Genomic DNA, 51,685 nt, shown 5'->3' with positions numbered 1-51,685 from the left:
CCATGTCCTTGACCACGGCCTTGTTCGTCTCCTGGTCGTAGTCGACCGCGGTGAATCCCACGAATCCGCACATGTAGCTGGCTCTCCTCCTGCGTACGCGCCGCGCCGGTCCCTTATTGCATGTCGAAAGACATCAAGAAAAGAAGAAAGACCTGGATGGCGTTCATGCTTATCTGGGTGAAGAGGAGAAGGGTGCGCCCTCCGTGTGCGTCGGTGCCGTGTACAAGGCCCATCGCAGCTAGCTTGTCCATGAACGCGTACATGACGGCGAACAGTGCGCAGCAGCCTGTCATGAGGAAGCCCATTTCAAACGCTTCGTATTTGGAACCGATGCGGTCGACGCCGTTTGCGCCTATATGGAGCGGAACGGTATCGGGCATAGCGAACAGGACGGCGAGCCCTGTCGTGACAAGGGGGAGGGCGGCAAGCGCGATCATTGCGATCAGTCCAGAGCGTTTCATCGCTGTCCTTTGCTGCATGCGAGCTTTGAAGCCGACTCTTGAGCGGGATGCTTGGACTCAGGGTCGGCCGGTCTTGTTCTTCCAGTTTACGATATATCGCTTGTTCTTGCGCTCCCTGCGGGTTTCGTGAAATACAAGCAGGAGGGGAACGGGTGGCGTATTATATCGAACGTTAACGACGTAAACCCGTGCCGCGCGGACAAGGCGGCGCGTACGCAGGAGGAGAGCCAGCTACATGTGCGGATTCGTGGGATTCACCGCGGTCGACTACGACCAGGAGACGAACAAGGCCGTGGTCAAGGACATGGCGGATCGCATCGCCCACCGCGGGCCCGACGACGAGGGATTCTTCGTCACCGATGACATTGCGATGGGTTTTCGCCGCCTGTCCATTATCGACCTTGAGGGCAGCCGCCAGCCCATGCAGAACGCCGACGGCACTGTGACCGTCACGTTCAACGGTGAGATCTACAACTTCCAGGAGCTGCGCGCAGAGCTTGAGGCGCTCGGCTACGTTTTCAAGACCAACGGAGACACCGAGACTATCGTGCACGGCTACGAGGCGTGGGGCACCGATGTGTTCGAGAAGCTGCGCGGGATGTTCGCCATCGCCATCTGGGATGCGCCGAACAAGCGTCTGGTGTGCGCACGGGACATCTTCGGCATCAAGCCGTTCTACTACCAGCATGCGGGCGACCGCCTGATCTACGGAAGCGAGATCAAGGCGTTCTTGGCGCACCCGGCGTTCAAGAAGGAACTCAACCGCGAGATGCTGCCGCAGTACCTGTGCTTCGAGTACATGAACGATTCCCAAACCATGTTCAAGGACGTGCACAAGCTTCTGCCCGGTCACTTCATGGTGCTCGAGAACGGCCAGCTGCGCACGGAATGCTACTACAAGATCACGTACAAGATCGATGACTCGAAGAGCCTGGAGGAATGGGCCGACGAGATCAACCGCGTGTTCGACGAGTCCGTGGCTGCGCACGAGATAGCCGACGTGGAGATCGGCAGCTTCCTGTCGGGCGGCATCGACAGTTCGCTGGCGGCGTACTGCATGGGGCAGCACGCGCCCGACATCAAGACGTTCTCGGTGGGCTACGACATCGGCTGCGAGGACAAGATGGCCGAGATCGCCGCTCAGTCCGATTTCGAGATCAAGCTCAACGAGCTGGACGATGCAACGGCGTTCGCCGAGTGGGCGAACCTGCCGAACTTCCAAACCCAGGTGAGCGCCCAGGAATTCCTGGACATCGTGCCCACCGAGCAGTACCACATGGACGAGCCGTTGGGCGCGCCCAGCGCCATTCCGCTGTTCTTCGTGAGTAAGCTGGCGCGCGAGCAGGTGAAGGTGGTGCAGTCGGGGGAGGGCGCCGACGAGCTGTTCGGCGGTTACTGGATTTACCACGACCAGTACGAATTCGAGAAGTACTTCAAGGTGCCGCGTCCTTTGCGCGCCGCCGCCGGCGCCGTGGCCGAGAAACTGCCGACGTTCCACGGCCGCCGCTTCGCCATGCGCGGGTCGGGCGGGCCGGAGAAGAGCTACCAGCGCGCCAGCATGAACTACATGTGGGACGAAATCCCCAATGTGCTGCGCAACTACGAAGGCCCCTGCAAACCGTGGGAGTGGTGCAAGCCGCACTTCGACGCCGTGGCGGACCAGGGCCTGGACATCATCACGCAGACGCAGTACGTGGACATGGTCAGCTATATGCCGTTCGACATCTGCCTGAAGGCCGACAAGATGTCCATGTCCCAGTCGCTTGAGCTGCGCGTTCCGTTCTTGGACAAGAAGGTGCTCGACGTGGCGCTGCAGCTGCCCACCGCCTGCCGCGTGACCGACGAGCACGCCAAGTACGCCCTGCGCGTGGCGGCGAGCAAGCTGGGCTTCCAGAAGAAGGTCGCGCACATGCCCAAGCAGCCGTTCATCACGCCGCTGACCGTGTGGCTGCAAACGGACGAGTACTACAACCGCATCAAGGAGGCGTTCACGGGGGAGGCCGCGCAGGAGTTCTTCAATGTGGATTATCTGGTGCAGATGCTCGATGACCACAAGTCGGCGGACTTCGCCACGGTCGAGGGCCGCGGCAAGCTCAAGATGATGCGCATCTGGAACATCTACTGCTTCTTGTGCTGGTACGAGGTGTTCTTCGGCAAATCGAGCGAGAAGTTGGCTCCGAAGACGAACGTGGCGTAACGCTCCAAGATTTCGCACGTGAAAGGCCGCGGCACCCGATGGGCGTCGCGGCCTTTTTGTATGTACGGGTTGCGGGCGGACGGCGAAACGGAGCGGGACCCGCGTGCGCCGGAATCTTGCCGAGCGGAGGTCGCTGCGGCGGCTGGATCGGCTCCGGCGAACGTGCTTTTGCCGCCAAGCTTGTATCGGGAGGGACCGTGCGCACGAAAAACCGCCCTTGCTGGCAGCTTTTGACGGTTAGGGGTTGTCGATTCGAGCACCGCTTTCGCCGTCCCTTGGCTCGGATTCCATTTTACCTGGTCACAGCGTTGAGCCGTTTCGCTGCGCTTACGCAGGCGCCCGGTACGCCGGGTCAAACGACCTCAAACCGTCAAAAGCTGCCAGCGAGGGCGGTTTTTCGTGCGCGGACCTTCTTCGCGAAGGCGGCGCAGGGAGCGCATGCGCAAGGAAGGCGAAGAGGCGAGAAAGCGGGGCGCGATCAGCGAAGGATGCAAGCGCGCTCTCGTGACCAAATTGCAAAACATGCTATCTGAACAGGGTGAACGGCAGGGTAATCCTTTTCTGGTGAAGTCGTCAAAAAGGGCGGTTTCGTTAGTTTCGTGTGTCGCGGGCCCCTTCTGGTTCCTTCAACATGCGAAGCGCATCGCAAAAATGCGAAGCGATTTACATCTAGGGAAGGGGAACTATGAAAGGGAATGCAACTGCTGCGAAGAGCGTGATAAGGGTAGGGCTTATCGCACTCGTTTCGCTTGCGCTGGCTGCAATGCTGGGGCTGTCTGCATGCGGCGGGGGAACGTCGTCTTCGGAGGTGGCGACCGAGGATCGGACCAATGCCAAGCAGGTCATTATGGCTGCTGGCGATTTGTTCACGATGATGGACATGGGCTTGACCGATGCCGACAGCCCGGCCGTCATCTCTCAGGACGATCCGGCTTATGCGGAGTTTTTCGATGAGCTTCTGAAGTATAAGAAGGTTGCAGATCTTGATGTTCAGGACGTGCAGATCACGGTGTCCATTCAGGCTGTGCAGGCGAGCACTGCACGAGAAGACAGCACTCAGGTGAACTATCGCTATTCCGTTACCGATGCAAGCATGAAGGTGAACGGAGCGTCGATTTCTTACAGTGCTGACAAGGGCTTTTCCAAGAACTAAGTGATCCGACTTTACGTAAAGGAGCATCATCATGGAGACTATATCTCGTAGGAACTTTCTTACTTTGGGCGCTATGGGCGCAGCGGGCGCCGCTGTTTGCGGGCTGGTTGGCTGCGCTCCCCAATCCGCTGAAAAAAGCGGCTCTGGCGTGGCCGCAGGCAATGGGGAGACCATTAACTGCTCGGGTATCGTCGTGAATCCCGAAGAGGTTACCGAGGTTATATCCACCGGCATCGTCATCGTGGGCGGCGGTTTTGCGGGGCTTGCATGTGCTGTGCAGGCCGCCGAAAACGGCGACGATTTCATTTTGCTGGAAGGCCAGGCCACGCTGGGCGGCAACGGTCAAGGCGTGGAGGGCACGTTCGCCGTCGATTCCCGTTTCCAGAAAGAGCAGAACGTTTCGTGCGATCGCTCTATCATCATGCAAGAAGAACTGGGCAAGGCCCAGTGGTGCCCGGATGGATTGCTGTACAAGGACCTTATCGATGCTTCCGCGGACAATATCGAGTGGCTGGTGGATACGTGCGGATGCAAGCTGAGCGGTCTGATAGACAACTATCCTTGCGGAGCGGTGGCGGGCAAAGTCAACTCGTTTCATTGGTGGGAAGATGGCGCCGCGTACGTGGGCTATGTTCTGCCCATGCAGGCTCGCTTGCGCGAGAAGGGCGCGGACATTCGCTTGAACAATCGCGCGCTCGAGTTCAGCTACGACGAATCGGGCAAGGTCAACGGCGTGTACGCTATCGACGCGTTCGGCGATTTGGTTCAGTATCAGGCGCAGGTCGTGGTGCTGGCTACGGGCGGCTTCGCCAACGATGATCGTCGCCTGACCAAATGGGGCTTCAATCTGGAGACGCTTGAACGCATCGGCACGCCCGGCCATTTCGGAGACGGCGTGAACATGGCTTTGGCTGCGGGAGCTGCCGAGTTCTCCGGTGTTTGCTATTTGAAGTACAACCGAATTTCTCATCAGGTGGAAGTGTTTGGCCCTCAGTGGTCGGCGTTCGCTTTCGGCGGCCCCATGCTTTGGGTCAACGAGGACTGCGATCGCTTCGTGGACGAGTCGTGCGCGCTTGTGGTCGAGAACGTTATCACGCAGTCTGCGCCGATTCACAATCAGAATGGTCATTGCTTCAGCGTGTTCGATCAGGCTATTTACGACAAGCAGATCGCTCAATACAACCCCGAGGCTATTTCCGACTGGGGCGTTGATATCACCGAGCAAATGGAAAAGATCATTGCCGAAGGCGACGACGTATGGCGAGCGGATACGCTGGCTGCCGTAGCTGAAAAAGCCGGCCTCGACGCTGCGGCGCTGCAGGCTGCAGTAGACGACTACAATGCAAAATGCGCTGCCGGCGTGGATGATTTGTACGGCAAGAAGGCCGAATACTTGACGCCTATTGCTCAAGGTCCCTTCTATATTTGCGAGATTCACGAATGCATGGAAGGACCTTTGGGCGGCGTTCGAACCGACCGCAAGTTCCGCCCCGTTTTGGAAAAGGGCGGCGTCATGGAGAACGTGTTCGTTATCGGCCTTGACGGTATCATGCTGTATTGAGACGTCTATCCCATGGATGTCCCCGGATCTGCGAGCGCCGAGTGCTTGAACGGTGGTCGCTCTGCTGCCAATCAAGCTCACGATCTGCTTCGCGCGTAAAGCGAGCCGACTTGCTGCTTGAGCGATCGGCAGCAAGGTTTCGAGTCCCTCCCTTGCAAAAGCCAGGCCGAGCGTACGTTCGGCCTGGCTTTTGCTTTCGGGAAAGCTGGTGTGCGAGGCTAGCGCTTGAAAGCCTCGATAGCGTCTAGCAGCTCTTGACGGTTATGCAGGTTGCACTTGGTGTAGATGTGTCGCAGGTGGGTCTTCACCGTGTTCTCGGACAGAACCAGCATTTCTGCGATATAGGGTGCGCTGCGGCCTTCGGCGAAAAGGGCGAAGACGTCCTTTTCGCGTGCGGTGAGCTCGTAGGCGTCCGCAAAGCGATCGAGGTGGTCTTCCTGCTTGTCGCAGGCGTCTAGGGAGCTGTCCGCCGTGCTCGCTTCTACATCATCGCGTTGGCGGCGCCACAGAACGGTGCACAGGCGTGCTAGTCCCATAACCGCAATCAGCAGCAGATAGCTTAATGCCATCATCATGATGCTGTTCGTTGCGTTCGCTGATCCTCCCAATGCAATGCCAATGAGCTGTCCAGCCAGAATGCCGGCTTGCTCGGCCCCCATGGCGACGGCGAGGATGCGCAGGGGGGACGTTGCCGTCGTTTTCGCATAGAAAGCAACCAGCGTCCATACCAAAATGTCGAATCCGGCGTAGCCGATGGGGATGAATATGCGGGTCAGGCCCTGAACGTCGTTGGTGTAAAGCCCTACGGTCATAACCAGCAGGCCAAACACCATGAAGGAAAGGCACGCATTGAAAAGCGATTCCATGCGTCGTGCGGGCGCCGTTAGGCTGGCTATAAAGAACAGCAACGACACGATGCCTCGTAATCCGACGATGTCGATGATCGTTTGACGCTCGGTGGCGGCGGGAGAGAATATCTCGAAGCTGCACATGAGTCCGAAAGCGATGCAGAATACAAGGATGAACGCAGGAAATCGAACGTCGACTCCCAGCACGTGCGCTTTCGCGGTCATGGTTTGTTCGGGTGTTTGCTCCGCTTGATCAATGCGGTAAGGGTCCGTGTGCTGGAGTTTCGCATCGATTGCGTACAGCGCGAAAGATACGAGGGGCAAAACGATTATGAAGGTGCCTTCTGCGATGGGGACCAAGCCTTCGGTAAGGATGTTGATAGCCAGTCCCAACGCCCAAGCGCCTGCAATGTGGGTCATGGCTTTGGCGGGTCCTTGGGCGATGCAGATGCGGCCCCATGAAATGTTGAGCACAGCCATTGACGAGCCCGTGACGAAAGCCCCTGCCATAGCAAGCGCAGTCATATTGGCGCTTGCGGCAAGAAGGATGGATGCCGTAGAAATTGCGCCTGCTACTGCTGCGACCAAGGTGGTCTTGACGCTCCATATCGATGAGGTCTGCCGTTTGGCGGCGACGGCCAGTGCAAGAAACACGATGGCGCTTGCCGTTAGCATGACTATGAACGATTCCTGGGCTAACTCAGGCGCTTGCGCAAGATCAAGCCCCTTTCGGTCGGCCAGCACGAAGTACAGGGAGTCCCCGAACATCGCCCGATCCATCCAAGTCCAGAAAAAACTTGCGCCAACAATTGCGAGCCAAGAAGAAGAGCCGCTCAGAGCTTTGAAATTCATAACACCGTTTCCCCAGAGGCGAAGTATCGAACCGCAACATCATATCATGATGCGCGACAGGCGTTTTCCAAAGCTCTAACCTCTTGCGCTATCCGCGGGACAGCTTGCCTTTCACCTTGCCGATGAGCGAGCCGACGAACGCGGCTTCGGGTACGCGCAGCTTGATGGACAGGCCGAACGTCACCAGCAGCGCCACGATTCCTCCGACGAGCACGTACGTCAAGGCCAGAGGGATCGATCCGGCGATGGGGGCGACGAACGCTTGCAGCGCATACAGTACGCCGCCGCCGGCCAGTGCTCCCAAGCCGCCGAACACCAGGCCGGAGAAGCATGCCTTCACCACCGACCGCAGGCCGAACGCCCCCAGGCGGCTGCGCAGGTAAGCGAACAGGCACAGGTCCGCCACCACGTAGAACAGCACCTCCGCAACGGCGATGATCTCGATGGGGAACCGGTCGATGTTGGCGGCGCCGTAGACGGTGAGTGCGATCTGAGCGGCGCCGGCCATGAAGTTGAACGCTGCGAACACGCCCATCTTGCGCAGGCTGCTGAAGATCTTCTGCAGGTACGTGTTGACGCCGTACACGGGCAAGGCAAGCGCCAGCACCGCCATGTACGAGGCGATGGATGCGACGTTCTCGGAGGTGAACGCGCCTGCATTGTACAGCGTGACCAGCGGCAACGAGAACACCATGAGGTACATGGCAAACGGGATCATGAAGAACAGGATCTGGTTCGTGCCCCCTATGATGCCGCGCTTCACGCCTTCCATGTTGTTCTCGGCTTGCATGTCGGCCAGCTCGGTGAACATGGCGGTGGTGATGGGCACGGCCAAAAATGCGTAGGGCAGCGTGAACCACTGGCGCGCGTACAACAGGATGGACGGCCCGTTCGAGGCGAAGCTGTAGGCCGCCGCGTTCTGGACCGACACCACCGCGAACGAGCACAGCATGACGAACACGGCCGGCACGCCGATCCCCAGCGTTTCGCGCAAGGCGGGATCGCGCAGGTTGATGCGCGGCCTGATGCGGATGCCGTTGCGCTTGAGGGCGGGCAGCTGGATAGCCAGCGCAACGAACACGCCCAGGGGGTTGCCGATGGCTATGATGTAAAGCGCAAGCTCGGGGTCTTGCGGGGCGACCGCTGCGTACAGCAGAAACGAAGCGATGACCACCACGCTTTGCGCCGCCGGGGCGATCGACGACCAAAGGTAGTCCCTGTTGGCGTTGAGTAGGCCCGATACGATAGCCGTCGCACCGGAGAACACGATCTGGATGGCGAAGAACTGGAAGAAGAACACGGAGAGCGCCATTTCGGATTGCTCCGAGAAGAAGCTTTGCGTATAAATGGCGACTCCCGGAAACGCGATGCAAAGCGCCGACACCACGCCCAGCAGCAGCACGACGATGGTGAGCAGGTTCGAGGCGTACTCGTTGCCGGCCTCGCGCCCTAGGCGTTTTTTCACCGACAGGTACACGGGCAGGAAGGCGGTCACGATCATGCCGCCTATCACCAGCTCGTACAGCTGAGCGGGAAGGTTGTTCGCCACTTGATAGGAACTCGACAGAAGCGTAGAGCCCAGCGCGAACGCCATGACCCAGGTGCGGACGAAGCCGAGCACGCGCGAGATCAGGGTGCATGCGCTGATGAGCGCGGCCGACGACCCGACCGCAACGGTTGTTTCCTCGGACTCTGGCGAGGGGACGATGGTCCTGTCCATTCCGCCATGCTTGCTGACGATGGGCAGCTCCGAGGTCGATCCCGGGAAGGCCGCGCGCTCTTCGCGCGTGCTTCGCGCGGCTGTCTTCGCGGCTTCACGCGGGTCGGGGGTCTGCGGTTCGAAGGGGTCGCGCGGAGGCGTGGTTCTGTCGGGTCCGGCATGGCGCCCGCCGATGAATATCTCGGACGTCTCTCCTGGAGCCGCCGAACGCAGACGCGCCTTCGCGCTGGCGGGGTCGTGGCGCGGCTCCGGCTTCGGCACGACCGTCTGGGCGACCGCGGCCGCGATGGCGGTGCGATCGAGGCCTGCGTGGCGACCGCCCACGAATATCTCCGAGGTGGAGCCGGGGTCGGCAGGGCGCATATGTTGAGCTCGTGCGAGCTTGTCGGACATGGAGGGACGCTTCCTTATGCATCGGATATAATGGCCCATCATAGCAAACCCGGAAAGAAGACCTTCATGCACATCCTCATCGTACGCAATAATTCCAACTCGAAAGCCGTGGACGCCTCGCTGCTATTGGCAACGTACCTGGCCACGCAGGGGGTTGAGTACACGCTGGTCGATTCCACCGAGCTCTCGTGCGCATGCGACCACGACAGCTTGAACGCCGCGTTGACGGCGGGCGTGGAGATGGCGGTAGTGCTTGGCGGCGACGGCACGATCCTGCGCACGGCGCGCCAGATCGGTACGACTGGGGTGCCTATCCTGGGCATCAACTTCGGCCGCTTGGGCTTTTTGGCGAATTCGAGCGATGCCGGCGTGGTTGCCATCGTGGCCGCGGCTTTGGCGGGCGACGTGGTGGCCGAGCAGCGCGCGAACCTGCGCATCGACGTTGTATGCGAGGGCGAGCCCGATCCGTGGAGCGACGATGACGACGGGGAAGGGCCCTCGTGCGAGGCGGCATCGCCGTGCGAGGCGGGCGCTCGTAGCTTCTTCGCGCTCAACGAACTTGCGGTGACGCGCGGCGCGAACGGTCGCGTCATCGATTTCACGTTGGGGGTTTCCGGTTCGCACGTTGCCGAAATGCGCGGCGACGGCCTGGTGGTTGCCACGGCGACGGGCTCGACGGCCTACGCGCTGTCGGCGGGCGGTCCTTTGGTGGCGCCCGGGTTCACGGGGCTGGTGGTGGTGCCGCTCGCGCCGCATACGCTGCATTCGCGCGCCATCGTGACCGCATCGAACGACGTGGTGGAAATGGGCTTGCCGCGCGACGCGGCCCGACGCGACGCCACCCTGTTTGCCGATGGGGAGCTGTTGTCGTTCGATCGTCCGGTGCGTCGCATCTACGTCAGCCGAGGCGAAGCCCCCACCGTTTTGCTGCGTCATCAGCACGAGGGCTTTTACGAGCACGCCGCGAAGGTGTTTTTCTAGCGGGTTGGAGGTTGGAGCCGCTGTAGCTTGCGTCGCCGTTCGAAGTGCGTGGCTTGACGGCCAAGGATGCCTTGCGAACCGGCCGGGTGGTTCGCGCCGCTAGCCTGGCAAGCTTTCAACCGTGAATAGCTGTGCTGTGCTCGATTTTGTTTGAGCGAGACGGCGTTCGGCGCGCGCGATTTCGTCGCTTCGGGGGATACCGTAGCGTTCAAGGAGCCTTGCGAAACGATCGGCGTCCATCACGTCTTTGTAGGAAAAGCGCACGATAGGCATGCCGTGGAGGGTAAGCTGCGACTCCCGGTGCTGCTCGTCGGCAAGGACGCGCATCGGCGTTCGACCGTTGCGGAATGCGTCGCATTCGTACTTTTGCATGCCGTCGAATTCGCCAATGACATTGCTGCCGTCCATTCGCGTCCAAAGGAAATCGACGCGGAACGAACGTTGCGGGTCGAGCGGCCGCGGAAAAGCAACCTGGAGACAGGGGAGCGCGAACCCCTGCTCAATCATAGTGGCGCGCGCAATGGATTCTCCGCCGCTTTCGCTCAGGGGATCGGCGTAGTACATGGTTCTTATGGCTTGATTGATGCCTGGGTACGTTGTGCCTAGGCGCTTGAAGCGAGCAGCGAACCAGCTTGGCGCATTTCCAGTGCAGCGTAGTGCGCCGTCGGCGATAGCCAAGGCTTGCTTGAAGCTGGTCGTTCGCATGCAATCAAAGGCGGTCCGAGTGAGGGAGGTAACGCGAAGACCCCGGACGAGAGCGGGTTCATCATCTTCAATCACATGCCAGCGGATGCTGGATGGCGACGCGTTGCGTTTCGCACGAGATGTTTCGACATGGATTGCGTCCATTTGGCTGAACGCGACGGGCAGGCCAAACGCAATCGCTGCCGATTCGTGGCAAAAGATCCAGTCGGGGTGCAGCTTCTGCAACGTGCGAAGGATGTGCATCGCTTGCTGGGGTTTCGCAAGAGCCTGCCAATACGAAGCTCGTGCATACATGCCGCGAACTGGGCGAATGGCTTCCCCTTGATTGATTTGCCGGCGTAAGAGTTCTCGGATGCGCGGGCTCGAGGGCACAAGGCACAGTTGATTGCGCTCGGCGCACAGGAAGAGGCGAGCCAGTTCGACATCGCGGACTTCGGTCATGAGCGCCCTCCTTGCACCGAGTGTTGTTTGCCCATTGTCTCACGATCCGTGCAATAAAATATAAGGAAGTCCATAATACTTATAAGGTACATTGTCGATCCAAAAACACGTTTTCGGGGCCGAAAACGTGTTCTTGGATCGACAATGAGAACGCGAGCGCCTTGCACCTGCAGATGGTAAGGGGTGGTGGTTGCAAGGCGCTCACATATCGAAGGGGCCCGCGGGCCCCTTCGATATTGCTTACTTGTGGTAATACCGGTGCTGCTCGTACTTCGGCTCGCAGCACACGTTGATGCCGAGCGTGCGGTACAGCTTCTCGTCGGTGGCCGAGATGATCACGCTGAAGTACGCATCGCAGCCGCGCAGGTCGTCGATGTGGTCGATCAGCGTGGCCGCAAGCGGATCGGTCGCGGAGCTGATGGACAGGGCGAGCAGCGTTTCATCGGAGTGCAGGCGCGGGTTGCGGCTGTGCAGCTGCTCGGTCTTCAGGCGGCAGATGGGCTCGATGACCGCATCGCTGATCACGTTGATGTCCTCGACGCCGGCCACGCCCTTGAGCGCGTTCATGAGCAGCGACGACGCAGCTCCCAGCAACGGCGACGTCTTGCCCGTCACCACGGTGCCGTCGGGCAGCACCATCGCGCCCACCGGACCGCCAGTGGTCTCCTCCTTCAGAAGCGCGGCCGATCGCGCTGGCGAGAAGCTTGCGTTCACGCCAGCCTGGTTCATCAGAAGCTCCAGCTTCTCCACGTGCTCTTGCCCCACGCCGGTGCGACGCGTCTCCACCGCTGCCTGGAAGTAGCGGCGCACGATCTCCATTTTGGCGGCCTCGCGCACGGCGTCGTCGTCCACGATGGCGTTGCCGGCCATGTTGACGCCCATGTCGGTGGGGGACTGGTAGGGGCTCGTTCCGGAGATACGCTCCATCATGGCCTTGAGCACGGGGAATATCTCCACGTCGCGATTGTAGTTCACCGTGGTCACGCCGTACGCTTCCAGGTGGAACGGGTCGATGGTGTTGGCGTCGTCCAGATCGACCGTGGCCGCCTCGTACGCGATGTTCACGGGGTGCTTGAGCGGCAGGTTCCAGATGGGGAACGTCTCGTACTTCGCGTAGCCGGCCGCCACGCCGCGCTTGTGCTCGTGGTACAGCTGAGACAGGCACGTGGCCATCTTGCCCGAGCCGGGGCCGGGGGCGGTTACCACGACAAGCGGGCGCTTCGTTTCGATGTACTCGTTCTTGCCGTAGCCCTCGTCGCTGACGATGCGGTCGATGTCGTAAGGGTAGCCGGCAATGGGGTAGTGCAGGGAGCTTTTGATTCCCAGGCTGTCCAGGCGCTTGCGGAACGCCTCGGCCGAGGGCTGGTTCGTGTAATGGGTGATCACCACGCCGGTAGTGGTGAAGCCCATGCCGCGGAAGATGTCCATGAGGCGCAGCACGTCTTCGTCGTACGTGATTCCCAGGTCGCCGCGCACCTTGTTCTTCTCGATGTCGTTCGCGTTGATGGCTATGATGATCTCGACGTCGTCCACCAGCTGCTTGAGCATGCGGATCTTCGAGTCGGGCTCGAACCCGGGCAGCACGCGGGCTGCATGGTAGTCGTCGAAGAGTTTCCCGCCGAATTCCAGGTAGAGCTTTCCGCCGAACTGGTCGATGCGGTTGCGGATATGCTCGGCCTGCAGCGCGATGTACTTGTCGTTGTCGAATCCGATGCGCATGGGAATGCGGCGCCCCTTTCTTGCCGTCGATGATGTTCGCGCACGACCGCAGAGGGCCGTACGCAATCCGATTCAGTATACCCTACTTGGTAGGTGTTTCGTTTTTGTTAATTGCAGGTAACGAAGGGGGTCTTCCTTCGGTTCGCCATACCTGCAGGTCCGAAGGCGTTCGGCGCCCGTCCTATCCGCACCTGGTTTTTCATAGCGTCATGCTATGCTGTTCGATCAGTGCGACGGTGCCGCAGCGCGTTTGGCGCTAATCGGCCGATCGTTGCTTTTCATGCCCGCTTGCCGGGTCGACGACGGGGTTGGTGGATGGACGAACTGGTTCGAGAATATCTGGCTCATCTGCGCATCGAGCGGGGAAGCTCGCCCCTCACCGTGTCTGCGTACGCTTCTGACCTGCGGGATTTCGCGGCGTTTTTGAACGCGTGCGGCGTGAAGGACGTCGGCGACGTGCAGCGCGAGACCATCGTGGCCTACGAAGCCGACCTGTTCGGCCGCGAATACGCCGCCGCCACGGTGGATCGCCACGTGTCGGTGCTCAAGGGCTTCTACCGGTTCCTCGTGCGGGAGGGGCATGTGCGTCGCAACCCCACCGATACGTTGCAGCTTCCCAAGGCTCCCGATCGGCTTCCCGACGTGTTGAGCGCAGTGCAAGTGGAATCCATGCTAGCCGATTCTCCCAAGCGCGCGCCCATCCCGCTGCGCAACCGGGCCATCTTGGAGGTTCTGTACGGCTGCGGCTTGCGCGTAAGCGAGTGCGTGGGGCTTGACCTGGGCGACGCGGTGCTCGAGGAAGGGTACCTGCGCATTCTGGGCAAGGGCGGCAAGGAGCGCGTGTCGCCCATATCGGGCGCGGCGCTGCGGTCGTTGGCCGACTACCTCGACAACGGGCGTCCCGGTTTGACGAAGCCGGCAGCGAAGCCCACGTCGGCGGTCTTTCTGAACGCGCGCGGCGGGCGGCTCACGCGCCAAAGCGTGCACGCCATCGTGGCCGAGGCGGGGCGATCCATCGGCGTGGCGAACCTCCATCCTCACACGCTGCGCCATTCGTTCGCCACGCACATGCTCGAAGGCGGCGCCGACCTTCGCGTCATCCAGGAAATCCTCGGCCATTCGGACATTTCCACCACGCAGATCTACACGCACATCAACCGCGCCCACATGCGCGAGGAATATCTACGCGCGCACCCGCGCGCGAAGTAATGTACCGGCGCCGCTTGGACGCGCGTCGGCACTGTTTGGATGCGCGCCGGCATCGCCTGGACGCGCATCGGCGGCGTCCTGCGGGGCTCGAGGCTTCGGCGCGCCGTCTTTCGCCGGCGAGGGGGGCGGTGGGACGGCATCCCATCGCGATCGCGGTCTGCGGGGGACGCGGTGGGGCGGCGTCCCACCGCAGGGGCGCCTTTCGCCGCTCGATTCCTTCCGTCTTCTCGCGCGTGTTGCCGAACGGTTTACCCAACGAATCGGTCGGCGATCCGTCGTGCCACAGATTCCGCATAACTCGCTCCATATAGATGCCAAGGCCCTCTAAAGCGGTAGTGCGATCAATATCTTGTGTTCGTTTTCGTCCATCGGTTCAATATCTAGCCGTGTCTCAATCTTGCATTTTTGGGGGTCGGGGGACAACTTGGGGAACGGGATGGTTTCAAAAGGGTCTAAATGGGTCAAAAGGCCGGATTTTGTTGCGAAGTGGGGCAAAGTGGGATAGAATTCCAAGCATCGAAAGGGCCGTGCGAGTCGCGGCGGGAAGGAAGGCATGGCCGAGGACACCGAAAAGGTGGTTGATCTCAACAGCGCGTACCGCCACAAGGTGGACGCCAAAGGCCGCATGTCTCTTCCCGCATCGTTTCGCAAGGTGCTTTCGACGGATTTGGTGGTAACCCGCAACCCGAAGGACGAATGCCTCTACGTGTTCGAGCCCGATGCGTTCAACGCATGGGTGGCCGGCGTGTTCGAGGACAAGTTCGAGAAGTTCGACCGCACGAACGATCTCCACGTGCGCCTGCGCCGCAAGCTCAAGTCTCGTGCAGCCGACGTGTCCGTTGACGCGTCCGGTCGCATCATGCTCTCGAGCGAACAACGTGCGGCTGTTGGCATTGACAAGGACGTCGTCGTGCTGGGCAACACGGGCTACTTCGAAATCTGGGACGCAAAGCGCTACGACCAAAACGACGAGGATACCGACCTCGGTCTTCTGTTCGACTGATTGTAAGGCGTGAGCGAAATGATAAACGAATATCGGCACACCCCTGTTCTGCTCGCCGAGTGCCTCGAATACTCGAACCTCAAACCACAGCATACATTCGTGGATGCAACACTCGGCGGTGCAGGGCATTCCCTCGAAGCGGCCAAGCTCATCGGGAGCGCGGGTACGCTCATCGGCATCGATCAAGACGAAGTGGCGCTTGCCGCCGCTCGTCAAAAACTCGGGACGTTGCCTGATGATGTACGCCCGCGCCTCGAATTGGTGCGCGGCAACTTCGGTGATATGGACGACGCGCTTCTCAGCGTGGAAGTGCCCGGGGTCGACGCGTTCTTGTTCGACCTTGGCGTATCGTCGGTCCAGATCGACACGCCGTCTCGAGGCTTCTCCTTCAAGGAGAACGGCCCTCTTGATATGCGGATGGATCCGGGGAAACAAACCCTAACCGCAGCAGAGATCATCAACACCTACAACGCAGCAGATCTCACTCGGATCATCCGTACGTACTCTGACGAGAAGTGGGCCAGTCGCATAGCCGACTTCGTGGTCCGCGAACGTCAGAACGGGCCCATCGAGACAAGCGCGCAGTTGGTCGACCTGATCAAGGCTGCCATCCCGGCATCGGCGCGCCGAGCGGGAGGGCATCCGGCGAAGCGCACGTTCCAGGCGCTTCGCATCGAGGTAAACGGCGAGCTCGACGTGCTCAAGCGCGGACTGGACGCGGCCATACGCTGGCTGAATCCCGGGGGCAGGCTGGTGGTTATCAGCTACCACTCGCTTGAGGATCGCATCGTGAAGGACACGTTCCAATCCTTCGCCCGTCGATGCACCTGCCCGCCCGACCTTCCGGTCTGCGTGTGCGGGAAAGAACCGATACTCGACATAGTAACGCGTAAGCCGGTCCTACCGACCGCTGAAGAAATAGAGCGCAATCCGCGCGCTCGCAGCGCAAAGCTGCGCATTGCGCAGAAGCGCTGAACAACGAAAACCGCAGAACGTACACCACCCGAATAGGCAGCTAAAACGAAGAAAGGGGGTTGGGCATGAGCGCAGCACCGGCGTATTCCTATTATCCTGAGCGCGTACCTGAGCGTGAGCGCAAGGCTCGCATCAGCGTGGTTCCGGGCCGCGGCACGCGCACGCAGCCCGCTTCCCTTCCTTCCAACGTCGTGTTCTTGGCGAAGGCCGTCGCCGTCGTTTTGGTGGTGGCCGCGCTGGTTGCGTTCGTGCGCATCGGGCTTATGTCCGCTACGGTTTCCACCACCATGAGCTCCACGCAGCTTTCCAGCCAGATCAGCGATGCCCGTTCCTCGGGCGCTGCGCTCGAGGTGTCCCAAAGCGCGCTGTCAAACCCCACGAAGGTCAAGCAGCAGGCGGGCAAGCTGGGCATGGCCGCTCCTGAGGCAACCGGCGTGATCGAGCTGGGCAAAGACGTCGTTGCTACCGACGAGTCCGGCTCCCTGTCGCTTTCGAAGAGCATTGCCATAGCCGCCGGCGCTGGAGCGTAAAACCGTGGCCGATAGATCTCACATGCCGCGAGGCGAGCGTTCCGCTCGCGGTCGCGGAAGCTCCCGCTCGTCTGCGCGTCCTCCGAAGTCTCACGGTTCGCGCGGCTCCCGCGGTTCTCACGGCGCGCGCCCTTCGCATACGGGCGGGCGCGGTTCGTTCGCCGACGTCGGAGCCGACTCCAATCGCGTGTTCCTTCCTATTCTGGCGTTTGCCGTAATCGCGGCGCTCTTCTTGCTGCGCCTGGTGTTCTTGCAGGTGGTCGATGCGCCGCGCATGGCGGCCGAAGCGGAGAACGCGCGCATGAGCTACGACTGGATCGAGCCGCGCCGCGGAACCATCTACGATCGCAACGGCGTGGTGCTTGCCACGTCCGTCGAATCCACCACCATCTACGTGGATCCTACCGAAGTGGACAATGCTGATGCTACGGCTCAGACGCTCGTCGACGTGCTGGGCGGGCAGAAGTCCGACTATTTGCCGGCCATCACGGCTTCGGGGACGCGCTACTCCGTCATCAAGGAGAAGGCCGACGTCGAAGTGGGTGAGCAGGTGCGCGCGCGCGTGAGCGAGGTCACGAAGAAGGACGCCGCATACGAAGGCAAGGACCTGGGAATTCGCTATAAAACGCTGTGGAAACGCGAGTACCCCAACGGCCAGGTGGGCGGCCAGGTGGTAGGCGCGTGCAAGCTCGACACGGAAATCGAGAACAACCGCGAGTACTACGAGGGCGTTTCGGGCTTGGAGCTGTACTACAACGACATCCTGTCCGGCGAAGCCGGGTACACGCGCGAGGAACGCAGTCCCGACGGCACGCCGATTCCGGGCGGCACGCGGGACTCGAAGGCCGCCGTGGACGGCCAAGACATCATCATATCGATCGACATCGAACTGCAGCAGTATGTCGAAGAGCGCCTTACGGCCGACGAGAAGGGCCTCACGGCGAACGGCGGCAGCGCGATCGTGATGGACGGCGGCACGGGCGAGATCTACGCCGCCGCGTCGCTTCCGCTGCTCAACCCTGCGGATCGTACGGAGATGAAGCCGGACGCTCCGCAACTCAAATGCGTGACCGACCTGTTCGAGCCGGGCTCCATTTTCAAATCGGTGTCGGCTATGGCTATTTTGGAGTCGGGCACCATGACGCCCGACAGCGAGCTGTTCTGCCCGGCCTACATCGAAGCTGACGGGTTCATCATCTCGGACGCGCACAAGCGCGGCGATGCGACGTTCACGTTGCGCCAGATCATGGACCAGTCGTCGAACGTCGGCATATCGCTGGCCACCGAGAAGATGGGCTTTCAGAACCTGTACAACAAGATCAACGAGTACAACCTGCACACCAAGACGGGCGTGGACTATCCGGGCGAGGGGGAGGCCGGCACCGATTACTTGGGCGCCCTGAAGCCGTTCGACCAGTGGAGCAAGGTCACCGGCTACAACGTCAGCTTCGGTCAGGGCATGTCGCTCACGCCGCTGCAGATCACTCGATGGTACGGCGCGCTTGTGAACGACGGCGTGGAGTGCACGCCTCATTTCCTGCTCTCGAAGCCTCAAAGCGGCGAGACGCCCGAATACGCCACCGAACAGGTTATCGAGAACAAAGCGGCCATCGCGGATTTGACCAGCATGCTCAAGTCCGTGGTGTCGGACGGCACCGGCAAGAAGGCCGCTATCGAAGGATTCAACGTGGCGGGCAAAACCTCGACGGCCGAGATTTACGACGAGGTGAACGGCGGGTATCGAAAAGGCGTGTACAACCTGGCCTTCACCGGTTTTTTGGCCGACTCGTCAAGCCAATTGGTTTGTTTTGTGGGTGCAAACGAGGTTCCCACCGACGGTGTGGTCACGCCAATTTTTAAGGATATAATGGCAACAGCCATCGACCGATTCAACATATATCCGGAGTGAGGAAGCTATGGGCAAGACCTGTACCGAACTGTTCGCGGGCATAGACTGCACCATTATCGGCAACGCTGACGACGTGGCGGAGGGCATCGCCTATCGCAGCGACCGGGTTCAGCCGGGCGACGCGTTCTTCTGCATCGTCGGCTTCACGACGGACGGCCATTCCTTTGCGCAAGACGCCATCGATCGCGGTGCGAAGGTGCTGGTCGTCGAGCGGAAAGTGTACTTGGCCGACGCGACCGACGTCACGGAGGTCGTGGTGAAGGACACGCGCAAGGCTATGGCCGTTGCGGCGGCGAACTTCTACGACCATCCTTCCAAGGACCTGTCGCTGGTGGGCATCACCGGCACGAACGGCAAGACCACCACCACCTACCTGGTGGAGCATATCGCGAAGGTGGCCGGCAAGCGCACGGGCGTCATCGGAACCGTGGGCGTTCGCATGGGCGGCGTGAGCGAGAAGTCCGCGCACACCACGCCTGAATCGCCCGATTTGCAGCAGCTGTTCGCGCGCATGCGCGACGAGCGTTGCGACACGGTGGCCATGGAGGTCAGCTCGCACGCGCTCGATCTGGAGCGCACGTGGGGCACGACCTTCGCTGTCACGGCGTTTTCGAACCTGACGCAGGATCACCTGGACTACCATCATACGTTCGAGGCGTACTTCGAAGCGAAGGCGCGCCTGTTCTCGAAGGACTATCCCGCACGCCGCGTCATCTGCATCGACGACAAGTGGGGCAAGGAGCTTCTGCGCCGCTGCTCGGTGGCCGAGGACAACGTGGTGACCACCGGCTTCGACCCGTCCGCTCAGATTCATCCGGTGGACGTGCAGTACGCGCCCACGCACACCACCGTCACGCTCGACGTGCGCGGCAGCCGCTTGACGTTCGACTACCCTCTGGTGGGCAAGTTCAACGTGGAGAACGTCATGTGCGCGTTCGGCATTGGGCTTCAGCTGGGATTCTCGGCTGACGTGATCGTGGAGGCCCTTGAAGAGGCCCCGCAGATTCCCGGCCGCCTGGAGCGCGTGGATGCGGAGCATACCGGCAACGTGTCGGTGTTCGTCGACTACGCCCATACGCCCGATGCGCTGGAAAAGGCGCTCGGGTCCATTATGGCGCTCACGCCGGGCCGCACCATCTGCGTGTTCGGCTGCGGCGGCGATCGCGATGCCAGCAAGCGGCCCATCATGGGACGCGCGGCGCTTGCGGCCGATTACGCCGTGGTGACTTCGGACAACCCGCGCACGGAGGATCCCAACGCCATCATCGAGGACATCGTAAGCGGCATGGGCGCGGGCCTGGATCGCTTCGACGTGGAACCCGACCGCCGCGCGGCCATCGCTCGCGCGCTGCAAATCGCGAAGCCCGGCGATTCGGTGCTCGTGGCGGGCAAGGGGCACGAAGACTACCAGCTGGTGGGCAACCAGGTGCTTTCGTTCGACGATCGCGTGGTAGCCGCCGAAGAGCTGGAGCGCGCGTTCGGCCCTGGCTCTGGATCGCAGGAGTAGCGCATGCGCTTGAACCTCAAACAGATAGCCGCCTGCACGGGCGGCTCCTTTTCGGTAGAGCCGCTTGATGCGTGCGTTATCGCAACGGGCCTGACGTGGGATTCCCGTGACGTAAAACCGGGCGACGCGTACCTGGCTTTGCCGGGCGAGCGCGTGGACGGCCATGATTTCGTGGCCGCAGCCTTGCGCGCGGGGGCCGTGTGCGCGCTTGTCATGCAGCCGATCGATCCGTCCGTGCGGATGCTCGCGCGCGAGCTGGGCGCTGCCGTGATCGAGGTGTCGGACACCGCGCATGCCGTGACCGACCTGGCGCGCGAGTGGCGCGGCCACCTGAAGGGCCGCATTATCGCGCTGACCGGCTCTACGGGCAAGACCACGACCAAGAACCTGGTGCGCGACGTGCTTGCCGCTTCCCACACGGTGGTGGCGACCGCCGGCAATCAGAACAACGAGCTGGGAGTTCCCAAGACCCTGCTGAACGCCCAGCCGGAAACCCAGGCCGTGGTCGTGGAAATGGGCATGCGCGGCTTGGGCCAGCTTGCCGACCTGTGCGATTTCGTGCGCCCCGATTGGGGCATCGTGGTGAACGTGGGCGAAAGCCACATCGAGCTGCTGGGAAGCCGCCAGAACATCGCGCGCGCCAAAGCCGAGCTGCTGTGCGCCCTGCCCGAGGGCACGGGCCGCGCGTTCGTGAACGCCGACGACGACTTCGCCTCGTACGTGCGCGATCACGCATGCCTTGACAAGCGCCGGGTGGACACGGTGCTGTTCGACGGATCGTTGCAGGCGGCCGACCGTCGCGCGGCTTTCTCCGAGCAGGATCGCGCGAACGCGTCCGTGTGGGCCGAGCAGATCGAGCTTGACGACCAAGGTCGCCCTTGTTTCATGCTGCACGCGTGCGGTTTCGCCGAGGACGGCGCGCACGAGGCGGTCGCGTGCTCGCTCAACCTGCGCGGGCTGCACAACGTGTCCAACGCCTGCGTCGCCGCGGCGGTGGGGCGTTCGTTCGGCATGAGCCTGCACGATGTTGCGGGCGCGCTTGCCAAGGCCGAGCCCGAGGCGGGACGGCAGGAAGTGCTCGAGGCGCGCGGCGGCTTCACCGTGGTGAACGACGCGTACAACGCGAATCCGGATTCCATGCGAGCGTCGTTGTCGACGTTCTGCTCGCTGAACGTTTCCGGAAAGCGCATCGCCGTGCTGGGAGACATGGGAGAGCTGGGCGACTACGCGTTGGCATGCCATGCCGGCATCGGGCGCCTGGCTGCGGATCTGCCCCTTGATCGACTGGTGTGCGTGGGCGAATTGGCGCAGGTCATAGCCGATGCTGCGGAAGAGTCCGGCATGGAGCCCGGGCGCATCGTGCGCGCGGCGGCGTTGTCTGAGGTTTTGGATTGTTTGGACGATTGCGTAGAGCCCGGCGATGCCGTGCTGGTGAAGGCATCTCACTTCATGGGTCTCGAACGCGTAGTCAAAGGACTGGTTAATTAATATGTTCACTATTTTCGCTCAATACCCGACGTTTCTCGTGTTCTTGGCCATCGTGCTGGCCATTGCGTTCACCATCGTGCTGATGCCGGCATGGATCAAGCTTTTGAAGTCGAGCCATATCGGGCAGCAGGTGCGTGCGGACGGGCCTGAAAGCCATCTGGTCAAGCAGGGCACGCCCACCATGGGCGGTGTCATCATGCTGGTGGCCGTTGTGGCGGTTGCTCTGCTGGTGGGCAAGCCTACGGCCGAGACGTTCGCGCTTGTGGGCGCTACCGTCCTGACCGGCGCGTTGGGGCTTATCGACGACGCGTCGAAGGTGGTCAAGGAGCGTTCCCTGGGCTTGACCCCGAAGGCCAAGCTGGTGGGCCAGTTCCTTATCGCTACGGTGTTCTGCCTGGTTGCGGTGAACTGGCTGCACGTTGCCCCCACGGTTGAGATCCCGTTCGTCTACACGTTCGACCTGGGCGTTCTGACCACGGTCGTGCCCGTTGGGGACGGTATCGCCATCCCTTGGCTGTACCTGGCGTTCGTGGACATCCTGCTGGTGGGCCTGTGCAACGCGGTGAACCTCACCGACGGGTTGGACGGCCTGGCGGCGGGAACGGTCATGATCGTCATGATCGTCATGGCGGCCATCGCGTACCGCTCCGACATGCTCGAGCCCGCCATCTTCGGTGCGGCGCTTGCGGGCGCGTGCATCGGCTTTCTGTGGTTCAACTCCTTCCCGGCCGACATCTTCATGGGCGACACGGGTTCGCTCGCTCTGGGCATGTCGCTTGGGTGCCTTGCGGTTCTCACCAAGTCCGAGTTCATCGTGCTCATCATCGGCGGCCTGTTCGTGGCCGAGGCGCTGTCGGTCATGATCCAGGTGCTGTACTACAAGAAAACGAAGAAGCGCATCTTCTTGATGGCTCCGTTGCACCACCATTTCGAGAAGAAGGGCTGGAGCGAAACGAAGGTGGTCGTGCGATTCTGGATCATCTCCGGCGTTCTGGCTGCAACGGGCTTCTCCCTGTACTTCGCCGAAACGCTCATGGCGGTGGCGTAGTCTATGGAGGATCGCGTGTACAGATCGCATTGCAAGCGCGCGCCGGAGAACTTGGGGCGCGTGCTCGTTTTGGGGCTTGGCAAAAGCGGGCGCGCGGTAGCCGATTATCTGGTTGCCGCGGGCGAGCGCGTCGAAAGCCTGACCGTGGCGGCGGGCGCGCGCACGGCGAGCGCCGAGGACGCTGCGGCTTCGCTTGCTTCGGCGGGCGCCGCAGTGCTGTTCGACCTCGATCGCATCGAGGGCGCGTTCGATCTTTGCATCGCCAGCCCCGGCATTCCCGAGGGGTCTTTGCTGTACCGCAGCGCCGCGCAGTGCAGCGCCGAGATCATCGGCGAGGTGGAGTTCGCTTGGCGCGAGAGCGCAGCCGACAGCCGTTGGGTGGCCATTACGGGCACGAACGGCAAGACCACGGTCACGGCTCTTGTCGCGCACCTGCTTCGCGCCGCCGGCATGAACGCGAAGGCCGTCGGCAACATAGGCGATACATGCTTGGAGGCCGTGGCGGGTGGCGACACCGACGTGTACGTGGCCGAAGTCTCGTCGTACCAGCTTGCGTCCACCGTCCGGTTCGCGCCGCAGGTGGCCGTGCTGCTCAACATCACGCCCGACCACCTGCATTGGCACGGCTCCTTGGAGGCGTACCGCGATGCAAAGCTGAAGATCCTCTCGAACCTTGCCGCCGTTCCGGAATCGGTTGCCGTGCTGGATGCCGCGAACGACGTCGTCCGGGCCGAGGTGCGCCGCCTGCGCGCGTTGGAGCCTGCGCAGCGCGGGTTCTCGTACGTGCCGCTGGGCACGAGCGCGGGCGTGCGCGGCGACATGCGCGCCGCATGCGGAAGCGAGAACGCGGCGTTTTTGGGACCTGATGGGTGGCTGCACGTGGCCGAAGGCCAGCATGACCGCGCCCTGGTTCCCGCCGAATCCCTGCTCATCAAAGGCGAGCACAACGTTTCGAACGCGCTTGCCGCAGCGGCGGCGGCGCTCGCGTTGGGCGCGGACGAGGCGAGCGTGGCCGCGGGCTTGCGCACGTTCGCGCCGCTTGAGCATCGCGTCGAGCCGTGCGGAAGCGTGCGCGGCGCGGCGTGCTACAACGATTCCAAGGCTACGAACGTCGACGCCACGCTCAAGGCGTTGGCGGCGTTTCCCGAGGCGCGCCCGATCGTTCTTCTGGGTGGCGACGACAAGGGCACCGACCTGGCTCCTCTGGTTGCCGCTGCGCACGAGCATGCGCGCGCGGCGGTGTGCTTCGGCGCGGCGGGCGCTCGGTTCGCCGACGCTTTCGCGGCCGCGTCGCCTGAAGCCCCTGCCGGTTTTGAGCTGTTGCGCGCAGGCGGCCTGGAGGCTGCGTTGGACGAAGCGCTTGCCGTCGCGCGCGCGGGCGACGTGGTGCTGTTGTCTCCGGCGTGCGCGTCGTTCGACGAGTTCGGCTCGTTCGAGGAGCGCGGCCGCGCATTCAAAAGCCTGGTAGCCGCTCGCGCAGCGGCGCTGGGCGCGTAGCGGGTCGGCTATGGCGCGCACGCGAAGCGACAGGCGGGACGCTCCCGCTCACATCATGGGTCCGCAGATCATCCTGCTTCTGACGGTTCTCGCCCTCATGCTCATCGGGTTCGTGATGATCTACTCCACGTCGGCGGTCATCACCTTGGCCAAAACGGGCGCGGACGGAGCCGGGAACTCGATGGCCGAAACCATCAACCAGATCAAGTTCGCCGTCGTCGGCGTGGTCTTGGCGGTGGTGATATGGAAGTTCGTGCCCGTGTCGCTATGGCGCAGCAACGTGGTATGGGCGCTGTGGGCCTTGGCGTTCCTGCTGCTCGTGGCCACGGCGGTGGCGGGCGTGGGCGACGAGGAATGGGGCGCTCGCCGCTGGCTCAGCATCGGCGGCTTCAGCTTGCAGGCGTCCGAGTTCGCCAAGATCGCGCTGATCTTGGTGGCGGCGCGCCTGTTCGCCGACTTCCGCGAGGGGCAGTACACCACAAGCGCGTTTTTGTGCCTGGTCGGTTTGCTGGTGGTGGCTCCGGTGCTCATGATCTTGGGCCCGCAATCCGACCTGGGAACCGCCATGATCTGCGTGGTGGGCATTCTGGCCGTCATGTGGCTGGGGGAGGTTCCGCTTCGGACCATGCTCATCGTGGTGGGCGTGGTGGTCGCGCTGGGCTTGATCGGCATCTTCGGATCGTCGTACCGCCGTGATCGCCTCATGGTGTTCCTGAATCCGTGGAACGACGGGCAGGGAGGCTTCGATACGGGGTACCAGCTGATCCACTCGCTTTACGCCCTGTCGGGCGGCGGCTTGTTCGGGCAGGGCTTGGGCAACTCCCATGAGAAGTACCTGTACCTTACCCAGGCCGACACCGACTTCATCTTCGCCATCATTGGCGAGGAGCTGGGCCTGGTGGGCGCGCTCGTGGTGGTGGCGCTGTTCTTGCTGCTGCTGTACGCGGGCATGCGCATAGCGGGATCGGCTTCCGACAACTTCGGCACCATGGTTGCCGGCGGTTGCACCATCATGATTGCGTTCCAAGCGTTTCTCAACATAGCCATGGTCATCGGGTGCTTTCCCGTGGTGGGAAAGCCGCTGCCCTTCGTGTCGTCGGGCGGATCGTCGCTGGTGGCCATGTTGATCATGGTCGGGATCATTTTGTCGGTGTCCCAAAGCGCGAACGGCCCCACGGTGTACGATCGCCGACGTGCCGATCTGCGCGTGGTGCGCGCCGCCGAGCCCAGCTTGGACGGCAGGGGCGAGGGGCGCGGGTCAAGATCGTTGTCTCGACGTGGCAGGAGGTAGCGTCATGCTTATCGTTTTATCCGGCGGCGGAACGGCCGGCCATATCAACCCCGCGCTTGCGCTGGCCGAAGAGCTGGAGAAGCGCGGATGCACCGTGCGCTTCGCCGGTACTCCGACAGGCGTCGAGTCGCGCCTGGTGCCCGCTGCGGGCATCGAGTTCAAAGCGTTCGAAGCGCAGGGTTTCGATCGAAGCCATCCGCTGACGCTGCCGAAAGCCGTCATGAAGATACAGAAGAGCACCGGTGAGGCCAAACGGTGGTTCGACGAGATCCAGCCTGACGCCGTGGTGGGCTTCGGCGGGTACGTGTGCATTCCGGTGGCGCGCGCCGCCGAGCAGCGCGACATCCCCGTGGTGGTGCACGAGCAGAATTCGGTTATGGGCATGGCGAACAAGTACCTTGCGAAGCGCGCTGCCGCCGTGTGCCTGACCTACGAGCGCGCGGCCGAGGCGCTTTCGGACAAGAGCCGGGTCAAGGTGACGGGCAACCCTGTGCGCTCAAGCGTGTTCGGGGCGACCCGCGCCGAGGGGCGCGCTGCCTTCGGCGTGCCCGACGATGCGCGCATGCTGCTGGTTACCGGCGGCAGCCTGGGCGCGCGCCATCTGAACCAAGCGGTGACGGCGCTCAAAGACGCGCTGCTTTCTTACGAGGATCTGCACGTGGTGCACGTCACCGGCCCGAAGGAGCTTGACGCGGTGACGGACGCGCTTTCCCTCAGCGAAGCCGAGGCTCGCCGCTGGCACCTGTACGGCTACACTGACCAGATGGGCTTGGCCATGGCGGCGGCCGACGCCATCGTCTCGCGTGCGGGCGCCACGTCGCTCGCCGAGATATCGGCGCGCGCCCTGCCTGCTTTGCTGGTTCCGTTCCCGTACGCCACCGAAGACCACCAGACCATGAACGCGCGCGCGTGCGTTGACGCCGGCGCTGCGTTCATGGTGGCCGACGCCGACGTGGAAGGCCCCGAATTCGAGCGCTTGCTGCGCACGCTCGTCGAAGATGCCGACGTGCGCGAGCGCATGGCCTGCGCGGCGCGGGCGCAGAAGACGAAAGACGCCGCCGCCCTTTTGGCGGACGCGGTCATGCAGGCTGCGTCGAGTCGAGGCTCAAAAGACGCTCGGTAGGGTACAATGGCGGTTCGCGAAAGACGAGAGGCAATCGAAGGACGAAAGATGGAAACAACGCGCATCGAACAGGTTCACTTCATCGGCGTGGGCGGGGTCGGCATGAGCGGCATCGCGCGCGTCGCGTTTGACCAGGGGATGCAGGTGAGCGGCTCGGACATCAAGGAAAGCCGCTACACCAAGCAGCTCAAAGACGCCGGCATCACGGTGCACGTCGGCCATGATGCGTCCAATATTCCCGCGGGGGATCCCGTGGTCGTCGTATCGACCGCCATCTTGGACAACAACCCCGAGCTGATCGCCGCCAAAGAGCGCGGACTGACCATCTGGCATCGTGCCCAGATGCTCGCCCACCTGGGCGTGGGCCTGGAGACGCTTGCCGTGGCCGGCACGCACGGCAAGACCACGACCTCGTCCATGCTCGCCAGCGTGCTGGACGGAATGGGCGAGGACCCCACGTTCCTCATCGGCGGCATCGTGCGCGCGTACGGCACCAACGCCCATTCGGGTGCGGGTCGTCATTACGTGGTCGAGGCCGACGAGTCCGACAAGTCCTTCAGGCACCTGTCCCCGAAGGCCGTCCTCGTGACCAACATCGAGGCCGATCACCTGGACCACTATCGCGATCTTGACGAGATCTACGAGAAGTTCGCCGCCTTCATCGCATCGGTGCCCGCCGACGAAGGCGTGGTCGTCGCATGCGGCGAAGACGAGGCTTTGGTGCAGCTGGCGCAGCAAGCCGACCGCAAGCTGGTCGTGTACGGCTTCGCCGAGGGGTGCGACGCGCGCATCACGTCCTACGAGCCTCATGGCGTGGGCAGCGACTTCGTGCTTTCCCTGCCCGACGGCCAGCAGGTTCGCGCGCATGTCAAGCAGAATCCCGGTCGGCACAACGTGCTGAACGCCGCCGGCGTGGTGGCGCTTTTGTGGGCGCTCGGCTACGATGCGCAGGCTGCGGCCGACGCGCTGAGCGGGTTTGCGGGCGTCAAGCGACGCTTCGACCTGATAGGGGAGGTGGCCGGCGTGACCGTCGTGGACGACTACGCGCACCATCCCACCGAGATCGCTGCCACGATCGAAGCTGCCTCGCGCTTGGGATTCTCGCACGTGCACGTGCTGTTCCAGCCGCATCGCTACTCGCGTGCGCCGCTGTTCACCGAGGTGCTTAAAGACGAGTTCGCGGCCGCGTTCGACGCTGCCGACGCCGTGACGTTCATGGACGTGTATCCGGCGGGCGAGGCTCCCGTCCCCGGCGTGTCCGGCAAGACGTTCTTGAACGTCGTGCTCGACCACGTCGGTCATCCGGAGGCGGCGTACGTTCCCCGCCGCATCGAGGTGGTTCCCTACCTGCTGTCCAAGCTGGGCGCGGGCGACCTGCTCATCACCATGGGCGCGGGCGACGTGACGGCTATCGGGCCGCAGCTGGTCGATGCGCTTGAGCGGGGCGTTGATCCGTCTGCAGCGGCTTCCGGCCAGGCCTCGCGGGCGTGATGCCTCGATGACCGCTCGCCATACCTCTCCGCTCGAGGCGCTGCTCGTCGACGACGCGTTCGACGGCGACGTGTACCCGGCAGAGCCTATGGCTCGCCATACCATGTACCGCATCGGAGGGCCGGCTCGCTTTTACGTGCAGGTGGCGTCCGTAGGCGCGCTCAAGCATCTTGTCGAGGTGTGCGAGGCGTCCGGCGTCCCCTGGGTTGCCGTCGGGCGCGGAAGCAACCTGCTGGTTTCCGACGAGGGCTATCCGGGCGTGGTGGTGACGCTGGGCCGCGATTTCCGCACGTGTCGCTTCGACGAGGACGCGAAGCGTTTCTGCGTAGGGGCCGGGGTGCCGCTGTCGTCGGTGGTGCAGGAGGCGTTTCGCCGTTCGCTCGCCGGGTTGGAATTCGCGGTGGGCACGCCGGGAACCGTGGGCGGCGCGTTGCGCATGAACGCGGGATCCCGCGACGAGTGGATTGGATCGCGCGTGGTTTCGGTGACCACGCTCGATGCTCGAAAAGGCCTGATGCGGCGCGCAGGGGACGAGATTTCCTGGGGGTATCGCTCCAGCTCGTTCGCTCCCGACGAGGTGATCGTGGAATGCGAACTTTCCGTAGAACCGGCCGACCCGTTCTACTTACGAGGTAAGATGGAGGCGTCGCATACGCGGCGCAAGAAGACGCAGCCTCTGTCGCTTCCTTCATGCGGCAGCGTGTTTCGCAACCCCGAAGGGGATTCCGCTGGCCGCCTTATCGAGGCGGTCGGTTTGAAGGGCTGCACGATCGGCGGAGCCCAGGTGTCCGAAGTTCATGCGAATTTCATCGTGAACAAGGGCACCGCGACTGCGCGCGACGTGATGGATCTGATCGAGCTGGCTAGATATAAGGTGTACGAAACGTATGGCATCGAATTACAACCGGAAGTCCGCTTCCTCGGGTTCTCGTAAGGCGTCTTCGCGCCCGCGGCGCTCGGCGGGCGCAAGCGCGCGGCCCGCTGCGCCTTCCCGCGGCGCGGCGAACCGTCCGGGCGGTCGTTCCTCGTCGTACGGCGGGGCTTATCGCGCTATGCCCGGCGGCCAGATGCCCAATCGCCGATCCGGTCAGAACCAGCCGCCGCTCACGTCCGTGCGCGTGGGCGACTTGGATCGTGCGCAGCGCTCTGCGCGCACGCAGCGCACGTATCGCCGCCATCTGGTTCGCATCGGCATTGCGGCCGCGTTCGTGGGCGCGCTCGTCATAGGTGGAGTAGGCGTCTACTATTCCAGCCTGTTCACCATCGAAAGCGTATCGGTGAAGGGCGTCGAGCACCTGACCGCCGAGGACATGCAGAACATGGCTGGAGTTCCGGCGGGCACCACGCTTTTGCGCGTGGACGCCTCCAAGATCAGGGACAACCTGCTGAAGAACTCCTGGGTGCAGGACGTGTCGGTGAATCGCATTTTCCCCGACACCTTGGAGCTGGCAGTGACCGAGCGCACCATCGAAGCCGTGGTGGAGGTGCCTACGCAAAACGCCGAGAAGACGCAGCCGTGGGCCATCGCGTCGGACGGCATGTGGCTCATGCCCATTCCCGACAGGGATTCGGAAGCCGGCAAGAAGACCAGCTCGAAGGTGTACGAGGACGCCGATTCCGTGCTGCGCATCACCGACGTGCCGTACGGAACCAAGCCGGAGGTGGGGGCGTACTGCACCGATGCCAACGTGAACAACGCGCTCGACATCGTTTCGGGAATGACAACCGAGCTTGCCGGTCGCGTGACCGCCGTCAAGGCTACGGAACGGGAGTCGACCACGCTCACCATCAAAGACGGTCCGGACATCGTCTTTGGAACCGCGGACAACATCCGTGAAAAGGAGAGAGTCTGTCTGGAAATCATGAAGCAGCATCCGGACGGCGTTGCCTACATCAACGTGCGCACCGTTGATCGCCCAACCTGGCGCGCTTCGTAAGTACGACGGGACGGCGAGACGTTACGCTCGCCGAACTATATGTGGACGTGCGGTTATCATTACCGCAGCGTAATTTGCAAATGGTTGATCATCGTGTACAATAACCGCACGTGAACGGTTCCCACGGAACAGAATCGCAGCATTTGAAAACGCAGCAGGTGTGGAGGAAACAATGCCAAACAATTTGGGTGATCATTTGGCGGTCATCAAGGTCGTCGGCGTCGGCGGCGGCGGCACGAATGCCGTGAACCGCATGGTCGAAGCGGGCGTGCGCGGCGTCGAATTCATCGCCGTCAACACCGATCGCCAGGCGCTGCTCATGTCGGATGCCGACAAGACGATCCACATCGGCGAAGAGCTGACGCGCGGTTTGGGCGCCGGTGCGAACCCCGAGGTGGGGTGCCAGGCGGCCGAGGAAAGCCGTGCGGAGATCCGCGAAGCGCTCGCCGAGGCGGACATGGTGTTCGTTACGGCTGGCGAAGGCGGCGGCACGGGTACGGGCGCTGCGCCTATCATCGCTGAAATCGCACGCGAGGAAATCGGCGCGCTGACGGTAGGTATCGTCACCAAGCCGTTCTCGTTCGAGGGACGCACGCGTCGCAACCAGGCTGAGCAGGGCATCGACCTGCTGTCCCAGAAGGTCGACACCCTCATCGTGATCCCGAACGATCGCCTTCTCGAGATCGTCGACAAGAAGACCAGCATGCTCGATGCGTTCCGCATCGCTGACGATACGTTGCGCCAGGGCATCCAGGGCGTAACCGACCTGATCACCATTCCGGGCCTTATCAACCTGGACTTCGCGGACATCCGCACCGTCATGAAGGACGCGGGCACGGCCATGATGGGCATCGGCCTGTCTTCGGGCGAGAACCGCGCTCTCGACGCCGCTCAGCAGGCTACGAACTCGAATCTGCTCGAGGCATCCATCGCCGGCGCGTCGCGCGTTTTGTTCTCTATCGCGGGTGGTCCCGACCTTACGCTGACCGAGGTTGACGAGGCTGCTCGTACGGTCGAGGCGTGCGCGGACGAGAACGCCAACATCATCTACGGCCAGATCATCGACGAGACCATGCAGGACCAGGTGCGCATCACCGTTATCGCTACGGGTTTCAAGATGGGCTCTGCGCAGCAGTCCGCCATGGACTTCTCGCGTAAGGACCTGTTCGCATCGACGTCCGCTCCGGAGCCTGCTCCCCAGTCGGTCCCGATGTCGTCGTACTCCTCGCGCACGAACGCATCCGGTCGTTTCGCCGACGAGGACTACATTCCCGACTTCCTGAAGCGCCAGCATTAAGAGCGGCCGCCGAATGGTTGCGACCGAGCAGCTGCCCAGTCCGCTTTTGAACGCGCGCCGTTTCGGCGCGCGTTGTCTTCCTGCGCTTACCGACGACAGGCTGTATGAGAACATCGGCGTGCGCGTTGCTTTCACGGGCCGCGAGGGCGGCGTGAGCAAGGGCCCGTACGCATCGCTGAATCTAGGTTCCCACGTGGAGGACGATCTTTCTTCCGTGCAGGAGAACCGCAGCATCCTGCTTGAAGCCCTTGGCGCTTCGGATGCCCGGCTCGTCATGGCGAACCAGGTGCACGGCGATACGCTGGTATGCATCGAGGATGCATCCGCACCGCTTGTCGACGAGGCTTGCACGCAGGCCCAAAAGGGAGCCGATGCGCTGGTAGTCGGGGCTCGCGGCGTTGCGGCGCTGCTGTGCTTCGCCGATTGCGTGCCCGTCGTGATCGTGTCTCCTACGGGGCGTTTCGCCGTGGTGCATGCGGGGTGGCGCGGCGTGATGAACGGCGTGGCTGCGAAAGCTGCGGAAACGCTGGCGCAGCTTGATCGCCCTCGTTTGGGAGCAGGCGCTTCGAGCGAGTACAACGTGTACGTAGGCCCTCATATTCGCACATGCTGCTTTGAAACCGGCACGGACGTGCGCGATCGGTTCGCTGCTCGATTCGGAAGCGGCTGCATCGCGGACAACGGTCATGTCAGCCTGGTGAAGGCCCTTTCCGTCGGCTTGGAAGAGGTGGGCGTTTCCCCGCATCGCATCGTGGATGCGGGCGTATGCACCCAGTGCTCGCATGAGGAGTATTTCTCGTATCGCGCGTCAGGCGGCGTGTGCGGCCGGCACGGTGCGATCGCGTATAGGAAGGCAAGGTAGGCATGGGCTTCAAAGAACGCTACGAACGTACGCTGGCCGATCTTGCGGCAAGCTGCCGGGACGCCGGGCGCGACCCTCGCGAGGTTCGCTTGGTGGCTGTCTCCAAAACGGTGGGCGTGGCCGAAGTGGCTGCCGCGCTCAAGGCCGGGGCCTGCGATTTCGGCGAGAATCGGCCGGACATGCTTATGGAGAAGGCCGAAGCTTTCCCGAACGCTACCTGGCATTTCATAGGGAACATCCAGTCGCGCAGGATCGGCGACATCGTGGCGCATGCATCGCTTGTCCATTCGCTGCATCAAGAGCGGCATCTGGCTAAGTTCGACGCTGCCGCAGCCGAGGCGGGGAAGGTGCAGGACGTGCTCTTGGAGGTCAACGTGTCGGGCGAGGCCAGCAAAAGCGGCCTTGCGCCCAACGAGGTTGTCCCCATGCTCGCGCGGTGCGCGGATTTCCCGCATGTGCGCGTGCGGGGGCTCATGACGATGGCTCCGCAGGGAGATCTTGACGCGGCGCGCGCGTGCTTCGAGGATCTTGCGCGTTTGCGCGACGAGGTGCGCGGTACTCTCGATGCGCAGCGAGCAGCGGTTTTCGATGAACTTTCTATGGGTATGAGCGAGGATTGGCACGAGGCCGTTCTTGCAGGCGCTACCATAGTGCGCATCGGTCGAGCCCTGTTCGACGAGGAATTCGAAGCAACGCACGCGTGAGAGCGCGACGCGAACCGAAACAGTTTGCAGCGGCGGCGCGACCGTCGGAAATGAAACGAAGCAGGTGAACGGTATGGAGTTGCCAAAGATGAAGAAGTCCGGGGGCGGCGGGATGCTCGACGGGATCAAATCGAAGCTCGGCTTTGCCGATGCGAACCAAGAGTACGACGACGGTTATTACGACCGCGGCTACGATGATCGGAGCTTCCAAGACGACTTCGACGGCGATTACGCCGGGGACTACGGCGAGTACGGCCCCGATTATCGCGAGGATGCAAGCCTGGGCGGTGACGCGCCGGCATCCAAGTACGATCCGTACGCGCCGGTTACCACGCGTCCGGCGCGCTCGTCGAGTCGCGCGTCGGCGCGCAGCGCAGGGTTCACCCCGCCGAAGCTCGTCTCCATCGACGACGTGCGTGCGCACACCCAGGTTCCCGAAAGTCTCAACCGGGATCCGCTGCCGCAGCGCCGCGTGAGCTCGATTTCGTCGGCGGCTTCGTACCGCAGCGATCGCACGATGGTCGACGCGGCAACTTCCGCTCCGGCCAACACGCCGAACGCGCGCGCCGCAGCCGCTCAGAACCGCGAGCGCTCCGAAAGCTTGAACTCGCTGTTCACGTCTACGGCTCCCGATCCGGTCTTGGACGCCGCGCCCGCAGCCGCGGGCGCAAGGTCGAACGCCACCGTGGCGACGGCTGTCGCCAATCCCGGCGCTGGCGTAACCGCTCCCGCGCCTGTTGTCGCGGCTGCTCCTGCGCGCGCCATCACGTTGCTCAAGCCTGCCAGCTACGGTGAGGCGGAGCGCGTCGCGAAGGCCCTCAAGGAAGGCGACGCGGTGGTCATCGCTTTGCGTAACACGCCCGATCATCTGTCGAAGCGCATTCTCGATTTCGCGTTCGGCGTGTCGTGCGCGCTTGACGCAAGCGTCGACTGCATTGCCGACAAGGTGTTCGTCATCACGCGCGGTGCCGCTCTCAGCGAAGCCGAGAAGGCCGCGTTGCGCAATCAGGGCGTGCTGTAATGGCGCGCGCGAGCGTTTCCCGCATCGCCGTCATCGGCGGCGGAAAGATGGGCGAGGCCATCATGGGCGGCTGGATAGCCGGTTCCTCTGCGCCCGCCGATGCGTTCGACGCATCCGTTTTCGTGGTTGCCGATCCCGGCCAAGAGCGCCGCGACTATTTGTCCGAGCGCTATCGCGTTGCCTGCGTGGCGGATGCGAGCGCGGTGGAGGGTGACGTCGATCTTGTGCTTTTAGCCGTTAAGCCGCAGGTTATGATGGATGTGCTGGAGGGAATTGCCAGCCAGCCTTCGTTTGCGGGCGGGGTCGAGGGCCCTTTGTTCGTGTCCATTGCCGCAGGGCTTTCGACCGAGCGCTTGGAAGCCGTCCTGCCGGCGGGCGCGCGACTGGTGCGCGTCATGCCGAACACGCCGCTTTTGGTGGGTGCCGGCGCGACCACGGTTGCCGCGGGCTCGCAGGCGTCTTCGGCCGATGTGGAGCTGGTGCACGGTCTGTTCGCCTGCTTGGGCGAAGCGTACGTCGTCGACGAGGAAGCCATGGACGCCGCAGGTGCCGTGAGCGGCTCCGGTCCGGCGTACGTGGCCGCTATGATAGAAGCGCTGCGCGACGCTGGCGCGAGGCAGGGGCTCGATCCTCAGCTTGCCGAAGCGCTTGCGCTGCAAACCGTGTACGGAACGGCTTCGCTCATGAAGGAGACGGGGCAGGACCCCGCCACCACGCGCGTTGCCGTGTGCAGTCCCGGAGGCACCACGTTGGCGGCGCTCGCCGCTATGGACGAGGCCGGGTTCTCGCACGTGTTCGATGCCGGCGTTGACGCCGCCGTCCGCCGATCGAAGGAGCTTTCTGCATGTTGAGTTTGAAGTACCTGATCATTTCCATCGCCGACGTTTACAGCATGGTGCTGTTCGTGTACGTGATGATGTCCTGGCTTCCTACCGATCGCGGTATCCTGGCCGACATCAACAACGTGCTCGCAAAGCTGTGCGATCCGTACCTCAACCTGTTCAGGAAGCTGATTCCCCCGCTTGGAGGTATAGTGGACGTTACTCCCATCATTGCCCTGCTTGTATTACAATTAGGAGTACGTTTACTGATTGGCTTGTTCTAACGCGTACAATCGTGCCTGCTTGCAGTGTGCGTACTGGATGAAGGGAATAACAGATGGCTATCACCTCGGCTGAGATCCACAACCAGAGCTTCTCGATCGACCGCAAGGGATACGACGTCGATGAAGTGGACGTGTTCCTCGAGCACGTTGCCGACGAGATCGATGGCATGAACGCCCAGATCATTCAGCTTGAAAACCAGCTGGATGACCGCAAGTTCGACGGGTTCGACACGCCGGCTCGCACGGTTGAGATGCCGGTCGTCGACGACAGCCTGCTTGCCGAAAAGGACGAGCGCATCGCCGACCTGGAGCGCCAGCTTGAGGCGAAGAAGGCTGATGACAACGCCATCGCTCAGGCGCTCATCATCGCGCAGCGCTCTGCCGACGAGATTATCGCCAACGCGAACGCCCAGTCTGCGGCCACCATCAAGGATGCCGAAGAAGAGGCGCAGCGCATCATCGACAAAGCCGAGAACGAGAAGCAGAAGGTTCTCGACGCCATCAAGAAGCTCGAGGACGATCGCGAGGATTCTCGCGAGGAGTACCAGGAGCTGCTTACGGACTTCATCAGCGACGCAACGCGCAAGCTGGCCGAAATCGGCGGCTCGCTGCCTACCGGCGGCATCGCGCTGCCCGCAAGCGCTCATGCGCGCGTGTCCGCACCTGCCGAAGCGGCGTCTACGGGTCGCGTGACGTCTCCGGCGCAGGCTCCCATCAACCGCGACGGTGCGGGCGCCTACACCGCTCCTCAGCCGACGACGGGCGCGGTGGTTGCTCCGGCAACTCCCAGGCCGTCGGGCGCAGAGAAGGACCTTTCGGGCTTCGGCGACGCCGACGACGCTTTCGAGTTCGAAGATCTGGACTAGTTCTTGCCGGCCTCGAGCCGGTGAACCTGCTTGACGTTGCGAAGCCCCCGCGCTCCGTTTCGTTGCCGCAGACCCCCGTTCGTGCGTACGTGCATGGGCAGGGATTGCGCGACGGATTCGGATGCGCGGGGGCTTTTGCCGTTCCTTGGTGCCGTTTACGTTGGTTTTCAGTCTATTCCCAGGGATTTTCCCGGTATTTGTTGCCATCTTTTGAAAACCGTTGACGATGACGCTACGTCATCGCCTATGCTCGGACACGTGAACGCGCGGGGGCGTGTTTGCCAGGACGAGTACGTGGCAGCCTAGCGAGCTGCCGCAAAGGAGCATCCATGACCGATCCGAACTACCTGACTGTAGGAGAGCTGGCGCGGCGCGTCGGGGTGACGGTGCGCACTATCCAGTACTACGATCAGCAAGGCTTGCTGTCGCCTTCTGCGAAGGGGCCTCAAAACCAGCGCCTGTACACCGACGCCAACGTGAAAGACCTGTATCGTATTCTGACCTTGAAGTACCTGGGCTTGTCGCTCACTCAGATCAAATCCGACGCAGCTCTTTACCAGCAGGCCGCCGCGGTGCAGGATCTTGCGGATGCGCAGATGGATGCTATCGAAGAGCAGTTCCTTTCCCTGTTCAAGCGCATGACCACGCTTCGTGCGCTGCATGATGAAGCGCAGAGCGCGCATGACGTCGACTGGGCGCGCATGGCCGAGGCGGTCGAGCGCTGTCAGGACGAAAGCCGCTTTTTCTGGAGGCTCACCTGCATCCGCGACGACGCGCCGCCGCAGGAAGCCGAGGAGCGGATCGCTCGCGGCGAGTCCGTGTCGAAGTGGCACGAATTGATTGCCGACACCATTCGCCAGATGCCCGCGCGCGAGTCCTTGACCAGCCCGCGGAACCAGGATCTTGCGCGGCGGTACCTGGAGCTCGAGGATTCGCAGGACGCCGCCCATGCGGAAGCGAACTTCATCCTTATGGAGAACATGGCCCCGCATGCTCATGGAGACGGCTCGTTCGACGAGTTGCGCCAGGCCGTGTTCGACCACCTTGAGGCTGTGGTGGCCGCGTATCAAAACTATTCCGGGCCGGTCGAGTAGCCGTGCCGAGCGCGACGTTCAGGAGCGGAGACGTCTCTCCTCCATCTCCGACCCGTTCCTGAACGTCGCGGATTTTACCCGTGTTCCAAGCTGAAGGACGGCGTGCGCCGCCCCTGGCTTTGCATACCCTGGACTTGAAAGGAACCGCCCATGATCGTGTCGTGGATGACGACGAACAAGTGCAATCTCAAGTGCGTGCACTGTTACCAGGATGCCGAGGAGGCAACCGATCGGGAGCTTTCGACCGAGGAAGCCTTCGCCATGATCGAGCAGATCGCACGCGCCGGATTCAAGATCATGATCTTCTCGGGCGGCGAGCCGCTCATGCGCCCGGATATCTATCAGCTGGTGTCGCATGCGGCTTCGCTTGGCTTGCGGCCCGTGTTCGGCTCGAACGGCACGCTTATCACGCCCGAAGTGGCCCAGCGCCTCAAAGACGCGGGCGCTTGCGCCATGGGGATCAGCGTGGACAGTTTGGACGCTGCCAAACATGACAAGTTTCGCGGGCTGGAGCATGCCTACGATCTGACGATGGGCGGCATCGAGGCATGCAAGAGCGTAGGGTTGCCGTTTCAGCTGCACACGACCGTGGTCGACTGGAACCGTGACGAGGTGTGCGACATCACCGATTTCGCCGTGCAGGCAGGCGCCATCGCCCATTACGTGTTCTTCCTCATCCCCGTCGGGCGCGGGAAGTTCATTCAGGAGACCAGCTTGCACGTGCTTGAGAACGAGCGCCTGCTCAAAGACATCATGACGAAAGCCGCCGAAGTTCCCATCGACGTGAAGCCTACGTGCGCGCCGCAGTTCACGCGCGTGGCGAAGCAGCTTGGAGTGGACACGCGCTTCGAGCGCGGATGCCTGGCGGGGCTGACCTACTGCGTGATCGGCAGCGAGGGCATCGTGCGACCCTGCGCGTACATGACCGAGGAAGCCGGCGATGTGCGGCAGACGCCCTTCGACGAGATCTGGAGGACGAGCCCCGTGTTCGAGCAGCTGCGGACCCAGGCATATTCCGGCGCATGCGGCACCTGCGACTACGCGCAGGGCTGCGGCGGATGCCGGGCGCGTGCGGCGTACTATCACGACGGGGACATTCTGGCGCAAGACGACTATTGCGCGCACGGGCTTCAGCTGGATGATCCAATGTGCCAGCCGGCGTAGAGCTTGTTGGTTTTGTATAAGTATTTGACCAGGTCATTCGATGAAAGGACTGTTCTATGATCCAAGGCACATTTTCTCAGCGCGCGATGGCGTGCGCAGCTGCGGCGGTTTTGGCTGCATCGATGCTGCTTGCCGGATGCGCAAGCTCGGCTCCCGCCGAATCCGGCGAAACCGCTCCGGAACCTGCGGTAACCGCTGCGGGCAGCGTTACGTTCGTGGACGATACCGGCACCGAGGTGACCGTTGACAACCCGCAGCGCGTGGTGGCCTGCATGGGCAGTTTCGCAAGTGTTTGGGAGCTGGCGGGCGGTACCCTGGTGGGCGCTTCCGACGACGCGTTCACGCTTTCGAACTATGATTTGACGTCGGAGAACGTGCAGAAGGTCGGAGACTTCTCCAATCCCAACCTCGAGTCCATCATTGCGCTTGAACCTGATTTCGTCATCATGACGAGCGGCACCGGCGGGCGCGGTGGCAATTCGAGCCAAGCCGAGATCAAGGCGGCTATCGAGGCGTCGGGGATCCCGGTTGCATGCTTCCAGGTGACCACGTTCGACGACTACCTGCGCATGCTGCGCACCTGCTGCGACATAACGGGCCGCGACGATCTGTATCAGAAGAACGGCCAGGAAACCGCTGACAGGGTGGAGGCCGTCAAAGCGAAGGTGCCTGCGGACAAGTCTTCTACGGCCCTGGTCCTCACCACGTATTCGGGCGGGACGCGCGTGCAGTCGTCTTCGACCATGACCGGCGCCATGCTGACCGATCTGGGCGTCAAGAACCTGGCCGACGAGAACCGCAGCCTGCTCAAGGATTTCAGCTTGGAATCGGTTATCGAGATGAACCCCGATTTCATCTTCGTGGTTCCCATGGGAAACGATAACGCTGCGGCTATGAAGGCGCTCGAGGACCAGACGGCGGCGAATCCCGCATGGGCAACGCTGTCCGCCGTCGAGAACGGCCGCTATATCACGCTTGATCCCCATCTGTTCCAGTACAAGCCCAACGAGCGATGGGATCAGAGCTACCAGGTGCTGTTCGACGCGCTGTATGCGTAAAGCGAGGTTTTGACGTGCGTTCTGCAGATCGGGGAGTACCGGCCTTGATTGTTTTGCTCGTGTCCGTTGCCGCCCTCGTGGCGGCAACGGTCGCTGCGTTTCTGGTAGGGTCGTCTTCGGTGAGCTTGCCCGAGCTTGTCGCCTGGGCGACGGGCGCAGATGTGAGCGCGGCCGCCAAAAGCATCTTGGTCAATGTGCGTTTGCCGCGCGTGCTCGCCGCGCTTTTGGCGGGTTCGGCGCTTGCCGTTTCCGGTGCCGTCATCCAGGCGGTGCTCGACAATCCGCTGGCAAGCCCCAACGTCATCGGCATCAACTCCGGCGCCGGCTTGTTCGTGCTGATTGCTGCGAGCGTGGCTCCGAGCATCCTGTGGCTCCCGCCGTTGGCAGCGTTTCTGGGAGCGCTTGTCACGGCGCTCATCATCTTCGGCATTTCGCTTGGCGCGAACGTGTCGCGCCTGACCGTGGTGTTGGCCGGCATCGCCATCACCACCGTGTTCGGCGCGGGCATGAACACGGTGCTCATCGTGAACCCCGATGCGTACGTGGGGTCGTCGGCGTTTTTGGTGGGCGGGTTGTCGGGAGTGCTCGTGAGCGATCTTTGGTGGCCTGCAGCGTATGTGGTGGCCGGGCTTGCTGCGGCGCTGTTCGCGGCGGGCAAGCTCAATATCATGGCGCTCGGCGACGACACGGCTCATGCTTTGGGGATGAATGTAGGGGCCTGTCGCTTGACGATGCTCGGCTTGGCCGCCGTGCTGGCGGGCGCGGCGGTCAGCTTCGCCGGCCTGCTGGGTTTCGTGGGGTTGATCATTCCTCATCTGGTGCGGTTCTTCGTCGGTCATGACAATCGCTGGGTCTTGCCGGTTTCGGCGGTGTCGGGCGCGGCATTCGTTGTGGCGTGCGACTTGCTGGCGCGGGTGATGTTCGCTCCTTACGAGGTGCCGGTGGGCATCCTCATGGCGTTTCTGGGCGGGCCCTTCTTCATCTACCTCATTTTGAAGAACAGGAGGGGTTCCCTTGATTGATGCGATCGATTCATCGGGTGCGTTTGGGCGGCGGGGGTCTGCTGCTCAAGCAGTCCTGCTCGCGCGAACAGCCCGCTGGGCTGTTCGGCTCGTGCGGAACTCGCCTCAGACCCCCGCCGCCCAAACGAAGGGGGCGGAATCGAAGGTCGCGGGGCCGTTTGGGGCGGCGGTGGATATTCGAGGGGTTTCGTTCTCTTATGGCAAGGAGCCGTTCATCGAGGGGTTGAGCGCTGCGTTTCCTCACGGTGCGGTGACCAGCGTGGTGGGGCCGAACGGGTGCGGCAAGTCGACTATGGTGAAGCTGATGGACGGCATAGTGCGGCCGAGTGCGGGCGAGGTGCTGATCGACGGCGTTCCCACCTTGGGATGCAAGCCCAAAGAGCGGGCAAGGCGCGTTGCCGTGCTTGCTCAGGCCGGGCGTCCCCCGGCTATGACCGTGGAGCAGCTGGCGGCATGCGGACGCTATCCGTACCAGGCGCATCAAGGCAGGCTTTCGCGCGAGGATCGCGACCATGTTGAGCATGCGCTTGAACTTGCCGGGGTCGCGCGCTTTCGCCATCATGACCTGCGGCGCTTGTCCGGCGGAGAGCGTCAGCGCGCGTTCATCGCCATGACGTTGGCGCAGGATACCGACACCGTCGTGCTCGACGAGCCCACCACGTACCTGGACATTCGCGCATGCCATGAGCTCATGGAGTTGGTACGACGCTTGAATCGGGAGCAGGGAAAGACCGTGGTCATGGTCATCCATGATCTTGACCTTGCGTTGCGCTATTCCGATCGGCTGCTGGTCATGGAGCGCGGGCGCGCGACGGCGGCCGGCACGGTGGACGAGGTTCTGGAAACGGGGGCTATCGAGCATGCCTTCGGAGTGCGGATACGGGAGCATGTCTCGCCCGAAGGGAGCGCGTATTCGCTGTTCCCCGCGTGATGCGACGTTCGTGCAGTTCCGCTGTCGCGCTTCCCCCGCGTCGGCGACGTTCGTGCCGCCTGCTGCCGCGCTTTTCCGTACCGGAGCCTTTCGTGCCGCCCGCTGTCAAAACGGACGAGTTTTGCGGCGATTTTTCGCCCTGGCGGCATCGCTCTGCTTGATGCGTTTTTCATTGTACCAGGTCACAAGCTTGTCGCCTTGTATTATCCTTGCTTGAACATCAGCAAAACTCATCCGTTTTGACAGCGGAGTCGAATCTGCGGTCAGGCTCGGGGCTCAGGGGTGAGGGATGCGGGGCGCGGGGTAGTGGGCGGCGGGGTAGGTGCCGCGAGGTGGAAAGAAGTGCGAGCGGGTCGGTAAGCCGGGTTCTGTCGTTGGACGACCATTTATCTCGAACGCCTGTCGCCAGGCGCCTCAAGCACGCAACCCGAACGTACGACGGGCAGCCGTATCGCGTTCCTATTTGCGCTTGCTCCAGATGGGGTTTTCCAAGCCGCGCCGTTGCCGACGCGCTGGTGCGCTCTTACCGCACCGTTTCAGCTTTTCTCCCGTTGCCGCGCGCCGAAGCGCGTGTTCGCGGGGGAGTTTTCTTTTCTGTGGCACTGTCCGTCGGGTCGCCCCGCCCAGCCGTTAGCTGGCATCTTGCCCTGTGGAGCCCGGACTTTCCTCACATCCGAAGATGCGCGATCGTCTGGCCCGCTCGCGAATGGTATTCTAGCAAATCGAAAGCGGCGCGCTTGCGTGAAACTCGAAGCCCCTCGAAAAACCGATGTTTCAAGGCGATGAAGGCCGCATTGCGTCTCCTCGGTTGGGCGAGGGTTTTGCGAGCGAAGCCAAGGACTCGTTGTGGAGCTCTGCGTTTGCGCGCTATGCTATGCTGACAGGTCGAACGACAACGATGCGAAAAGGACGGACGATATGGCGGCTTGCGCTTTGGTGGGGGCGATCGATTTCAACGCAGATGATTTTCTCGCACGGCGCGAATCGGGCGAGATCGAGTATGTGATCGCCGTCGACGGAGGCTTCGCGCATCTAGAGGGCATCGGCGTGGCTCCCGATATGGCCGTGGGCGACTTCGATTCGCTTGGATACGTGCCGAAGTGCAAGCGCGTATCCCGTTATCCCGTGCAAAAGGATCAGAGCGACATGGAGCTGGCCATCGAGAAAGCCCTGGCGTGGCGCTATGACGAGCTGTTGGTGTACGGCGGCTTGGGCGGGCGGCTCGACCATACCGTTGCGAACCTGCAGCTGTTCGCGCGATTCTCGGAGCAGGGAGCCTACATCACGGCCATCGCCGATTCGTACGCGGTGCGCCTGCTGACCGGCCCGGACGTGTTCGAGTTGCCGCTCCTTGAATCCGGGACGGTGTCGGTGTTCGCCGCCAACGATCGGGCTGAGGGCGTCATCGAGCGCGGCATGGCTTATTCCCTTGATGACGAGCCGCTTTCGAACCGCACGTCGCGCGGCCTTTCCAACGAGCTGACGGGCGAGCCGGCAACCGTGGCCGTCGAATCGGGCACGCTGTACGTGTTCTACCCGTTATCGGAGGCTGTTCGCAGCTAGCGCCAGCCGCGCGCGGCGCCGCATGCGGCCGCTTCCGTGAAAAACCCGTCGTTCGCATCCGGTCCACCTTGTTCTTTCGCGATGACGGCTATACTGATCGCGTACCTTTTCATACCGGGGAGCTTGCAGCCGCATCGCGGCCGGGCAGGCTGAGAGGAAGCGCCGACGCACGCTTCGACCCGAGGAACCTGACATGGGTAATGCCAACGAAGGGAGCTTCATGACGCAGATCGATGCGGCACGTGCCGGAACCGTCACGCGCGAAATGGCGATCGTCGCCGAAAAAGAGGGGCTCGACCCCGAATTCATCCGGGAGGGCGTGGCTGCAGGCCGCATAGCCATTCCCGCGAACATCCATCACGCAAGCCTCTCGCCTGAAGGCGTAGGCGGCGGGCTTCGCACCAAAGTCAACGTCAACCTGGGCATTTCGGGTGACCTTGCCGACGAAGCCGAAGAGTGGAAAAAGGTCGAAGTGGCGTTCGAGCTGGGTGCCGAGGCCATCATGGATCTGTCGAACAGCGGCAAGACGCAAGGGTTCCGCACGCGCCTCATCGAGAAGTCGTCGGCCATGATCGGCACCGTGCCCATGTACGACGCCATCGGCTATCTGGAGAAAGCGCTCGTAGACATCACGGTGGACGACTTCCTGCGCGTGGTTCGCGCGCATGCGGAAGACGGCGTGGACTTCGTCACCATCCACGCCGGCATGAACCGACGCACCATCGAGTCGTTTCGCGAAACGGGGCGCCTTACCAACATCGTGAGCCGCGGCGGGTCGCTCATTTTCGCCTGGATGGAAGCTACGGGCAACGAGAACCCCTTCTACGAGTTCTACGACGACGTGCTGGCCATTTTGCATGAGCACGACGTAACCATCAGCATCGGCGATGCCATGCGTCCCGGCTCGACGTTCGATGCGACCGATGCGGGTCAGATCGCCGAGCTTATCGAGATCGGCAAGCTTACGAAGCGCGCGTGGGACGCCGGCGTGCAGGTGATGGTGGAGGGCCCCGGGCATATGGCGCTCGACGAGATAGCCGCGAACATGAAGCTGGAGAAGCGCCTGTGCCATAACGCGCCCTTTTACGTGCTGGGGCCCCTTGTTACGGATATCGCCCCAGGATACGACCATATCACGGCAGCGATCGGCGGCGCGGTCGCTGCCAGCTCGGGAGCCGATTTCCTCTGCTACGTGACACCCGCCGAGCATCTGCGCCTGCCCGACGTGAACGACGTGCGCGAAGGGCTGGTTGCCACGAAGATAGCCGCCCATGCCGCCGACATCGCCAAGGGCGTGCCGGGCGCGCGCGACCGCGACAACCTTATGAGCGACGCGCGTCGCCGCGTGGACTGGGAGGGCATGTTCGAGCAGGCTTTGGATCCGGTCAAGGCGCGCCGTTACTTCGAAAGCGCGCCGCCTTCGACGGACGGCACCTGCACGATGTGCGGTAAGATGTGCGCTATGCGCACGGTGAACACCATCATGGACGGCATAACCATCGATCTGGGAAAGGAGCTGTGATGCAGCCTTTCGCTTTGAAGAACGCACTCGACAATGTGCGGCAGACAACCCCGCTTGTTCACAGCATCACGAACTACGTGACGGTCAACGATTGCGCGAACGCGCTTCTGGCCATCGGCGCGAGCCCCATCATGAGCGACGAGCCTGCCGATGTCGAAGACATCACGGGCGTTTGCGGCGGGTTGGTGCTGAACATCGGGACGTTGAACGAGCGAAGCATCGCCGGCATGTTCGCGGCGGGAGAGCGCGCGAGCCAGCTGGGCCATCCCATCGTGCTCGATCCGGTGGGGGCGGGAGCGTCGGCCTTGCGTACGAAGACGGCGGGGGATTTGCTGGACAAGCTGGCCGTGTCGGTGATTCGCGGCAACATGTCCGAAGTGAAGGCGCTCGCCGGCGGCTCGGCTGCCACGCGTGGGGTGGACGTGTGCTCCGACGACGTCGTGACCGACGACAACCTGGACGCAGCTGCTGCGTTCGCGCGGGAATTCGCTGTGAAGAGCGGTTGCGTGGCGGCGATCACCGGCGCCATCGACGTGGTGGCCGACAGCGAGCGCGCCTACGCGATCCGCAACGGCAGTTCGCTTATGGGCCGCGTTACGGGGGCGGGCTGCATGCTTTCGTGCGTGTGCGCGGCGTTCGCAACGGCGAATCCGGACGATATCTTGGATGCGACGGTGGCCGCCGTTTCCTCGATGGGCCTGGCGGGCCAGATAGCTCAGGGACGCATGGGCGGCTTCGACGGCAACGGGTCGTTCCGCACGTACCTGCTTGATGCGCTGTTCAATTTGGATGGAGACGCGCTGGAGGCAGGCGCCAAGGTGGCCAAGCTGTCCTAGCGGCGCTCGCGCGCAGTGCGATCGTCTGCTTCGGTGCACTGCGCGCAAGCTTGAGAAAAGAAAGGAGCACCGATGTATCCACGTGAGAAGCTGCGCCAGGCATTGGCCCTGTACGCGGTTACCGATGACGCATGGCTGGGGGAGCGCGCGCTTTCGGATTGCGTCGAGCAGGCCATCGCCGGCGGCGCGACGTTCGTGCAGCTGCGCGAAAAGGAGATGCCCCAGATAGCGATGGTGCTGCGCGCTCGCACGCTTGCACCTGCATGTCGCAAAGCCGGCGTGCCGTTCGTCATCAACGACGACGTGGAGGTGGCGCGCATCGTGGAGGCCGACGGCGTGCACGTAGGGCAGGGCGACGCCGCCGTATCCGATGCGCGTGCGAAGCTGGGCCCCGATGCCATCGTGGGCGTGTCCGTGCATACGGTCGAGCAGGCGTTGGAAGCGCAGGCTGCGGGCGCGGACTACCTGGGCGTGGGAGCGGTGTTCGGGACGCCTACCAAAGAGGATGCAATCATCACGGGCGTAGACGGCCTTGCCGCCATCTGCCAGGCCGTGGACATTCCGGTGGTCGCCATCGGCGGGTTGAACGAGCGGACCGTTTCCGAACTGGCGGGGACGGGGGCGGACGGGGCGGCTGTCGTGTCGGCTCTTTTCTCGGCGGGCGACATCGAGGTCGCTGCGCGCACCCTGCGCGCAAAGGTTCGAGAAGCGCTTGGCGCGTAGGTTAGAAGGAGAGGGATTCATCATGAAGGCGGTATTGAGCATAGCCGGGTCGGACTCCAGCGGCGGCGCGGGCATCCAGGCCGATATCAAGACCATCGCCGCTCACGGCCTGTTCGCCGAAACCGCCATCACGGCGCTCACGGCGCAGAACACCTTGGGCGTCACCGGTGTGGCGGGCGTCGAGCCTGATTTCGTTACAGCCCAGATCGACGCCGTGTTCGAGGACATCCGCCCGGATGCCGTTAAAATCGGCATGGTGTCTTCGGCTGCCATCATCGAAGCCATTGCGCGCGTCCTGGCGCGCCATGAAGCGCGCAACGTTGTTGTGGATCCCGTCATGGTGGCCACCAGCGGCGCGCGCCTGATCGACGACGACGCCGCGGCGGCTTTGGCCGAGCTTCTTTTCCCTTTGGCCGACGTGATCACGCCCAACATGCCCGAAGCTGCGGCGCTTTGCGGTTTCGCCGTGGAAGGGGAGTCCGACATGGAGCGCGCGGCTCGCTTGCTCGCCGAGCAGAGCGCTGCGGCGGTGCTGGTGAAGGGCGGCCATCGAAGCGATTCGGCCGACGACGTGCTGGCTTTGCCTGACGGGTCGTTGACTTGGCTGCGTGCGCCGCGCGTGGATACCCGAAACACGCACGGTACGGGATGCACGCTCTCGTCCGCGATTGCGTGCGGGCTGGCGCGCGGTCTGACCATCGAGCAGGCTGTGCGCTCCGCGAAGGACTACGTGCGCGGAGCCTTGGGGGCGGGCTTGAACCTGGGGAAGGGCAGCGGCCCGCTCAATCACATGTGGGAGTACTGATCCTGTCGTTCGTTTTCCGAACAGCCGTTGATTCCCGAACGGCCGGCGGTTCGACTGCGGGGGCGCTGCCGTGTACGGGCGGCGCCCCCGCAGTCGTGTGTTAGCGTTCGTACACGCAGCGACCGCCGACGAAGGTGGCCAGTACGCGCGTTTTCTGGATGTCGTCTTCTTCGCAGGTCAGTACGTTGCGATCGAGCACGGTTACATCGGCGAGCATGCCTGGTTCGATCGTGCCCAGCTCGCGTTCTCGTCCTGCCGCCGCCGCGCTGCCCTGCGCGTAGGCGCGCAAGGCTTCGGCCATGCTGATGCGCTCGGCGGGAAGCCAGCCGCCGCAAGGTGCATGCGTTTCCGGGTCTTGCCTGGTCACGGCGGTGTAAAGGACGTTCATGGAGTTGACGTCAACCACGGGGGAGTCCGTTCCGAACGCTAAGGTTGCTCCCTCGTCCAGCATCGTGCGAAACGGCCACATGAGCGGTACGCGTTCTTGTCCTAAATCGCGTTCGGGGCCGCCGGGATCAAGCGTGATGTGGGGAGGCTGCACGGCGCCCACCACTTGCAGGTCGGCCAGGCGCTCGATGTCGCCCGGCAGGAAGTTCTCCAGATGCTCCAAGCAGTTGCGCCGCCCATCCGGAAGCGGGCCGTACGTCGCGCGCGCCTCTTCGAAGAAGTCGAGAGCCGCGTGAATGGCGGCATCGCCGATCGCGTGGATGCGCACGGGGTAGCCCTTGCTCGCCGCAGCCATGATGTAGGAGCGCATGAGGTCCGGCTCCACCGTGGGCCGTCCGCAGTCGCCCTCGAACTGGGCGTTCGTGTACGGCTCGGTCACCCAAGCAGTATGCTGGCTGGAAACACCATCGAAGAACTGCTTGAACCCGGGGGCTTGCAGCATCGGCCCCGTGTACGTTGCGCGCATCGTCTCGAAGCGGCTCATGTCTTCGAGCAGCGTGGGGAACAGATGCACGCGCGCCGTAAGCTCGCCGCGTTCCAGGAGAGAGGCGTGCACGTCGTCGCGAATGAAGTCGAGGCCGGGGCTTGCCATGAGGGACATGTCGCATACGCTGGTCACGCCGTTTTCCGCCAAGCGGGCGAAGAACCCGCGGTAGGCGTCGGCCACCTCCTCGTCGGTGAACGACCCCATGATCTTGGGCATGAGCTCCATGGCCGCCGCTTCGCGCACGATGCCCGTCAGCTCGCCTTCGTCGTCGCGGTCGTACGATCCTCCCGCCGGCGGCACGCTCGTGCGGTCGAGGCCCAGCTCTGCGAGTGCGGCGGAGTTCAGCCACAGCGTATGGGCGTCTCCCGAATAGAGGGCGACCGGGCGGGAGGGGAACGCTTCGTCAAGCGACGCTTTCGAGGGCAGAACGGGCGGATCCCATCGGTACTCGCGCCATCCCTGCGCAAGGAGCCATCCCTTGGGGCGGCTCTTCGAGAACTCGACCATGCGCTGCACGCAATCGGCCTCGTTCTTTCCCAAAAACGTGGTAGCCAGCGGCGAGGCGTAGATGGCAGAGTGAAAGAAGTGCAGATGGGAGTCGTGAAAGCCGGGAACGATAAGGGCGTCTCCCATGGCTCGAACCGGCGGGAGCTCGCCGCCTTCGTTCTCCTTTCGAACGAAGGCGCGCACCTCGTCATGCGACCCTACGGCCACGATGCGATCTTGGGCGATGGCGATAGCCCCAGGTTTGGCGGCATCGCTGGTTCCGGTGAACACGTTTTCGCTTTCGATTACCAAATCGATGCGCACGATCGCGCTCCTTTCGAACGGCGGCTTTCGTGGGCCGCGGCTGTTTCTGCGATGCCGCTCGACTCTAAGGGAGTTCGAAGCGGTATTCGTCGCCGCAGATGGTTTGCTTGATCTTGCCCTCGCACACCAGGTACACCAGGTGCGCCATGGTTTCTCCCATCGAGAAGAACTTCTGATCGAGCGGCCATTCGCGCCAGTTGTCGTAACGCCATTTCGCATGCGAGGAAATCGATACGATGTCGGTGTGGCCGGCTGCCACCAGGTCGTACAGCTCTTGCAGTCGTTCTTCGTGATGCGAGATGAGGTACATTACGCGATCGCGCAGATTTCCGTACGGTGCGCCATGGGCGGGAAGAACCAGGTCGACGTCGTAGGAGTACATTTTGCCCAGGCTTTCCAGAAACTCTTCCAAGGCGTTGTAGGCCGGGAACCACGATGATACGGAAGGCGTGATGCGCTCCAGCACGTGGTCGCCGATGATCATGAGGTTGCGGTCGGGCTCATACAGGCAGATATGCCACGGATCGTGCCCGGGCGTCTCGATGATCTGGAACGTGAAGTCGCCAGCGTGCAGCTCGTCTCCTTCGTGCAGGTAGATGAGGTCGGGCTTGCACGTCAGGGGGAGCAGTTCCGCAGATACGTGCAGGCGGTGCTTTCCCTTCCTGAACGTCAAGCCGCTTTGCTGCGGGGTTGCCGCTTTGCGCAGCAAGGGGCCGAACACGTTGCCCTGCATCTCCATGAGATTCTCCACTTCCTTGAACGAGTGGAGGTTGGCGTACACGCGCATGCCGTCGCGGTAGATGCGGTCGAGATTGCCCGTATGGTCGGGGTGCGAATGGGTGAGGACGATTTCGACGCTGTCCCATGACCGATCGAGCTGGTTCAAGGCGTCGTCGAGTGCCTCTTCGCATGCGGGGTGGTTGAACCCCACGTCGATGATGGTGGTGGTTTCCTCGCCCAAGATGATGTAGGAGTTGAGCGCTTGCAACGGGTTGTGGGGAAGCGGCACGCGCACGCGGTAGAGCCCGGGGCAGATGAGAACCGGCTCGCCGAACGCGGGATCGGTTTCAACGGGGGTGCTGCTGTTTTTCGTGTCGGGGTCTTCAGTTTGCATAGCGGTCCTTTTCTCTTGGTTCGCGGCTATTGTACGCCACCGATCACCATGAGGAAACAGCCCGGTTTCTTTTCTGCCGGCTAACGGTACTATCCCAAGAAAAGAAAAAGGTCGGAACCGAGAGGTTCCGACCTGCAATTTCTTGGTAGCTCCGACCGGATTCGAACCGGCGACCTCCGCCTTGAGAGGGCGGCGTCCTAAACCGCTAGACGACGGAGCCACATGGTGCGCTGTGCAGTATACCGTAAAAATGGCTGGGGTGGAAGGAGTCGAACCCTCACATACGGTACCAGAAACCGCTGTCCTGCCATTAGACGACACCCCATCGGGTTACCGATGCGCATCTCTTTCTTTTGGAGAGAGGTGCGAGCGCGAGAAAGTATATTACGGGGTCGAGCGCGCTGCGTCAAGCCTTTATTTCAACTTTTTTGAGAAAAGTTTCAAGGCATGGCATGTGGCGCGTCATGCCTCGTTCTGCCGCTCGAGCCAGTTTGCGACGAAGGCTTCAAGCGACGGGCGGTCGTTGTCCAGGCGTTCGTCGATCACGGCGTCGAGGGCTGCCGCCAGGACTTGCCCGACCAGTGGGCCTCGCGGTACGCCAAGGGCGAGCACGTCGTGCCCGTTTATCGCAAGCTTCTTGAGCGAGAACGCCTCGTCGGCCGCCAGGACGTTGGCAAGGACGGCTTCAAGCTGGTCGACCGTGCCAACGCGCTGCGCGCAGCGGGGGGCTTGCCCGAGCGCATCGCCGCGCTTGAGGTCGCAGAGCGCATGGAACAGCTCCGTGTCCCCGTCGAGCCGCGCGAGCGCGCGCTTCACGGCCTTGGGCGTGGGCTCGATGACGTCGTCGTGACGCTCGACGAGCTTCAAAACGCGCGTCGAGAACGCCGAGGGCAGCGCGAGCCTGCCCATGATGCCCCGCGCCAGCACGACGCTGACCGCGGCATGGCCGTAGAAATGGCCGACGCCGTCAGCATCGGTGAAGAACAGCGCCGGTTTCCCCATGTCGTGAAACAGGGCGGCCCATCGTGCAAGAGGGTATGCGGGCACGTTTTGCACCACGTGCGCCGTATGCTCGAGAACATCGTATATATGGTAGGGGGTATGCTGGTCGAATCCTTTCATCGCCACAAGCTCGGGCAGCACGGCCGCCAGAACGTCGGCCGTTTCCACGAGGGCGCGTCCCGCATGCTCCCCAAGAAGCAGACGATCGATCTCGTGGGTGACGCGCTCGGCCGATATGCGGCAGAGCAGTCCTTTGTTGCTGAGCATTCCGTGAAAGGTGTCCGGATCTATGCCGAATCCCAATTGCGAGGCGAAGCGGCAAGCGCGCAGGATGCGCAGCGCGTCTTCCGCGAAGCGACGCTGGGGGTCGCCGACCGCGCGTATCGTGGAGGATGCAAGGTCGTCCGCTCCGCCGTAGGGATCCAGCAGCCCGCGCACGGGGTGGTAGGCAAGGGCGTTCATAGTGAAATCCCGCCGAGCAAGGTCCTCCTCTATGGATCGAACGAACGTCACGCGGTTCGGGTGGCGCGCGTCGCTGTAAGCGCCGTCGGAGCGGTACGTTGTTATTTCGAGAGGGCGATCGTCCGCGATCACCGTGAGCGTTCCGTGGGCGACGCCCGTTTCATGCGTGCGGTGTCCCAGCTCCTCGAAGACGCGTTGCGTGTCGCGCCATCCGGCGGCCGTTGCGATGTCCACGTCGGCGCAGGGCCGTCCCAAGAGGGCGTCTCGTACGTACCCGCCGACGATCCATGATTCGTAGCCCGCGCGCTCAAGCGCGTCGAGCGCTTTTTCAGCGTAAGCGGGCACGGGAATGCGAAGTTCGTTTGCAGCCGATCGGCGCGCAAGCGGGGGATTCTGCGGTTCGCGGTTCAGCATGGCGTTTCCTGTCTGGGCAACGTGGTTCCTGTCGCGTCTATACTAATATATGCGATTGCTGTTGTGCGGGCGGCGTGGCTTGGCTTTTGCTCCGATGTTCGGAACGCTGCCATCCCGAACGGGCTAGGGGAACCTTGTGGCGCGCGCCGGCTCCGCCGAAAGCCGCGAGGCCGCCCCGGCGGAGGGTATCCAAACTTTTCGAAAAAAGTTCTTGACGCCGGGCGGGGGCACGGGTAGTATATCTCCTTGCGCTTCGGGCTTCGGCTTGAAGCGGAGAACCTTGAAAACCGGATACTGAGAAGCAGAACAAGCGAGAAAAAAGCCAAGTGAACGGATC

Annotated in this window: 44 protein-coding genes, 2 tRNA genes, 1 other RNA gene and 1 riboswitch; of the genes, 35 read left to right on the top strand and 12 right to left on the bottom strand. The window is 62.8% G+C overall.

Translation table 11 applies throughout. From position 1 onward, the window contains the following. Positions 1-113 precede the first annotated feature (113 nt). Entirely contained in the window at positions 114-461 is a 348-nt protein-coding gene (locus ACTQZK_RS11900; protein ID WP_225749412.1) for a DUF1648 domain-containing protein, read from the bottom strand. Between the two features lie 235 nt (positions 462-696). On the opposite strand from ACTQZK_RS11900, the gene asnB reads away from it, so the two are divergent. From asnB to ACTQZK_RS11885, 3 genes are all read left to right on the top strand, one after another. Beyond that, a complete protein-coding gene (gene asnB / locus ACTQZK_RS11895; RefSeq protein WP_441899698.1) occupies positions 697-2,658 on the top strand; it encodes an asparagine synthase (glutamine-hydrolyzing) in 1,962 nt (653 codons plus the stop codon). A 685-nt stretch (positions 2,659-3,343) separates the two neighbouring features. After that, positions 3,344-3,811, top strand: a complete 468-nt coding sequence (locus tag ACTQZK_RS11890) for a hypothetical protein (protein ID WP_225749411.1) — start codon at positions 3,344-3,346, stop codon at positions 3,809-3,811. Positions 3,812-3,842: 31 nt separating this feature from the next. Next, positions 3,843-5,372 (top strand): FAD-dependent oxidoreductase, encoded by a 1,530-nt coding sequence (locus ACTQZK_RS11885; RefSeq protein WP_441899697.1) that lies wholly within the window; start codon positions 3,843-3,845, stop codon positions 5,370-5,372. A 218-nt stretch (positions 5,373-5,590) separates the two neighbouring features. On the opposite strand, the gene ACTQZK_RS11880 is transcribed toward ACTQZK_RS11885, so the two are convergent. Together ACTQZK_RS11880 and ACTQZK_RS11875 are read right to left on the bottom strand one after the other, a co-directional pair. Next, entirely contained in the window at positions 5,591-7,072 is a 1,482-nt protein-coding gene (locus ACTQZK_RS11880; protein WP_225749410.1) for a helix-turn-helix transcriptional regulator, read from the bottom strand. Between the two features lie 88 nt (positions 7,073-7,160). Beyond that, a complete protein-coding gene (locus ACTQZK_RS11875; RefSeq protein WP_441899696.1) occupies positions 7,161-9,185 on the bottom strand; it encodes a lipid II flippase MurJ in 2,025 nt (674 codons plus the stop codon). Between the two features lie 66 nt (positions 9,186-9,251). On the opposite strand from ACTQZK_RS11875, the gene ACTQZK_RS11870 reads away from it, so the two are divergent. Further along, positions 9,252-10,166: an NAD(+)/NADH kinase gene (locus ACTQZK_RS11870; RefSeq protein WP_428421305.1), complete on the top strand. Its 915-nt coding sequence runs from the start codon at positions 9,252-9,254 to the stop codon at positions 10,164-10,166. Between the two features lie 99 nt (positions 10,167-10,265). Here the strand turns inward: ACTQZK_RS11870 and ACTQZK_RS11865 are convergent, their stop codons facing one another. Together ACTQZK_RS11865 and ACTQZK_RS11860 are read right to left on the bottom strand one after the other, a co-directional pair. Next, positions 10,266-11,312 carry a type IV toxin-antitoxin system AbiEi family antitoxin domain-containing protein gene (locus ACTQZK_RS11865; protein WP_428421303.1) on the bottom strand — a complete coding sequence of 349 codons (1,047 nt, stop codon included), beginning with the start codon at positions 11,310-11,312 and terminating at the stop codon, positions 10,266-10,268. Positions 11,313-11,552: 240 nt separating this feature from the next. Beyond that, on the bottom strand, positions 11,553-13,031 hold the full coding sequence (locus ACTQZK_RS11860) for a DUF1846 domain-containing protein (RefSeq protein WP_114567194.1): 1,479 nt from the start codon (positions 13,029-13,031) through the stop codon (positions 11,553-11,555). A 315-nt stretch (positions 13,032-13,346) separates the two neighbouring features. On the opposite strand from ACTQZK_RS11860, the gene ACTQZK_RS11855 reads away from it, so the two are divergent. The 26 genes from ACTQZK_RS11855 (at position 13,347) to ACTQZK_RS11730 (ending at position 41,163) form a co-directional block, all read left to right on the top strand. Then, on the top strand, positions 13,347-14,240 hold the full coding sequence (locus ACTQZK_RS11855) for a site-specific tyrosine recombinase (protein WP_418831486.1): 894 nt from the start codon (positions 13,347-13,349) through the stop codon (positions 14,238-14,240). 553 nt (positions 14,241-14,793) lie between these two features. Further along, positions 14,794-15,243: a division/cell wall cluster transcriptional repressor MraZ gene (locus ACTQZK_RS11850; RefSeq protein ID WP_114567196.1), complete on the top strand. Its 450-nt coding sequence runs from the start codon at positions 14,794-14,796 to the stop codon at positions 15,241-15,243. An 18-nt stretch (positions 15,244-15,261) separates the two neighbouring features. Beyond that, entirely contained in the window at positions 15,262-16,218 is a 957-nt protein-coding gene (gene rsmH / locus ACTQZK_RS11845; RefSeq protein ID WP_225749405.1) for a 16S rRNA (cytosine(1402)-N(4))-methyltransferase RsmH, read from the top strand. A gap of 65 nt (positions 16,219-16,283) precedes the next feature. Then, positions 16,284-16,748, top strand: a complete 465-nt coding sequence (locus ACTQZK_RS11840) for a cell division protein FtsL (RefSeq protein WP_114567198.1) — start codon at positions 16,284-16,286, stop codon at positions 16,746-16,748. A 4-nt stretch (positions 16,749-16,752) separates the two neighbouring features. After that, complete coding sequence (locus ACTQZK_RS11835) at positions 16,753-18,657, top strand: penicillin-binding transpeptidase domain-containing protein (RefSeq protein WP_428421938.1); 1,905 nt, start codon at positions 16,753-16,755, stop codon at positions 18,655-18,657. A gap of 7 nt (positions 18,658-18,664) precedes the next feature. Then, positions 18,665-20,164 carry a UDP-N-acetylmuramoyl-L-alanyl-D-glutamate--2,6-diaminopimelate ligase gene (locus tag ACTQZK_RS11830; protein ID WP_428421936.1) on the top strand — a complete coding sequence of 500 codons (1,500 nt, stop codon included), beginning with the start codon at positions 18,665-18,667 and terminating at the stop codon, positions 20,162-20,164. 3 nt (positions 20,165-20,167) lie between these two features. Beyond that, positions 20,168-21,652, top strand: coding sequence for a UDP-N-acetylmuramoyl-tripeptide--D-alanyl-D-alanine ligase (locus ACTQZK_RS11825; protein ID WP_225749401.1), 1,485 nt, complete (start codon positions 20,168-20,170; stop codon positions 21,650-21,652). Between the two features lies 1 nt (position 21,653). Then, entirely contained in the window at positions 21,654-22,700 is a 1,047-nt protein-coding gene (gene mraY, locus ACTQZK_RS11820; RefSeq protein WP_441899695.1) for a phospho-N-acetylmuramoyl-pentapeptide-transferase, read from the top strand. Positions 22,701-22,715: 15 nt separating this feature from the next. Further along, the gene (gene murD / locus ACTQZK_RS11815) at positions 22,716-24,197 is read left to right on the top strand and encodes a UDP-N-acetylmuramoyl-L-alanine--D-glutamate ligase (protein WP_428421932.1); all 1,482 of its coding nucleotides are present in this window, start codon (positions 22,716-22,718) and stop codon (positions 24,195-24,197) included. Between the two features lie 10 nt (positions 24,198-24,207). Further along, entirely contained in the window at positions 24,208-25,488 is a 1,281-nt protein-coding gene (locus tag ACTQZK_RS11810) for an FtsW/RodA/SpoVE family cell cycle protein (protein WP_418830439.1), read from the top strand. Between the two features lie 4 nt (positions 25,489-25,492). Next, entirely contained in the window at positions 25,493-26,611 is a 1,119-nt protein-coding gene (gene murG, locus ACTQZK_RS11805) for an undecaprenyldiphospho-muramoylpentapeptide beta-N-acetylglucosaminyltransferase (RefSeq protein WP_428421930.1), read from the top strand. Positions 26,612-26,659: 48 nt separating this feature from the next. Continuing rightward, positions 26,660-28,102, top strand: a complete 1,443-nt coding sequence (murC, locus tag ACTQZK_RS11800; protein ID WP_114567206.1) for a UDP-N-acetylmuramate--L-alanine ligase — start codon at positions 26,660-26,662, stop codon at positions 28,100-28,102. Between the two features lie 7 nt (positions 28,103-28,109). Beyond that, positions 28,110-29,036: a UDP-N-acetylmuramate dehydrogenase gene (gene murB / locus ACTQZK_RS11795; RefSeq protein ID WP_114567207.1), complete on the top strand. Its 927-nt coding sequence runs from the start codon at positions 28,110-28,112 to the stop codon at positions 29,034-29,036. Beyond that, on the top strand, positions 28,990-30,039 hold the full coding sequence (locus ACTQZK_RS11790; protein WP_114567208.1) for a cell division protein FtsQ/DivIB: 1,050 nt from the start codon (positions 28,990-28,992) through the stop codon (positions 30,037-30,039). Before murB ends, ACTQZK_RS11790 begins: the two co-directional genes overlap by 47 nt. Before the next feature lie 172 nt (positions 30,040-30,211). Beyond that, positions 30,212-31,336 carry a cell division protein FtsZ gene (ftsZ, locus tag ACTQZK_RS11785; RefSeq protein WP_114567209.1) on the top strand — a complete coding sequence of 375 codons (1,125 nt, stop codon included), beginning with the start codon at positions 30,212-30,214 and terminating at the stop codon, positions 31,334-31,336. A gap of 13 nt (positions 31,337-31,349) precedes the next feature. Then, positions 31,350-32,198 carry a polyphenol oxidase family protein gene (locus ACTQZK_RS11780; RefSeq protein WP_114567210.1) on the top strand — a complete coding sequence of 283 codons (849 nt, stop codon included), beginning with the start codon at positions 31,350-31,352 and terminating at the stop codon, positions 32,196-32,198. A gap of 2 nt (positions 32,199-32,200) precedes the next feature. After that, positions 32,201-32,902, top strand: coding sequence for a YggS family pyridoxal phosphate-dependent enzyme (locus ACTQZK_RS11775; protein WP_114567211.1), 702 nt, complete (start codon positions 32,201-32,203; stop codon positions 32,900-32,902). Between the two features lie 73 nt (positions 32,903-32,975). After that, positions 32,976-33,923, top strand: coding sequence for a cell division protein SepF (gene sepF / locus ACTQZK_RS11770; RefSeq protein WP_114567212.1), 948 nt, complete (start codon positions 32,976-32,978; stop codon positions 33,921-33,923). Further along, on the top strand, positions 33,923-34,774 hold the full coding sequence (gene proC / locus ACTQZK_RS11765) for a pyrroline-5-carboxylate reductase (protein WP_428421923.1): 852 nt from the start codon (positions 33,923-33,925) through the stop codon (positions 34,772-34,774). The genes sepF and proC overlap by 1 nt, the downstream gene beginning before the upstream one ends. After that, positions 34,768-35,028: a YggT family protein gene (locus ACTQZK_RS11760; RefSeq protein ID WP_114567214.1), complete on the top strand. Its 261-nt coding sequence runs from the start codon at positions 34,768-34,770 to the stop codon at positions 35,026-35,028. Before proC ends, ACTQZK_RS11760 begins: the two co-directional genes overlap by 7 nt. 53 nt (positions 35,029-35,081) lie before the next feature. Continuing rightward, the gene (locus tag ACTQZK_RS11755; RefSeq protein ID WP_114567215.1) at positions 35,082-35,894 is read left to right on the top strand and encodes a DivIVA domain-containing protein; all 813 of its coding nucleotides are present in this window, start codon (positions 35,082-35,084) and stop codon (positions 35,892-35,894) included. Between the two features lie 329 nt (positions 35,895-36,223). Continuing rightward, on the top strand, positions 36,224-36,988 hold the full coding sequence (locus tag ACTQZK_RS11750; protein ID WP_441899694.1) for a MerR family transcriptional regulator: 765 nt from the start codon (positions 36,224-36,226) through the stop codon (positions 36,986-36,988). 150 nt (positions 36,989-37,138) lie between these two features. Further along, positions 37,139-38,152, top strand: a complete 1,014-nt coding sequence (gene nirJ2, locus ACTQZK_RS11745; protein ID WP_114567217.1) for a putative heme d1 biosynthesis radical SAM protein NirJ2 — start codon at positions 37,139-37,141, stop codon at positions 38,150-38,152. A gap of 56 nt (positions 38,153-38,208) precedes the next feature. Next, positions 38,209-39,210 (top strand): ABC transporter substrate-binding protein, encoded by a 1,002-nt coding sequence (locus ACTQZK_RS11740; protein WP_428421917.1) that lies wholly within the window; start codon positions 38,209-38,211, stop codon positions 39,208-39,210. Positions 39,211-39,254: 44 nt separating this feature from the next. Continuing rightward, on the top strand, positions 39,255-40,232 hold the full coding sequence (locus ACTQZK_RS11735; RefSeq protein ID WP_231088265.1) for a FecCD family ABC transporter permease: 978 nt from the start codon (positions 39,255-39,257) through the stop codon (positions 40,230-40,232). 169 nt (positions 40,233-40,401) lie between these two features. Then, positions 40,402-41,163, top strand: a complete 762-nt coding sequence (locus tag ACTQZK_RS11730; RefSeq protein WP_231088264.1) for an ABC transporter ATP-binding protein — start codon at positions 40,402-40,404, stop codon at positions 41,161-41,163. A gap of 341 nt (positions 41,164-41,504) precedes the next feature. Here ACTQZK_RS11730 and rnpB read toward each other — a convergent pair. Next, positions 41,505-41,866, bottom strand: an RNA gene (rnpB, locus tag ACTQZK_RS11725) — RNase P RNA component class A. 215 nt (positions 41,867-42,081) lie between these two features. On the opposite strand from rnpB, the gene ACTQZK_RS11720 reads away from it, so the two are divergent. The 5 genes from ACTQZK_RS11720 (at position 42,082) to thiD (ending at position 46,612) form a co-directional block, all read left to right on the top strand. Then, complete coding sequence (locus ACTQZK_RS11720; protein ID WP_441899693.1) at positions 42,082-42,726, top strand: thiamine diphosphokinase; 645 nt, start codon at positions 42,082-42,084, stop codon at positions 42,724-42,726. Positions 42,727-42,831: 105 nt separating this feature from the next. Further along, positions 42,832-42,958, top strand: a riboswitch (TPP riboswitch). Next, on the top strand, positions 42,920-44,248 hold the full coding sequence (thiC, locus tag ACTQZK_RS11715) for a phosphomethylpyrimidine synthase ThiC (protein WP_216529429.1): 1,329 nt from the start codon (positions 42,920-42,922) through the stop codon (positions 44,246-44,248). Its footprint overlaps the riboswitch before it by 39 nt. Continuing rightward, on the top strand, positions 44,248-45,084 hold the full coding sequence (gene thiM, locus ACTQZK_RS11710; RefSeq protein WP_225749389.1) for a hydroxyethylthiazole kinase: 837 nt from the start codon (positions 44,248-44,250) through the stop codon (positions 45,082-45,084). The genes thiC and thiM overlap by 1 nt, the downstream gene beginning before the upstream one ends. A 72-nt stretch (positions 45,085-45,156) precedes the next feature. Beyond that, positions 45,157-45,807 (top strand): thiamine phosphate synthase, encoded by a 651-nt coding sequence (thiE, locus tag ACTQZK_RS11705; protein WP_225749388.1) that lies wholly within the window; start codon positions 45,157-45,159, stop codon positions 45,805-45,807. 22 nt (positions 45,808-45,829) lie between these two features. Next, complete coding sequence (gene thiD, locus ACTQZK_RS11700) at positions 45,830-46,612, top strand: bifunctional hydroxymethylpyrimidine kinase/phosphomethylpyrimidine kinase (protein ID WP_225749387.1); 783 nt, start codon at positions 45,830-45,832, stop codon at positions 46,610-46,612. Positions 46,613-46,712: 100 nt separating this feature from the next. Here thiD and ACTQZK_RS11695 read toward each other — a convergent pair whose 3' ends face one another. From ACTQZK_RS11695 to ACTQZK_RS11670, 6 genes are all read right to left on the bottom strand, one after another. Further along, positions 46,713-48,356, bottom strand: a complete 1,644-nt coding sequence (locus ACTQZK_RS11695) for an amidohydrolase (RefSeq protein WP_441899692.1) — start codon at positions 48,354-48,356, stop codon at positions 46,713-46,715. 64 nt (positions 48,357-48,420) lie between these two features. Continuing rightward, positions 48,421-49,470, bottom strand: a complete 1,050-nt coding sequence (locus ACTQZK_RS11690; RefSeq protein WP_216529424.1) for an MBL fold metallo-hydrolase — start codon at positions 49,468-49,470, stop codon at positions 48,421-48,423. Positions 49,471-49,613: 143 nt separating this feature from the next. Then, positions 49,614-49,690 (bottom strand) — tRNA-Glu (locus ACTQZK_RS11685). A 31-nt stretch (positions 49,691-49,721) separates the two neighbouring features. Then, positions 49,722-49,795: transfer RNA gene (locus tag ACTQZK_RS11680), tRNA-Gln, on the bottom strand. Positions 49,796-49,932: 137 nt separating this feature from the next. Next, positions 49,933-51,348: a CCA tRNA nucleotidyltransferase gene (locus ACTQZK_RS11675; RefSeq protein WP_225749385.1), complete on the bottom strand. Its 1,416-nt coding sequence runs from the start codon at positions 51,346-51,348 to the stop codon at positions 49,933-49,935. Between the two features lie 123 nt (positions 51,349-51,471). Then, positions 51,472-51,685, bottom strand: a 214-nt coding sequence (locus tag ACTQZK_RS11670) for a hypothetical protein (RefSeq protein WP_441899691.1), incomplete at its 5' end; no start/stop codon positions are given.

It is taken from the genome of Paraeggerthella sp. LCP19S3_G8 (assembly GCF_052119225.1).
Lineage (GTDB): Bacteria > Actinomycetota > Coriobacteriia > Coriobacteriales > Eggerthellaceae > Paraeggerthella > Paraeggerthella hominis.
This window is presented reverse-complemented; position numbering and strand designations above follow the sequence as displayed.

Excerpts from the sequence above, each read along its gene's own strand:
- ACTQZK_RS11855 (WP_418831486.1), top strand. The coding sequence starts at position 13,347 with ATGGACGAACTGGTTCGAGAATATCTGGCTCATCTGCGCATCGAGCGG.
- nirJ2 (WP_114567217.1), top strand. The coding sequence starts at position 37,139 with ATGATCGTGTCGTGGATGACGACGAACAAGTGCAATCTCAAGTGCGTG.
- ACTQZK_RS11890 (WP_225749411.1), top strand. The coding sequence starts at position 3,344 with ATGAAAGGGAATGCAACTGCTGCGAAGAGCGTGATAAGGGTAGGGCTT.
- ACTQZK_RS11720 (WP_441899693.1), top strand. The coding sequence starts at position 42,082 with ATGGCGGCTTGCGCTTTGGTGGGGGCGATCGATTTCAACGCAGATGAT.
- ACTQZK_RS11860 (WP_114567194.1), bottom strand. The coding sequence starts at position 13,031 with ATGCGCATCGGATTCGACAACGACAAGTACATCGCGCTGCAGGCCGAG.
- ACTQZK_RS11775 (WP_114567211.1), top strand. The coding sequence starts at position 32,201 with ATGGGCTTCAAAGAACGCTACGAACGTACGCTGGCCGATCTTGCGGCA.
- ACTQZK_RS11790 (WP_114567208.1), top strand. The coding sequence starts at position 28,990 with ATGGCATCGAATTACAACCGGAAGTCCGCTTCCTCGGGTTCTCGTAAG.
- ACTQZK_RS11810 (WP_418830439.1), top strand. The coding sequence starts at position 24,208 with ATGGCGCGCACGCGAAGCGACAGGCGGGACGCTCCCGCTCACATCATG.
- proC (WP_428421923.1), top strand. The coding sequence starts at position 33,923 with ATGGCGCGCGCGAGCGTTTCCCGCATCGCCGTCATCGGCGGCGGAAAG.
- ACTQZK_RS11690 (WP_216529424.1), bottom strand. The coding sequence starts at position 49,470 with ATGCAAACTGAAGACCCCGACACGAAAAACAGCAGCACCCCCGTTGAA.
- ACTQZK_RS11875 (WP_441899696.1), bottom strand. The coding sequence starts at position 9,185 with ATGTCCGACAAGCTCGCACGAGCTCAACATATGCGCCCTGCCGACCCC.
- ACTQZK_RS11850 (WP_114567196.1), top strand. The coding sequence starts at position 14,794 with ATGGCCGAGGACACCGAAAAGGTGGTTGATCTCAACAGCGCGTACCGC.
- ACTQZK_RS11780 (WP_114567210.1), top strand. The coding sequence starts at position 31,350 with ATGGTTGCGACCGAGCAGCTGCCCAGTCCGCTTTTGAACGCGCGCCGT.
- ACTQZK_RS11880 (WP_225749410.1), bottom strand. The coding sequence starts at position 7,072 with ATGAATTTCAAAGCTCTGAGCGGCTCTTCTTCTTGGCTCGCAATTGTT.
- ACTQZK_RS11865 (WP_428421303.1), bottom strand. The coding sequence starts at position 11,312 with ATGACCGAAGTCCGCGATGTCGAACTGGCTCGCCTCTTCCTGTGCGCC.
- thiE (WP_225749388.1), top strand. The coding sequence starts at position 45,157 with ATGTATCCACGTGAGAAGCTGCGCCAGGCATTGGCCCTGTACGCGGTT.
- ACTQZK_RS11900 (WP_225749412.1), bottom strand. The coding sequence starts at position 461 with ATGAAACGCTCTGGACTGATCGCAATGATCGCGCTTGCCGCCCTCCCC.
- sepF (WP_114567212.1), top strand. The coding sequence starts at position 32,976 with ATGGAGTTGCCAAAGATGAAGAAGTCCGGGGGCGGCGGGATGCTCGAC.
- ACTQZK_RS11825 (WP_225749401.1), top strand. The coding sequence starts at position 20,168 with ATGCGCTTGAACCTCAAACAGATAGCCGCCTGCACGGGCGGCTCCTTT.
- murG (WP_428421930.1), top strand. The coding sequence starts at position 25,493 with ATGCTTATCGTTTTATCCGGCGGCGGAACGGCCGGCCATATCAACCCC.
- ACTQZK_RS11675 (WP_225749385.1), bottom strand. The coding sequence starts at position 51,348 with ATGCTGAACCGCGAACCGCAGAATCCCCCGCTTGCGCGCCGATCGGCT.
- ACTQZK_RS11840 (WP_114567198.1), top strand. The coding sequence starts at position 16,284 with ATGAGCGCAGCACCGGCGTATTCCTATTATCCTGAGCGCGTACCTGAG.
- ACTQZK_RS11830 (WP_428421936.1), top strand. The coding sequence starts at position 18,665 with ATGGGCAAGACCTGTACCGAACTGTTCGCGGGCATAGACTGCACCATT.
- ACTQZK_RS11750 (WP_441899694.1), top strand. The coding sequence starts at position 36,224 with ATGACCGATCCGAACTACCTGACTGTAGGAGAGCTGGCGCGGCGCGTC.
- ACTQZK_RS11755 (WP_114567215.1), top strand. The coding sequence starts at position 35,082 with ATGGCTATCACCTCGGCTGAGATCCACAACCAGAGCTTCTCGATCGAC.
- murB (WP_114567207.1), top strand. The coding sequence starts at position 28,110 with ATGACCGCTCGCCATACCTCTCCGCTCGAGGCGCTGCTCGTCGACGAC.
- ACTQZK_RS11760 (WP_114567214.1), top strand. The coding sequence starts at position 34,768 with ATGTTGAGTTTGAAGTACCTGATCATTTCCATCGCCGACGTTTACAGC.
- rsmH (WP_225749405.1), top strand. The coding sequence starts at position 15,262 with ATGATAAACGAATATCGGCACACCCCTGTTCTGCTCGCCGAGTGCCTC.
- ACTQZK_RS11885 (WP_441899697.1), top strand. The coding sequence starts at position 3,843 with ATGGAGACTATATCTCGTAGGAACTTTCTTACTTTGGGCGCTATGGGC.
- ACTQZK_RS11870 (WP_428421305.1), top strand. The coding sequence starts at position 9,252 with ATGCACATCCTCATCGTACGCAATAATTCCAACTCGAAAGCCGTGGAC.
- ftsZ (WP_114567209.1), top strand. The coding sequence starts at position 30,212 with ATGCCAAACAATTTGGGTGATCATTTGGCGGTCATCAAGGTCGTCGGC.
- ACTQZK_RS11740 (WP_428421917.1), top strand. The coding sequence starts at position 38,209 with ATGATCCAAGGCACATTTTCTCAGCGCGCGATGGCGTGCGCAGCTGCG.
- murC (WP_114567206.1), top strand. The coding sequence starts at position 26,660 with ATGGAAACAACGCGCATCGAACAGGTTCACTTCATCGGCGTGGGCGGG.
- mraY (WP_441899695.1), top strand. The coding sequence starts at position 21,654 with ATGTTCACTATTTTCGCTCAATACCCGACGTTTCTCGTGTTCTTGGCC.
- thiC (WP_216529429.1), top strand. The coding sequence starts at position 42,920 with ATGGGTAATGCCAACGAAGGGAGCTTCATGACGCAGATCGATGCGGCA.
- thiM (WP_225749389.1), top strand. The coding sequence starts at position 44,248 with ATGCAGCCTTTCGCTTTGAAGAACGCACTCGACAATGTGCGGCAGACA.
- thiD (WP_225749387.1), top strand. The coding sequence starts at position 45,830 with ATGAAGGCGGTATTGAGCATAGCCGGGTCGGACTCCAGCGGCGGCGCG.
- asnB (WP_441899698.1), top strand. The coding sequence starts at position 697 with ATGTGCGGATTCGTGGGATTCACCGCGGTCGACTACGACCAGGAGACG.